Annotated in this window: 30 protein-coding genes; 1 reads left to right on the top strand and 29 read right to left on the bottom strand. The window is 37.6% G+C overall.

What is annotated here, in order from left to right:
• Window positions 1-144 precede the first annotated feature (144 nt).
• From buk to LJD61_RS16610, 25 genes are all read right to left on the bottom strand, one after another.
• Window positions 145-1,218 (bottom strand): butyrate kinase, encoded by a 1,074-nt coding sequence (gene buk / locus LJD61_RS16730; RefSeq protein ID WP_255228692.1) that lies wholly within the window; start codon window positions 1,216-1,218, stop codon window positions 145-147.
• A gap of 21 nt (window positions 1,219-1,239) precedes the next feature.
• A complete protein-coding gene (locus LJD61_RS16725; protein WP_255228691.1) occupies window positions 1,240-2,142 on the bottom strand; it encodes a bifunctional enoyl-CoA hydratase/phosphate acetyltransferase in 903 nt (300 codons plus the stop codon).
• Window positions 2,139-2,681, bottom strand: a complete 543-nt coding sequence (locus LJD61_RS16720; RefSeq protein ID WP_255228690.1) for a 2-oxoacid:acceptor oxidoreductase family protein — start codon at window positions 2,679-2,681, stop codon at window positions 2,139-2,141. Before LJD61_RS16720 ends, LJD61_RS16725 begins: the two co-directional genes overlap by 4 nt.
• Window positions 2,682-3,428: a thiamine pyrophosphate-dependent enzyme gene (locus tag LJD61_RS16715; protein WP_255228688.1), complete on the bottom strand. Its 747-nt coding sequence runs from the start codon at window positions 3,426-3,428 to the stop codon at window positions 2,682-2,684. It abuts the gene before it with no gap.
• Window position 3,429: 1 nt separating this feature from the next.
• Window positions 3,430-4,506 carry a 3-methyl-2-oxobutanoate dehydrogenase subunit VorB gene (gene vorB, locus LJD61_RS16710; protein ID WP_255228687.1) on the bottom strand — a complete coding sequence of 359 codons (1,077 nt, stop codon included), beginning with the start codon at window positions 4,504-4,506 and terminating at the stop codon, window positions 3,430-3,432.
• Between the two features lie 11 nt (window positions 4,507-4,517).
• Window positions 4,518-4,721, bottom strand: coding sequence for a 4Fe-4S dicluster domain-containing protein (locus tag LJD61_RS16705; RefSeq protein ID WP_255228686.1), 204 nt, complete (start codon window positions 4,719-4,721; stop codon window positions 4,518-4,520).
• Between the two features lie 19 nt (window positions 4,722-4,740).
• Window positions 4,741-5,385, bottom strand: a complete 645-nt coding sequence (locus tag LJD61_RS16700; RefSeq protein WP_255228685.1) for a nucleoside/nucleotide kinase family protein — start codon at window positions 5,383-5,385, stop codon at window positions 4,741-4,743.
• Window positions 5,385-6,560 (bottom strand): pyridoxal phosphate-dependent aminotransferase, encoded by a 1,176-nt coding sequence (locus tag LJD61_RS16695; RefSeq protein WP_255228684.1) that lies wholly within the window; start codon window positions 6,558-6,560, stop codon window positions 5,385-5,387. The genes LJD61_RS16700 and LJD61_RS16695 overlap by 1 nt, the downstream gene beginning before the upstream one ends.
• 164 nt (window positions 6,561-6,724) lie before the next feature.
• On the bottom strand, window positions 6,725-7,339 hold the full coding sequence (locus tag LJD61_RS16690; RefSeq protein ID WP_255228683.1) for a GntR family transcriptional regulator: 615 nt from the start codon (window positions 7,337-7,339) through the stop codon (window positions 6,725-6,727).
• Between the two features lie 658 nt (window positions 7,340-7,997).
• The gene (locus tag LJD61_RS16685; protein WP_255228682.1) at window positions 7,998-10,769 is read right to left on the bottom strand and encodes a phospholipase D-like domain-containing anti-phage protein; all 2,772 of its coding nucleotides are present in this window, start codon (window positions 10,767-10,769) and stop codon (window positions 7,998-8,000) included.
• A gap of 77 nt (window positions 10,770-10,846) precedes the next feature.
• Window positions 10,847-13,723 carry an anti-phage-associated DUF1156 domain-containing protein gene (locus LJD61_RS16680; RefSeq protein ID WP_255228681.1) on the bottom strand — a complete coding sequence of 959 codons (2,877 nt, stop codon included), beginning with the start codon at window positions 13,721-13,723 and terminating at the stop codon, window positions 10,847-10,849.
• A gap of 12 nt (window positions 13,724-13,735) precedes the next feature.
• Window positions 13,736-14,284: a DUF3780 domain-containing protein gene (locus LJD61_RS16675; RefSeq protein ID WP_255228680.1), complete on the bottom strand. Its 549-nt coding sequence runs from the start codon at window positions 14,282-14,284 to the stop codon at window positions 13,736-13,738.
• Window positions 14,281-17,400: a DUF499 domain-containing protein gene (locus LJD61_RS16670; RefSeq protein WP_255228679.1), complete on the bottom strand. Its 3,120-nt coding sequence runs from the start codon at window positions 17,398-17,400 to the stop codon at window positions 14,281-14,283. Before LJD61_RS16670 ends, LJD61_RS16675 begins: the two co-directional genes overlap by 4 nt.
• Before the next feature lie 499 nt (window positions 17,401-17,899).
• Window positions 17,900-18,577: a DUF4276 family protein gene (locus LJD61_RS16665; protein ID WP_255228678.1), complete on the bottom strand. Its 678-nt coding sequence runs from the start codon at window positions 18,575-18,577 to the stop codon at window positions 17,900-17,902.
• Window positions 18,574-19,695 carry an AAA family ATPase gene (locus LJD61_RS16660; protein ID WP_255228677.1) on the bottom strand — a complete coding sequence of 374 codons (1,122 nt, stop codon included), beginning with the start codon at window positions 19,693-19,695 and terminating at the stop codon, window positions 18,574-18,576. Before LJD61_RS16660 ends, LJD61_RS16665 begins: the two co-directional genes overlap by 4 nt.
• A 425-nt stretch (window positions 19,696-20,120) precedes the next feature.
• The gene (locus LJD61_RS16655; RefSeq protein WP_255228676.1) at window positions 20,121-24,629 is read right to left on the bottom strand and encodes a coiled-coil domain-containing protein; all 4,509 of its coding nucleotides are present in this window, start codon (window positions 24,627-24,629) and stop codon (window positions 20,121-20,123) included.
• Window positions 24,607-25,371 carry a DUF6063 family protein gene (locus LJD61_RS16650; protein WP_255228675.1) on the bottom strand — a complete coding sequence of 255 codons (765 nt, stop codon included), beginning with the start codon at window positions 25,369-25,371 and terminating at the stop codon, window positions 24,607-24,609. The genes LJD61_RS16655 and LJD61_RS16650 overlap by 23 nt, the downstream gene beginning before the upstream one ends.
• Window positions 25,371-26,855 (bottom strand): hypothetical protein, encoded by a 1,485-nt coding sequence (locus LJD61_RS16645; RefSeq protein ID WP_255228674.1) that lies wholly within the window; start codon window positions 26,853-26,855, stop codon window positions 25,371-25,373. Before LJD61_RS16645 ends, LJD61_RS16650 begins: the two co-directional genes overlap by 1 nt.
• A gap of 10 nt (window positions 26,856-26,865) precedes the next feature.
• Window positions 26,866-27,924, bottom strand: a complete 1,059-nt coding sequence (locus LJD61_RS16640; RefSeq protein ID WP_255228673.1) for a Wadjet anti-phage system protein JetD domain-containing protein — start codon at window positions 27,922-27,924, stop codon at window positions 26,866-26,868.
• 251 nt (window positions 27,925-28,175) lie between these two features.
• Complete coding sequence (locus LJD61_RS16635; protein ID WP_255228672.1) at window positions 28,176-29,216, bottom strand: homoserine dehydrogenase; 1,041 nt, start codon at window positions 29,214-29,216, stop codon at window positions 28,176-28,178.
• Window positions 29,217-29,227: 11 nt separating this feature from the next.
• Window positions 29,228-30,109 carry a 4-hydroxy-tetrahydrodipicolinate synthase gene (gene dapA, locus LJD61_RS16630; RefSeq protein ID WP_255228671.1) on the bottom strand — a complete coding sequence of 294 codons (882 nt, stop codon included), beginning with the start codon at window positions 30,107-30,109 and terminating at the stop codon, window positions 29,228-29,230.
• A gap of 88 nt (window positions 30,110-30,197) precedes the next feature.
• A complete protein-coding gene (locus LJD61_RS16625; protein ID WP_255228670.1) occupies window positions 30,198-31,025 on the bottom strand; it encodes an aspartate dehydrogenase in 828 nt (275 codons plus the stop codon).
• Window positions 31,026-31,063: 38 nt separating this feature from the next.
• Complete coding sequence (locus tag LJD61_RS16620) at window positions 31,064-32,059, bottom strand: TAXI family TRAP transporter solute-binding subunit (protein ID WP_255228669.1); 996 nt, start codon at window positions 32,057-32,059, stop codon at window positions 31,064-31,066.
• Window positions 32,060-32,114: 55 nt separating this feature from the next.
• The gene (locus LJD61_RS16615) at window positions 32,115-33,974 is read right to left on the bottom strand and encodes a TRAP transporter permease (protein WP_255228668.1); all 1,860 of its coding nucleotides are present in this window, start codon (window positions 33,972-33,974) and stop codon (window positions 32,115-32,117) included.
• Window positions 33,975-34,158: 184 nt separating this feature from the next.
• Complete coding sequence (locus tag LJD61_RS16610) at window positions 34,159-35,223, bottom strand: pyridoxal-phosphate-dependent aminotransferase family protein (RefSeq protein WP_255228666.1); 1,065 nt, start codon at window positions 35,221-35,223, stop codon at window positions 34,159-34,161.
• 294 nt (window positions 35,224-35,517) lie between these two features.
• Between LJD61_RS16610 and LJD61_RS16605 the strand changes: the two genes are divergently transcribed.
• Window positions 35,518-36,420: a LysR family transcriptional regulator gene (locus tag LJD61_RS16605; protein WP_255228665.1), complete on the top strand. Its 903-nt coding sequence runs from the start codon at window positions 35,518-35,520 to the stop codon at window positions 36,418-36,420.
• A 118-nt stretch (window positions 36,421-36,538) separates the two neighbouring features.
• Here LJD61_RS16605 and LJD61_RS16600 read toward each other — a convergent pair whose 3' ends face one another.
• From LJD61_RS16600 to LJD61_RS16585, 4 genes are all read right to left on the bottom strand, one after another.
• Entirely contained in the window at window positions 36,539-37,273 is a 735-nt protein-coding gene (locus LJD61_RS16600) for a 4'-phosphopantetheinyl transferase family protein (protein ID WP_255228664.1), read from the bottom strand.
• A 103-nt stretch (window positions 37,274-37,376) separates the two neighbouring features.
• Window positions 37,377-38,321, bottom strand: a complete 945-nt coding sequence (fabD, locus tag LJD61_RS16595) for an ACP S-malonyltransferase (protein ID WP_255228663.1) — start codon at window positions 38,319-38,321, stop codon at window positions 37,377-37,379.
• 219 nt (window positions 38,322-38,540) lie between these two features.
• Window positions 38,541-40,136 carry a BtrH N-terminal domain-containing protein gene (locus LJD61_RS16590; protein ID WP_255228662.1) on the bottom strand — a complete coding sequence of 532 codons (1,596 nt, stop codon included), beginning with the start codon at window positions 40,134-40,136 and terminating at the stop codon, window positions 38,541-38,543.
• 62 nt (window positions 40,137-40,198) lie between these two features.
• Entirely contained in the window at window positions 40,199-41,008 is an 810-nt protein-coding gene (locus tag LJD61_RS16585; protein ID WP_255228661.1) for a hypothetical protein, read from the bottom strand.
• Between the last annotated feature and the right edge of the window lie 38 nt (window positions 41,009-41,046).

Raw genomic sequence — 41,046 nt, 5'->3', positions numbered from 1 at the left:
TCCCTCCTAATACAATATAGTGTCAGCGTTTTACAAAACGCAGAGAATGTTTATATATCTAGATTTCTTATAATTTTTAACTTAGGTTTCCTCCGTCAAAACAGGAGGAAACCCTTATAAATAAACAAAGCTCATTTGCCGGTCTTACTTATACTCTCTTGCTTTTTCTTCACCTCTGACCACACGTAAGCCTCCTAATGCCAGGGATTCAAGCTCGTTTTCTCCCGGAACGATTGTGATAGGAGCTATAAACGAAACATAATCTTTAATCCAATCTGTCATCATCCTCGAATGAGCAATTCCACCGGTTATTATAACTTCATCAATCTTTCCCTTAGCAACAACATTTAATTCTCCGATCCCTTTGGCAATTTGATATGCCATTGCTTGGTATATCAATTTTGCCTCCTCGTCTCCCGCTTTAATCCGTTTCTCCACCTCAACGGCATTATTTGTCCCTAAATAAGAAACAAGTCCGCCTTTGCCCCGCAGCATTTTTCTCATGGTATTATAATCATATTTCCCGGAATAGCATAACTCTATCAATCTTCTGCATGGAACTCTGCCAGCTCTCTCCGGAGAAAAGGGCCCTTCATCATCGGAGATGATATCGATCATTTTCCCTTTTTTATGTAAACTTATAGTTATTCCTCCACCTAAATGAGCAATAATATAGTTTACATTTTCATATCTGGTATGATTTTCTGCCGCCACTTTTCTTGCTACAGCTTTTGTATTTAATGCATGGGTCAGGCTATCCCTCGTGATTGCTTCCATCCCTGATATCTTGGCGATCTCGGATAATTCATCGGTTGAAACTCCATCATAAATGATAACGGGTATTCCCAGGGGGTCTGCAATATTCTTTCCTATCAAAGCTGCAAGATTGGAAGCATGCTCTGCTAATGCTCCTGACTTTATTACCTTAATCATTTCATCATTTACATAGACTGCTCCCGCATCTATCGGCGGAAGTGTCCCTCCACGGGCTACAATGATGGACAATTGGCCTCTGTCAATATCATTTTCTTCTAAGCAATCTAAAACAGCGTCTCTTCTCATTTCAAACTGCTCTAGCATTTTACTATATTTTGAAAGCTCCTCTGCGGAATGCTCTATACCTTTACATAATATTTCCGATTCATTCTTATAAACACCTATCTTGGTTGAGGTTGACCCAGGGTTGATTACCAAAATTAATTTATCTTCTTCGTTCATATCCTACCCTCCCTCATTTTCTTATTTCCCAATCAGTGCAGCCAATGCCAATGACATATATTTATCATCCGCAGTAGCTGAGCGGGACGTAATTACAATAGGAGCCTTTGCCCCCACAATAATACCCGCTGTCCTTGCATTCCCCGAGTACAACAGGGACTTTGCCAGCAAATTGCCTGCTACTATATCCGGCACCAGCATAATATCGGCATCACCGGCAACAGGGCTGTCATAGTCCTTGATGCGGGCTGCCTCTTCACTGACTGCCAGATCATAAGATATAGGGCCTTCTACAATGCAATGGGGCAATTCGCCATTTCTATTCATTTGCTTTAACATATCCGCTTCCACCGTTTCTTGCATCTTTTGATTCACATGTTCCACCGCTGCCATTACAGCTACTTTGGGGCAGTCTATGCCCAATCGCCTGAATGTATCCACCGCATTTTCCAAGATAGCCCGCTTTTGATCCAGATCCGGATATGTGTTAAGCCCTACATCAGTTATGGCAAAAATCTTGTGATATGTGGGGACCTCCATAAAAGCAAGCAAAGACATTGGTTTCCCCAGGCGCAGATTGCTTTCTTTGCTGAGCAAAACCTTCATCATCGCTCCTGTTTTGATTTTGCCTTTCATGATTCCCTGTACCATGCCTGAATTTACAAGCTCTGCAGCCTTTTGCGCACATTCTGCCGGATCGCCTATATCCATAATTTCCATGCCTTCCGCACTCTTGTTTAATCCTTGAAGCAACTTAATTATTTTTTCACGTTCTCCCAATAAAACAGGTATTAATATTTGATTAGTATAGGCATCCATAACTGCTTCAATGGTATGCTCATCCTGTGCGCAGGCCACTGCAACTTTACGCTTTTCCGTCCTGTCCTTTAATCTGCTTTTTATTTCTTCAAAAGATTTTATCATGATAAAGCAACCACCTGTTCCATACCTGCCTTAAAGGCCTGCTTATTCATTTCCAAAAATTCTACTTTCTTACCCAGCTTAAACTTGATCATTTCCAGCATCTCTTCTTCCGTCAATATCCCCACTACTTTTATATAAGCGCCGATAACGACGATATTAGCTACCTTAGGCGATCCAATCTTGTATGCAATATTATCAGAGTCAATAGCACACAAGCGGATATCTTTACGATCAATATTTGAATTGCACAAAGTACTGTTGATTAAGATCATTCCTCCGGGCTTTACGGTATCCACGAATTTATCTAAGGAAGGCTGATTGAGTGCTATCAATACATCGACTTGTTTTGATACCGGCGCACCTATTTCATCATCAGAGATGGTTACGGTGCAGCTGGCTGTACCGCCCCTTTGCTCGGGTCCGTATTTAGGCAAAAATAATGCATTCTTCCCGGCTGCACAAGATGCGTAACCCAAAAGCTGCCCTATAACCATTACACCCTGCCCGCCGAAACCTGCAATTGTAATCTTCTTTTCCATTTACTTTTCCTCCTCACAGACTCTGAATTCTCCAAGCGGAAACTCCTTCATGGTATTATTGCGCATCCACTCCAATGATTTTTCAGGTGTCATTCCCCAATTGGTGGGACAATTTGAAAGGAGTTCAATAAATGAAAAGCCTTTGTTATCCAGTTGCAATTGAAATGCCTTTTTTAATCCTTTTTTTGCTTTTGTAATATTTGCAACTGAATCTAAAGCAAATCTGGCAATATATTTTGGAGCTTTTAATTGATTTAAAATTTCACACATATGCATAGGATAGCCCACATCGGCCGGATCTCTTCCGTTGATTGCCGTAGAGGCTTTCTGCCCTACCAAAGTGGTTGGTGCCAGCTGTCCGCCGGTCATACCATAGGTACTATTGCTGACAAAAACAGTGCAAATATTTTCACCACGATTGGCAGCATGCATTATTTCAGACATACCGATTGCAGCCAAATCACCGTCTCCCTGGTATGTAAATACAAATCTATCCGGTGCGGATCTTTTAACGCCGGTTGCAACTGCCGGAGGCCTTCCATGGGCTGCAACAACTACATCCATATTAAAATGGAACATTCCCATAGTACCGCAGCCAATGGCGAGAACTGCTACTGCTTTTTCCCTTAAACCTAATTCTTCAATTGTTTCTGCAATCAATTTTGTTGCAACGCCGTGAAGGCATCCGGGACAATAGCCGGTAGGTCTCTTGATCAATGTTTCCGGTCTTTTATAAATTGCTTCCATCCTACTTCCCCTCCTCGTTAATAGCTTTTAATATTCCATCCACAACATCTTCATTGGTCATGATCACTCCGCCTGAGCGTCCTACTTCTTTTATTTCTATTTGATTTGATACGCCTATCTTTACGTCATCCACCATCTGTGCCGGAATAGACATTTCTACGTCAAAAATACATTTGACTTTCTTGCTGTCTAATTTTTGAAAGGATGAATAGCAAAATGGATATAGTGTAATAGGCCTGATCATACCGATTTTTATACCTTTTCTCCTTAATTCCTGAATTGCGGTTTTGCAAATCCTTGCACTGGTTCCATAAGATGCGATCACATATTCTGCGTCTTCTATCATATATTCTTCTATCTTGCCTTCTGTCTTTTTCCATCCTTCATACATCTCTTTTAATCTGATGTTCAAATTTTCCTCATACTCAGGTTCATTTAAGCAAGACGTAACAACCATTGTATCCGTGCTGGCGGGATTTAGGTATTTTGAACCCCATCCTGCATACTTAATCCTGTTAGGTGTTTTTTGCTCTGGAAGGATCACAGGCTCCATCATTGAGCCGATGCAGCCATCCATCAATACCAAAACCGGATTATGATATTTTTCTGCACATTCAAAAGCATAATATGTTAGGTCAACGGCCTCTTGAATATTGGCAGGAGCAAATACCAAAGCCCGGAATCCTCCATGGCCCAATGCTTTAGTCGCCTGGAGATAATCAGCTTGTGCCGGCTGTATAGCGCCAAGTCCTGGGCCACCTCTGGATACATTTACAATAACTGCCGGAAGCTGTGCGCCTGCACAATTGGAAATGCCCTCAGCTTTCAAACTGATTCCTATGCCGGAGGAAGATGTCATGGCTAAAGTTCCTACGGATGCTGAACCATAAACCATATTTATCGCAGCAACTTCACTCTCTGCTTGTACAAAAGCTCCGCCTACTTGAGGCAGGCGTTTAGACATATACTCCGGGATTTCATTTTGCGGTGTAATGGGATAGCCTGCAAAAAATCTGCATCCCGCTCTTATGGCTGCCTCTGCTACCGCTTCATTCCCCTTTAAAAATTGTTTTTCCATTTTTTCATCTCCTATTTATATATTTCTATTGCACCTTCAGGACACATCACACTGCATGCCTTGCAGCCTATGCATTCTTTTCCTTTTCCTTGCGCTACATAACGGTATCCTTTTTTATTGCTTTCAGTTCCAATTTCCAAAACATTTTTCTTGCAGGCCAGTACGCATAAATTGCAGCCTTTGCAATACTCACTATTAATCTTTAACTGTGCCATTTTTTCATCTCCATCCTTATTAAAGCTTTATATATGGTGTTATTTTTAAAATTTTTGCTTCTGCTTTTTGGGACACCTCATCATACAACCAGTCCGGCACGCATAAAAATGCTATAGGAATATTTACTTTTTCAGAAAGCCCTTGTATGATTTTGCTGCCGTTTATCACCTCATCCAGGCTGGTATACATCCCATAATTAGGATTGCTTATAAGCTGCAGCTTGCTTACACCTGCCGACAGCTTTATCTCTTCAATGCTAATTTTCAAATCATTTTCGCCTTTTACAAAAGGCCTGTAGCAATTAATCATAAAATAGACTGCCGTATCATCTTGGTTGATATAACCGCTATATTGGCCCATGGTAATAGCTCCTGCCGCGTTTCCCCCTACGTCAAAAACGATGACATTACTTTCATCCTCTAAAATTTCACGAACTGCATGGGGTACCACAGGCGCATCCAAAAGCTGCTCCCCTGAGTGGACAATGATATGATTCTTCTCCAAAAACTGTTTTAATTCACGGGAACGAAATACTGATTTCGTTTGGTCCATGTCAAAAAAATGAACCGGATTCTCTTTATCCCGGGAAAGTTTCAAGGCAAAATGAATTGCTACCTCCGACTTCCCGCTTCCCGCCATTCCAAGAAAAACATATTTTCTCATTATCTTAACTTGCTCATGGCAGCTTTAATTTTTTCTACGGCTTCTACAATATTTTCATAGGAAGTAGCATAAGATAATCGTACAAAGCCCTCTCCTGTTTCTCCGAAAACAGAACCCGGGATTGTTGCTACCCCAGCCTCTTCTAATAGGAATTGGGAAAATTTTTCAGAACTCATACCTGTTTGCTTTATATTTAAAAACAGATAAAAGGCACCTTCCGGTTTTAAACATGATAATTTATCGATTTGATTTAATTTTTCATAGAGGTAATCTCTTCTGCGCTTATACTCTAAACGCATCTTTTCACAAATGCTTTTGTCCTGGCGCAAAGCCTCAACAGCTGCATATTGCACAAAATTAGCGGCTCCTGCTGTCATTAGAAAGCTCATTCTGATCATAGGCTCAATATATTGTTTTGGCGCTGCAATATATCCCAGTCTCCATCCCGTCATAGCAAAATATTTTGAAAAACCATTCATAAGTATGGTCTTGTCTTTCATCCCCGGCAAAGAAGCAAAACTTACAGCACGCTTTCCATCATATGTAAGCTGTTCATATATCTCATCCGCAACAATAATGATATTTTTATCTTTAACAAGCTCTGCTACTTTTTTTAATGTTTCTTCTGTCAATATAGAACCGATTGGATTATTGGGACTAATTAAAACAAGAATTTTAGTTTTTTCCGTAATCAAACCTTCTAATTCTTTTATGTCAATTTGAAAATTATTTTCTTCTTTAAGGCTATATTTTTTCACAATAGCTCCAGCAACATTGGGTATGGTCAAATAGCTGTTATATCCGGGGTTAGGTAAAATCACTTCATCTCCTTCATCTAGAAAGCACATCAATGATAAGAAAATTCCTTGAGCCACGCCGGTTGTAACCATAATTTCATCCAAAGAATAATGAATTTGGTTTTCTTTCTCCAGTTTTTCCGAAATGACGGCTCTCAAAGGCTCAATCCCATTAATTGGTGCGTACTTGGTCTTGCCTTCATCAATAGCTCTTTTGCAAGCATCTTTTATGTGCTGCGGAGTGTCAAAGTCAGGTTCACCCATAGTAAATTTTATGATATGCTTCCCCTGCTTTTCCAACTCGGTACAATAAGTTGCAATCTCGCGTATTCTTGACAAAGGCGCATTTTCCATTCGTTTTGCCTGTTTGACAAACATTTTTCTCCCTCCTATTTTGTTATCAATCGTATAATTGCTAACAATCTATTGTTTAGCTTACAATACTATATTTTTAATCATAAGTCAACAGGCAATTTTAAATTTTCTGCTAAATCAAAAAATAAAAAAAATAACCATTTGCATGGTTATCTTAAAAAATCAGTTTAAAATGGCAGATTTTTGTGCCGCAGTACAACTTCTTTCATTGCCCAGTCAACATCTTTATTTTCAATGGCCTTGACTAAATCCCCCATGATACTGTAGCCTTCAATATGATCTTCTATCTTTGTAGCAGACATTTGTATGATTACATCAATATAGTCATTATACATATTTAAAATATTTACGATATGCTCATACCCGCTGATATCATAAAAGTACTTATATAGCCTATTAAGCTCCGAAAATGAATCCTCAAGCATTCCATTCTCAGCAAAAACTTTCATTCTGCTTACAATTTTTTTCATATGCTCAATGTTTTCCGATGTGGCAACTTCTATTACTTTGTTAATGATTACTTGCTCCAACGCTTGGCGAATTAATGCAATCTCTGTCAGCACTTCTGTAGATACTCCCACAACAACAAAACCGCAATTTCTAATATGCTGAGCCAAATGTTCTCTCTCAAGCATTTGAAAGGCCTCTTTCACATGCAATCGGCTTGCATTATATTCCTTCGCTGTGCTGGTTTCGACAAGTCGATCACCCTTCTTCAGCTTGCCGGAAATAATTTGCTTCTTCAGATCTTGATAGATTTTTATTGTATTATCATTCTTCATCTTATCCTACACCTTAATTATTTGCTAAAATTTAAACACATTATATCATTATTTACAAATATATGCAAAACATTTGCATATATCCGTGTGGTAATAGGCACTTATTATTCCCCTCTAACAATAAAATAATCAGCACACATAGGAAATCGCATAAATGCAGAATTGAATAGATTGGATACCTTTTATATATAAAATATCAGTTCGAGCAATCGCCGAATGTTGAGCTAGATAGCCCAACATTTAGAGATTCTTGCTGTCTACTTCATTGAAGTAATGTAATATTGTATTTACATAGTTTATTGAATCCTTTATTGTTCTCTCAAAATAGTTACCGCTACGGATATCTACTAAGCTACTTAGGCATTGTTCATTATATGTGTGGACCCATTTGCAAACATAAGCATATGATTTATGCAGATTTTTAGCTATTTCAAGACTTGGGATACCATCCAGGTTTGCAGAATAACAAAGATTCCCATATCAAGCACTGCATCTTTATGCCCTTAATATAGATTTCAGGCACTTTATATGTGCAATGTTTTTGATTTATCTCAAGTTTTTTCTGAAGAGTCACTTCCAAAGTTACTCTTTTACTTTTACACAAACACTTTACCTTCAAAAATCCCCTCTCATGAGCATTTTATAAAAATTCTTATAACTAAATGTTCCACCAACCCTTTAGCAATTCCTTCAGCTTTTCACTCTTGTCCAACACAAAAGTGCAAGCCTGCCAATCTTCTGTTTTGGGAATATTCTCTTCATATTTTATTTCAAAAGGATTCTTTTTAGGCACCTTATTTATTGCTTCCTCAGCTCTCTTTTCATCATTAAGTGCCATAGCAATCCAAACATCTTCTAAAACCTCGGGAATCTGTCCGAACATATCATGAATACTTCTTAGCCTGTCTGACAGCTTTTTATGAACTTTGTCTTCAACGGAATCTTTGTATCGCATGTTATATATCAATATTTTGCTGCTAATTTGGCCTATACGTTGAATACGCCCTTTTCTTTGTTCCAATCTAGTGGGGTTCCATGGCAGGTCAAGATTTATAAGTGTAGATAGGGTCTGAAGGTTCAATCCTTCTGAAGCAGCATCCGTCCCTACCAAAATTTTTATTTCATGATTTTTTACAGCCTTTTTTATATTTTCCTTAGTTTCTTTTATAAATCTTCCTTTTTCAAATATTCCGGATTTATCTCCACCTGCATACAAACCTATCTTCATGTCCTTAATCTCACTAGATAGCATATTAGCAACATACTTTACACTGTCATAATACTGAGAGAAAATTATACAACCTTTATCTTTCCATGGTCCTTCATCTCTAACTCCGTTTTGAAGGATACTTAATACCCTTTCATATTTAGGGTCCGTATCCTTATTATATTTGAGAACCTTTATAAGCTTTTCCAAGCATTCAATTTCCTCTTTGGTAAGTTCTTTTATCTCGCTTCGTTCTTCTTCGTTGTCTTCGTCATCCTCATCAAATATATCATTATATAAATCCTTCAACCTTTCTTTGCCTTCTGCAGTCCATGATAGCATTTTCTTTGCGGTATTTTCTCCAGCAAGCATGGTGCTTCCAATTCTTTTAAGCATCAATGTAGACATAAATCCTCCGCCTTTTACTCTAGAGGAAAGCAAACTACAAAACTCTTCCGCAATGGTATATGCCTGAAATAAATAACCCATAAGCTCCAATGCTTCTTCATCATTTTCACCAAATAGCTCCACATCTATCTTTTCAAGATAATACTCGCCGGTTTCTGGATTGATAGTTTCTTCCAAAAACTTTCTTGTTCTTCGAATGATAAAACGAATATATGGGTTATGATTTTTAATAAAATTATCATCAAAATATAATTCTTTAATCTTCTGTTTTTGAGATAGCCGCAATTCCCCGTACATACTTTGTGGCAATACAGCTGTATCATCACTTATATCCAATTGATTGCGGATAATTTCAATTCTTCGGTTATTTTCACTTTTTTGAGGAAATGGATTTCTTACTATTTCCCACATTTCTGATTCCGTCGATGGGATATCTACATTTCCCGAAATATAGTCGAGAGCTGTCTGAGGTCTTTTTCTCCAAATGCTATACTTATCTCCCAGCACCTTATCAGCTTCATTGGGAAGTGCCAGAGTATTGATCAAATCAAAAGCTTCAATGGGATACATCTGTACAGGAGTGGCAGTAGCTAGGAGCAGGCTTTTGGTCTGAAAAGTTATCTCGTTTAGGAAGGCCAGAAGATTATTGGGCTGTGCCTTATACATATCTGGATCTTTCTGAGGATGCTCCCGCCTTGCCCTATGGGCTTCATCAAGTATGATACATTCATATCTGATTTGCTTTAATAACTCTGCCGCCTCTGACTTTCTAACAATAAGCCCTTGGGATACGATACCTACCCTTCTTGGACATTTCAAAATGCTTCTTGTACCATCTGCAGGGTATTCAAATCCATTCTCATCAGCCCAACTTTTTCCAGTCCACACTGCGCTGGGCATATCCAACAAGGTCTTGAGCTCATCCTGCCACTGACAGGTAAGAGTTTTAGGCACAATGACCAAAATTGGCTTGTCCCCGTACAAAGCCATGAGCTTTGCAGACATAGCAAGTTGGATGGTTTTACCCAATCCTACCGCATCTGCTAGCAAAAACCTGGCTCCACCTTTCTTTTTATGCTCACGGAAAGCAAGCTCAACAAAGTATTTCTGATGCTCCCATAGGCCAAAATCTCTGCGATAAACAGGCTCCTCCACAGCTACTGCAGGTACAACTTCGCCACTATCTTCACGCCAGTCTTTAAGGGGTATAACAACTCGCCTGGATATTCTATCGATATCGGATATAATGAAATCGCAGAGATTTACCGCATAAGGGCTATTCCAGAAGAAATCAAACTCTTCCTGAACCCAGTCCACCGCTTCCTGACTGTCATCTTCCCACAGCATCTCGTAGTTTACAGTGTAGGCCCTTTTTGTTTCATTAATGCTGCCTATAAAAGAGGTTTTGCTGCCATCCTTATAGGTTATAATCCCTGCTTTTCCATGCATCAAGCCATAAATTTCATCTGGTATAACCTTTATCTCCAGCTTTTTTGCAGATAATAGTTGGTATAGCTTCTTGAGCCTAGAAGATGAATTCTCATCTGCATATTTTTCTTCAGGCAAATATTCGCACCATTCCTGCTTCATTTTAATATTGGCATAGGAAGCAGCTTTAACGTCTTCAACGTTCAGCCCCGAATTGCATATTATTCTTACTTTATCATCAATATTTTCTATGCTTTCACCGGCAACCTCAAGTATTGATGAACAAAAATAGCCTGCTATCCTGTCATAGCTTAAAGCATTCTTGAGCTTTTCATTTAAAAAGGCTTGACTGAGCTTGCTCCGTCTGGAAGAATATCTCTTTATCATAGCAATGCACAATTCATAGTGCAATATGAATTATGCCCTATGAATTTTCACTCCTTTTTCTATTTTGACTCCGTCTATTATATATGATCATTATCTACCAGTATATGTAAATGATCTGCCATATCAGCGCTCTCTGTCCAATGAGGCATATTATCTATATCTTTGGTGCCTTTCAAAAACTGAAGCAACTGCTTTATCATATCTCTGCTTCCCCAATAATCAGGAACTTGATTTTTAACATAGGATAGTCCTTTCTCGGGCATACCATCTTCTTTTATCCCGATATGGATAGCAGCTAAGACTATGCGAAGTAAGGACTTTTCAAAGTCCGCAATTTCGCCCACTGTTCTCATGGAAAATTCGGTTGGTGTTTTAAGCCTTGCGGTATTAGCTTTCTCATTTGCCATAAGCTGCTTATAGGAGCCAATAGAGAAGCCCCTTGCATACTCTTGATAGGTTGATATTTGATAGTTGTTATGCTTCTCTGCTTCTAATCCTTTAATATAAAAGCGCTCTGCCGGCAAAAGATCCTTCCATAATATGCTGTCAAAGCCTGCGGGTATGATACAGTCATATGCTATCTTTTTTGCATTCTCTATTATCTGCACAACTTGGGAATTATCAGGATCCTTAATAGCCAAATCCAGCTCATAATCCAAATCAAGCTCCCCAATTTTTTTGTATGCTGTGAGAACCTTCAAAGAGGCTGCATAAGCTGCCAAGACGTAATCTGGATCTGAGAAGTTTGGTTCTTCCATGTCCTCTAAATCCTGCATAGATTGTATCTGTGCCCTGACCTCGGATTTTATGTCCACATTTATTTCATCCAAATAGGCTGTGGCGTCTCCTGTTTGTTTTCTCAGAACAAGCAAAACAGTGCCCTTCACATAATTGCCGTCTTTCAATCCTCCGCTTTCCGTTTCAGTAGCTATATTCCAAGCGGCGGTAACTTTAAGCCCTGATTTCCACATAATCAATGCAAGCTGTGCCCATACACTGGGATCCGAATGAGTGAACATCACTACCTGCATACCATCGTCATACATATGCTCTGCCAGATTAGTATATATCTCTATCATGCTCTGGGAGAAATGCTCGTCCCCTTTTACGGCAAGAATCCTCTTGCTGTCGGTATACCATTCCGGGAAAGTCTCTTGCAAAAGCTTCTTATCCCAGGCAAGGAAGAATTCTGATAACTCGTGATAATTTACTGCATCAGCGTATGGAGGGTCGGTAATCCAAAAGTGACAAGTGCCATTTACAACTCTTGCATCTATTAACTTTATATCCGCATTGTTATTAATTTCATAATCATTAATATTATAAAACCAACATGTATTCAATGATAACATACCCCTTGAAAGTCCATTAAATAATGTATTTAGCGCTTGATTGTAGTATGTTTCTGCACCTTTTTCATTTGCACCATCGCTAATCCAACGACACAATCTTGAATTCCAATTCACCAATTTATTAATTCCCAATATTGCTACTGTTTTTTGTTTTCTAGATATCGCACATTCCTTTGAAAACTCAACAAACCGACTGATAGTTAATAACTGTCTCGGATTGAACAGGTGATTCCAGTGTGACCAACCACGATTTCTAATTAATTCATCTGTTTTCATCCCACTCTCAATTTCCATGCTTGGTACCAAGCCTTGCTCCTGCCAGGCAATTATATTCTCGGCTACAATCTGGTTTACCTTTTTTTCATTCTTCAAATCTCTTTCATTGGGATGCCTGTAATATCTTTGCCCATCTTGTCTTTCATATTTAATAGCATAAAGCCTTTCGCTGAAGATATCGTCTTCTCGAAAATCAGATTCTGTTTTCTCCCATCTTCTCAAGCCATATACGGTATTTCCACTTTCATCTCTTCTATCTCTTCTAAGGGATGAGATAGGAGTTGTCTTTCCGCAAGTGGGACATACCAATTCGCTGTTTTTTATAGTGCCGGTCTTTTCCGCTTCTTTCATTTCAGCAGAATTGGCACCCATTTTTACTATGATATCGTATCCTTCTCTATTATCTATAAGCTTGGCAATAGTTTTGGTACCCTTACCTATAATCCAGCTGGGGGATAGAGGTACTTTTTTGCCGCATTCGGGACAATGGGCTTCTACACAGTAGAGATAAGAAACTGCTCTGTCACCATGTTCATTATGCTCTATACCAAGCTTTGTTATTTCTTTATCTACCCTATCAAAGACATCCTTCTGAAATTTTTTGATTTCTTCCAATTCTTCCTTACTTGCTCCACAGATGTTTATAGCCGCCCAAGTAAGAAGTCCTGCCACAGGGTTTAGGTCGCTGGCATAAGTATCACAACCCATACGTGCTGCTTCAAAGGGTATGCTTCCTCCGCCGCAGAAGCAATCTCCAACTACTACATTCCTTCCAAATCTTTTTATTGACAATTGCTCTACTAAATCCTGAAGATTCTTGGCAGAGGTCCCCAAATGATGATTTATCTCATTCCAAGCCTGTTCATCCAAGTTTTTTAATTGCTCAGGGCGGATGCACTTTACCAATTTCTCATCATATCCCATGGTATTAAAAATTATGAGCTCTATGTCTTTTTTCTTCACCCTGTTGTTTAGCTTAATCTTATCGTCGGTGATGTCAAACCACGCATCTATATGTGCTCGCAGTTTTTTACTCTTTACAGCTATTTCATACATTTCGGCCACTGTGAAGGATTTATCTTTTCTAAGCTCCAATCCTCTATTGTCCATGCTCATAACCTTTAGAAATATGTCCATATCCTTCTTTGGATTGCCGCTTGCCGGCATAAGGCAGCCTAATATAGCAGCCCTTACTAATACCAAAGGTTTTCTTCCCCACCACTTGCCAAGACCTGTAAGAGTCTGGCCGTTATTTGCTTTTCTTTCTTTATAGCTTTCTTTGCTCACTTTTGAAACGGGAAACTGTTTTTCTATAAATGAAATCATGACTTTGCTCCTTTACTCTTCAGTGTAAATATCAAAGAGGCTTATCTGAGGGTTTTCCTCAATAGGATTTTCGCAAAGGGCATACCTTAGTGCTATGCGCCAGCCTTTTTTGTCCTTTATATATCCCGTACTGGCATTGGTCATGGTATAGAGCCACCAGCGCTCCTCCGGCATAAGCCCCTTCCAATTCCTTATTGCTGTTGGTATTACGGAAGGGTCACTGTCCTCTATAGCCCAAAGCAATACCATCATCTCCTTGCCAAAGAGCTTCTCTACCGGTGTCCCTCCTATTACGAATCTGCCGGTCTTAATCTTCTCTTTTTTTAGCCTGGCATTAAATTCTGTAGCTAAATCAGCACTTATTTTTGACCATTTGTGTTTTGATAGCTCAATTCTCAGTATATCAGCCTTTTCAAGCTTTTGCTCTTCACCATCCGTCCAGCCAAAACGTTCATAGACCTGAACTTTCTCATTATTGGTGGGCGAAACTATAACATAAAAATGATTTGTGCTCAACTTAGGGTTTACCCCGAAGCCATAGGTTACATCTTTGTCGCTCATTGTTTTATCTTTCCTTCTTTTTGGATTATGGATATATCACATTTATTCATCTCTACCCAATTTTTAAATTGTAGTCCTGAGGTAAACAAAATAGTTTTATAATCAAATTCTACAGTAACATCTTTTCCGCTGAAAGCGGTTTCTCTGATCAGATCAATAGTAGCTTGTAGATTGTCAGCATCATAAGGAACCTTCGATGCGGAAAGTTCCATATAGTTTTCATTGTTGTCTTTTTCTGATATTACCACTGTAAAATGTCTGATAAAGATACCTTCAATCTTTTTTAACTTCTCAAATTCATTGTATGTTTCTTCTGTATCATGACATCTTTTAAGACCGTTTCGTTCAAATTCAAGGGGAAATTCATCTTTTATATTAAGCTTATATTCTGATTTTAATTCTGAAACAGCTATATCTTTTTCCTCTACAATTTTATCTTTGTACATCACAGCTGTTCGTACATATTTGCAGTTTTTAGGCAGAAGGATTTCGCCAAGATAAACACCGCCGTTTTCTTTGGGATTACTGCCATCTGTAGTATATTTTATTTCAAAATTCTTATGGGTTTGAAGCTCCAGAACATTACCGTTTACGCTTGTTCTTTGCTCATATTTCAATGGCACGGAGCACATAAATTGCTTTACATCTCCCGTAGGATGCTCATTACCGGTATCTATGCAGATGAAACTTATCAAAGGCTCCTTTGTTACAAATATGGAAGGGGCTTCAGCTGATGCCGATGTAGGTTCCGCTCCAATATCATAATAAACCTTGTCACCTCTCACCCCACGGATTTTTAGAGTAAATTCGCCTGTTTTATGATCATAGGCTGTCTGCTCCACAATTACGGAAGTGGGTTCTTTGGCAAAAGGGCCTTTGACCAAATATCCTCCGATCTCCCTCCATTTATCCTTCTTGAGGCAGTCTTTTTTCAGAGTCTCCAACTGATCCGGATGATACCACTGCCAAATGGTTTGGGTTGCAGCCCTCTCCTTTATTTGATTGAAAGTCATTTCTTTTTGGGTGAACAATCTATCCTCACATTTATTTCTCATCTGTTCCAAAAAATTATCATCAGACCTATAATCCTCAAACTTCATCTGACTTTGCAATACCTTAACTATTTGCTCTTCACCCTTAAAGGAATTCTCCTTGAATTCCAGCTTGAAATCCTCAGACACTATCCCGTTTTTTGTGGGGAAATATAATGTAATAAAAGTTTCCCTTATACTTTGGAGCAGTGCTTGAGTCACTTTATCCTTCTGAATATCTGCTTCCTTATACTGCTGGTCTGTTGCAGATACATGCTCCGCCTCCATATTGGCTATAATCTGCCTTATGGCTGTCAAACGCTTACTGTTTTGATACAGCTTTTCCATTACATTGCGCTGACCTGACAGAAACATGACCCTATTCTTATAGGGTGTACTGTCATAAAAGGACTTCAAGTCAGGATGAAGCTTATTCCCCGGATAAGGTTCAAAAATTACCAAGGATACCTTATTCATGTCAGGCTCTATTTCATCAATGGCAGGCAATACATAAAGCTGTTCGTAGCAATTCTTGTCCGATGGTTTGAAGTTTTCCTCAAGGAATTTTTTTAACTCTTTTTTTGCATTCTCATTGCTGTAGGATTCTACAAGGGTATTCATCTCAGCAACCATATTTTTTGTATTTTGAAAATATAATCTGCCCCTGTTATCCATCTTTAGGTACCAGCTCTGAGCCTTGATATCTTCTAAAGCTTTTTTATAATTGTTCAGTTCAACATTAGGCTCGCATAAGTATCCTAAAATTTCTGATTCTGTAAGTCCCATTAAGCCATGGGTTGCTTCACTGAGGGATGAAATCAATAACAATTTGGATACATCCTGGGCATAGGTGCTCTTTCCTGTCCCATCTTCGGCATCTATGGCTTCTGATACGGATTTCCCGCCTTCTGCAATGTCATGACTAATGGCAGATTCAAGTGATGCCTTAATTTGCTTTATTTGAGACAACATATTCCTATCATTAAGATTTATATCAAATACACGTATCAAATACTTTGACTCTGCATTTCTACTTTCATAAAATTGCCTTACAATTTGGCGCATCAATTTGATAAGTCCTCTGGTTTGCTGGAAATTTGGATTTTCTTTAAATCTTGCATATAAATCCTTTATAGATGGATGAAATGGGTATGAATCCTTTATTCCTAAGAAAGCCTTCTCACCTGTATAATTTGTAAGCCCTGTTTTATTAGCCCTTGTCAATGCATCTTTATATGCTATGGCTACTTGTAATACATCATTTGAGTTGCCAAAAGGATAGCTTTCAAATAATCTCTTCTTCAAGATATCATATATTTCATCTGAATTAAGAGCTACAGGCTCTATGTTTATGGCTGAACGGTTTGCTTCATTCTCCAAATCTTTGAAGCTGGACTGTAAAAGCTCACTTCCCGACTCATAGGTAGCCTTTAAATCCGAAAATACCAAACAGACATTAGAAAGCTGCTCTTTACCCAGTGCGGAAAATAAATTTGATAATGCCGTAATTGTAACTTTGCACAAATCCGAATTACCCACAGTAATAGACTTAGCATTTTCAAGGTATGGTGGTAATTCGTCAAATAATATCAATGTATTCTCTCCCTGAAGGAGTTTTATCCATGCACTTTCACCCGGCGCTTTGAGAGGTGTATATAAATCTTTGAAAACCTCTTTTTTCCCGAGCTGCTCTGCAACACTTCCCCATATACCGTAATCTGCGTCACTCTCTCTACCGGAGAAAGCAACAACTCTGATATTGCCAATATCATCGTATTCTCTACCCAATATTTTGCTGCGCCATTCTCTATTATTAGCAAGCAAAGCAAGAGCAAGCATATTATGCGTTTTCCCACCGCCCATGGCTTGGGTAAGCTTTATCACTCCTGTATCGAATTCGCTTTTGAATCTCTTAAATGCAGTATGTAACAGCAATTCCATTCCTTTTGTCTTGAAGTTTTCATTAAAAAACTTATCAATATCTATTCTATTCTCAATAAGATCACTGAGATTCAGCACATCATCTCTTGTTGTATCAATAAATACACTTGCTCTTGGTTTGCAAAGCTCAAATACAGTTTTCATAATACACCTCCAAAACCACTGTTTTAATACTTATATTTTTATAATATCATTGAATATGTGATATTTTAGGACTTCAAAATTTTGTATTAAGTCGCATTAGTATTTTATCTCTTTTATTACCATTTACCCAACAGCCAGTGCTTGATTCCTTATATGGCAATTTATTTACCTAATGAGCTGAGCAGAGATATTTTTATATTTTGAAATAATTTTTATGATGGCTTTTAGCTGCATTGCATTTTTCATATCAGTACCTCCATATAGAAACGAATTTTCTTTTCAACTCTGAGTATTTTAGCATACTCGTAAAGTATCTAATTCTTTTCTCCAATGGCTACACCGCTCCAAAGAGCGTAAATCTGATAAAGTGATGGAATTTTTGCTCAACAAGGTCAAATTATATATCCCCCTAAATCATCAATTCCCAATATTCTCACCGTCTTGCAATTATCTCTATCTGTAATCCAATCATCAGTATTAAACATTTCTAATATTCCATTTATTCTATATCTCTAATCCCACATATTTTATTGATCCAATCAGAAAAATGCCTGCATTTTCTCATAATTACATCTATACCTATAGCATCTGCAATTAAAGGACCTGCAGTAGATTTTAATTTTTCATAAGCTGGTATCTCTCTAATAATTCTCTTTGAAGGAGCATTGTATGCACTCTGATTTATATGTTCAGGTGAATCAAATCCTGAAACCAAATTATCCAGTCTTTCACATGCTTCTCTATCTTCAATGAAATATTCCATCATTTTCATTGGCTCTGATAACAAAACTGATTCAAATTCATGTAGTTGAATATATGGTATAAATTTGTGATAAGCTATATCGTCCTCAAATGCTCGTTCCAAGTTTGCTATCTTTACATAGGGATCAGGTTGAGTAGATACTTCACCTATTCCTGGAAAATTCTTAGGTATACCATATAGATCAAACATAGTCGTAATCCACGCATCCTTATCTTCTTTAGTCCATCGAATAATATCATTACGAATTTTCTCGTAATTATCTCCTCCACCTTTGAATATTTCCCCTCTTTTGCTTCCGGTTTTAACCCTTCGTGCATTTACTATAATACCTTTATTGGCAAAATAAGGCACCAGAGTTTGTCCAACAAATACTTCTTCAGTTTGACCTTCAACAACAATATTAACTCTAATCATTTTGAAGGCCTCCCTCCGATAATATTCTTTTCCCAGATATCACCCAATGTATATTCCTCCATCCACGTTTCAAGGCTACTTCTGTCTACTCGTGTAAATATTGATTCACCGCCTTTTTTATCAACTACAATTAAATCCTCAGGTTCTAATGTATTTACAAGGGTTACCGATTGTGTTGAAACTATTATCTGAGACTTGTCAGATGCTCCTTTGAGCAAATCAGATAAAATATTTATTGCAAATGGGTGAAGACCCAGCTCTGGCTCATCAATACATATCAAAGAAGGCAGCTTGGGCTGCTGCAGCAATGTGATAAGAGCTATCATACGGAGAGTCCCGTCGGATAGTTGATTTACATCAAATATCATTCCAGAATCACGATCTTTCCACCTCAAAAGAATTTGCTTCTCATTATATACATCAGGCTCTAATATAAAGTCATCAAAGAATGGAGCGACTAATCTGATTGTGTTTATAATTCTTTGATAATACAAAGGTTCAACTCTTTTCATTGCATATAAAAATGGTGCAAGATTGCCCGCATTGTCCCGCAGATACTGATTGTCTTCTATATATACTTTTTGTTTTATTGCCGCTTCATCGGAGGTATCATGAAACTGATAGAATCTCCATTGATTTATTATATTTCCTATTACTTTAGCTGTTTTGCAGAGTTTTTCATTTGTTATTGAACTGTAGTTTACAAGCAACGATTCTTTATGTCCCCCACCAAGAGTTCTTAATGGTGATTGAGTATCTCGTGATTTATTTGAAAAAGCCACCTGTTCATCGGCAAATATAAAAGTATCTCCAGCTACATGAACTATACGCATAAAATATATATTATTACCCGCATCAGTCTCAAAATAAAGTTCTGTCTCAATCTCCTTAGTGCTCTTGGAACCGCAAAACAGCAATTTATCAGCCCCACCATTTTTGCCAACAAAAAGTTGAAGATTATTACCGGTCATAAAGTTAAGCAATCTAATGAAAGATACAAAATTAGATTTGCCTGCTCCATTAGCGCCAATAAGAACATTTAAAGGCCTAAATTCAATATCAATATCTCTTATGGACTTATACCCTTTGAGAATTATCCTGTTCAGTTTATTCGCCATATTGGTTCCTCCTCATAAATAACTAGTTTCCCATTCTTTTTAATGCATTATCATAATACATGAGTATGCCTGAATTTTCTTATTTTAAACTTTCTAGCAATCTCTCACCGATATTGACAATATTTCAACAAGGTACTGCTTATTATCAACTATTTGCTCAAACTACAGCTGAGGAATAGCAACTCCTATTAAGCTATCAGCCATGCTATCGGACATCACATATCATTTGAATAATTTCGTTATATCATAAGGGCAGCGTTCATCATACATGCTTCACGATAGATATTCTCTAATTTTTCCATAAATCCTCTATTAATCCCTAACACTATATCAAAATTGCTGATAGCAACTTATAAATACTTATACTTTCCTATGGATTAAAAATAAACCAATACGTATTTGCCTATTATACTATGTATTAAAAATCAAGCTCTTATATTAACCCTGCCTCCATGAATCATCTCACCGGTTACCGTGCCTGCTGCTAAGTCTTGCGGACCGGCAATTTTCAATGCCCAGAAAACAGGAAATCGTTCGCTTATTTCTGCCTTTATTATTTCCGGTGCTGCAAACGCAATAAGTTGAAAGTTCAGCTTATTTGCAATTTCAAAGATTGGGTCCAATACATGCTTTCCTGAAGCTTTACCAAAGGGATTGTCTAATAATAGCACTGTCCAGGGTCTTTCATTTCCGGTATAGCGCTTCCTGTAATTCATAAGCATCATAATTACAAAGGTGTTCACCGACAAGGTTTGGCCCCCGCTTCCCTCCGGTGTATCACCTTCTCCTTTGTTTATTGCTTCCCATGAAGTGTAATAATATTCACGGGGTTTTGCATAGCGGAATTCATTCTTCTCCGTCATCTTATATACCATAAGCTTGGGGTATCTTCCCCCTACTGCTCGTGCAAATATTGCTTGATCTCCCATCAACCTATCTATAATTTGCTCATCTATATTTTCGATATTTTCATTCTCTTTAAGCAGCTTGGAAAGAGATTCTACGAAGTATTCCTTCAAACTATATAGTATCTCCGATTCTTCCTTTGGGAGCAAATCAGCTCCTTTTAGGCTTATCAAGGGAAATACGTGGTTGTTTTCATTGACAAAATTCATACCTGCAATCATTTCCTTCAAGGATTCAATGATTTTTATTGAGTGTCTTGCCGCTCTTTGCGCCCATTGCTCTCTAACCTCTTCTGCCTTTGCTTTATCAGAGGTTATGCTGTTTATTTCCCTTTCAAAATGCTCTTTCATGCTCACAAAGGATTCCAGATTGCTTTTATATTTTTCTATTTTTATATTAGCAGTATGCTGTAGTATTCTGTCCTTAAGAGTTTCATCGAAAACCTTTTCTTTTACCTGCTTATTGAATTCTTCAATATATTTTGCAGCTTGATCATAGTCTTGCTTCAGCCCGTCTGTTATTTTTTTGTATTTACTGATCCAATTTTCCAACTCCTCATGAGGGTTTGATTTTATTCTTTCCATTATGCTTTCATCAATTTTGCCCTTTTGGCTGTCCAGCTCTCTATATGCTTTTATATCTGAGATTACTTGCCATATGCTCATTTGTTTTTCATTCAGGGTTTTTAATATGCCTTCAGCCTCTGCTAAGTACTTGTTATTGTCCTTTATCGCCTCTGTTATTTCGTATTCTTTTTTTACTATATCTATGCCTTCCCAATTCAAAGGAGCCCTGCTATACTCTGCGTCCAAAGCCTTTTCTATCTTTCTTTTTTCTTTTTCCAGACCTTCCAGCTTAGCTTTGATCTTTATAATTTCATCATGAACCGCTTGCTTTTTCTCTCCATAGCTATTTAATTCCTTATCTATATTTGCCAGCTTAATGGCATGAACATCCTTTGACTCCTGAAAGCATTGATATTCCTTCCAATCAGGATCAATTTTTTTCAATTGTTTTTCTAATCTATCAATATCAATCTTAATATGCTCTATATCCTTATTAATAAGAGCTATCTTACTATTTTTTTGTTCTATTTCCATAGCCAGGCCTTTTCTCCTGGCAATGCAATCGGCAAAATCATCATCCATTACCTTATAAACGGCCGCACCTGCTGCTTCATCTATATTTGCTATATCCTTTTGCTCATCAAAACCGGCATTATCTATTACTATTCTTATATCCTTCAGACTATCATTCAGATGAAGCTTCCATCTTTCATAATTCAAATTGTCTCCATTTATCAGTCCATCAATATCCCCTATCTCTCCCTCAATGGCATCTATCCGCTCCTTTGCCATATCAATAGCTTCCTTCAGGGATTTGATACTTAACCTTTCTTTTTCTATTTCATTCATTCTATTTATAAAATCTTCAAGCTTGGCAATATAATCTTCAGTGTTCTTATTTTGATTTTCCAGAGCAGACTCCTCAGCTTTTAATTTTTTTATAGCTTCTGAAAGCTTTGACAAATTGTCAAGCAGTAGGCTTTTCTCAACCTTTAGAGCATCCAACTCTTCCCTGTTGCCTTGAATTCTGTCTGCCAAAGACATTGAGCTTTCACCTTTCTGCTGGGCAGCAATATCTCTGATCAATTTTTCTATAAGCTCCAGCTTATCAGATATTACTCGTATATTGCCATTGATTTGCTCATCCTTGTCTTGAATTTCCTTCTGCCAATTCATATATTCATCAGGATTAAGAGCTAAGCGCATTTCATAGCCTGCTATGTTTTTGAAGCTTTCCGTCACACCTGCTTTCATCTGGGAACGGATAAATACAGGAATGAGAGAGCGAAGGAAAATCTCCTCCGTTAGATTATCTTTAATTATCTGCCAATCCTTTTCATTGGCTATCAATAATCCATATACTAACATAGGATATTTCTCAATGAGCTCTATTTTTTCATCGTCATCCATATGGGACAAATATTCTGTACCCAATTGTACTGTTATGCCTAATCCGCAGATTTTATCCCTGATGACCAAGGTATCCTTATTGGGTATCCAATAGCTTTCCGTATTTAAGCTTTTGTCCATGTTGTTTTCCCATAATTCAAGCTTTAGTTGATCCATCAGAGCTCTCTTTTCCTGAACCAATTTGCTCAATTGATAGCTTTGGTTTTGAGCCCAGCTTTCCCTATAGACTTCCTTATGAGGATCCAGGTTCAGTTCTCCGCAAATCCTATGCTTAAGGTTGTCTTCCTCCTCTTTTACTTCTTCGAGCATCCTTTCATTGTCTTTTATTTTTCTTTCTAAAATCTCAATTCTTACCTTGTTTTCTGATTGACGGCCTGTCTCTTCAGCTTTTTGACTTTCATGCTCAGTTATTCTTTTTTCTAATTCTTCCAATCTTTCATTTTCCGAATCATATTGCCGGCGAAGTTCCTCCAGTAATAGCTCAGGCATGGCCATTCTAAAAGGATCAAAAACCTCTGCAAGAGTTTTTCTATCCTTGTCTAAAGCTTCTTCTTTATCCTCAAAACGTTTTGTTTCTATGCTTTTTTGGAATATATAATTATTCTCTTTCGACTTAGCTCTCTCTAATTTTCCCTTTTTGTTTTGCATGTAAACAATATAGGTATAATGACTATGACTTAACTTTTTCCATTGAATATAGGTATCCTGCCATTTAGCCTTTATTTTCTCATCTAAAACCTTTATTTTCTCTTGAACCTCATCAGCTTTGAGCATTTCCGATAGTATATCTTTTTCTCTTATATAACTTGACTCTTTATCATGAAACTCTTGTTTTTCTAATAATAGCTGACTGATTTCATATTTCTTTTTCTCCGTAAGCAGTCGGCCTATGTCAGCTAAAAAATGCTCTTTGTCCTCTTGCTTTTTATCCCTTAATTCATTTAACTTCAATTCTTCCCTGATTATCTGTACGTAGGGAAGATTAGCCTTCTCAAAGTCCAATTCCTTTTGCTTAACCATTGATTTATTTTTTTCGCCTGTCCATATAGCTATATCTCTCTCAATACCGGCATAAATATTATTCAAGGAAGCATAAATATTGTTGCCTTCTAAAACGCATCTCTCCATCATTTGCAGTCTTCTTATTCCAACCTCTGAAGATTGAATCAGCGGCTCTATAAAATATATAAGCTCCCTGAAATCCCCTTCCCTTTTTAGCAATACCGGCAAGTTTTTTGTTATGGATAAATTGCTTTTGAACATTTCTTTCAAGCTATCCTTGTAATCTTCAATATAGTTTTTCATATTTTCAGATATGGCAGGTATAATAAATCTATCAAAGATAGCTCTGTTGTCTGCAGCTCTGGAAAAATAGTCTCCTACTCCGCCCTCAACCTTATTAATAAGCTTCAATATCTCCCATTCCGATCTTACTATACCTTTGCTTCTCAAATAGTTATAGTAATCCGAATCCAGCCTTTTTGTAGAGCTTTGGGAATATTTAATAAAATAATCTCTATTATCATCAATAAAATTCTCAAAGTCTTTATATTCTGCTGTCTTTTTGTCCCGTCTATAATATGCAGGAATGCTTTCTATAGTGAAGGCAGTATCTCCCCTATGTTCATGGGTATATAGAAAATAGCTCAGTCCTGCCTGCTTTTCTGCTTCATCCTTTTCTTCGCCATCTTCCTTATTATTGTCATTCCTCATAAAGGCTGTGATACACATACCTGTTATCAGCCATTTATCCGGTATGGTATCTAATTTCCATTCTAAAAGCACATGAAAGGTATAAGGTCTTAATCTGTTGTTCTGATCATAAAACATGCTCGTTATTTTGTTACCGCTTTGCTTACCCCATCTGGTTTCAGGCATAGCAATTTGAGATATTAATTGCATTAATACCCCTTTACCACCTTGATTATTTAACGTAAAAAGAGTATGATCCGGCTCCCCATCTCTAGTAAGATCATACACGGAATTTTCATGGTGCTTCCTAAAGCTATCATATCTGCATCCAACAATCCTAATCTTGGTCAATCTGGGCATCTGTCACTTCCCCCTTTGTATTTGCAATCAAATCCATGATTTCCTCATAACGCTCCTGCCTGTGATATAGCTGATCTAATCTCTCATATAATTCATTTTTGGGTATTATTTTTAACTCTACTGCATTATCAATTATCAGCTTTTGATCTGCCAAGGGTTTCAAGGCTTCATGTATAAAGCTGAATCTATTATCTCGTGTCTTTTGCACATCTATTTCTCCTGTTTTTGATTGCTTGCTCATGGAAAAATCATTGACCCAAATATCATAAATTTCCTCTATTGCAATTCCCCACTCTTCAGAAAACCCTTCTTCTTCATCTAATCTTTTTTTCCATGATTCCAGCTGATTGGTAACAAGACTTTCAAGCACAAAATAACTTATACCCTCTTCCTCCCATCGGAGACGTATGTTTTTTTCTTTATCTACCTCCGACAGATATATGCAAATAATGATATTGGCCAGATAAAAATGCTTCTTTCTCTCTAGCTTTCTATATTTAGCTTTCATCTGGGTATAGGAGCCGGCAAAAACTGAGCCATCTGCTTTACTGACCAGATGTATATTCTCCCGGGTCTCAAATACCCTTAGTCCACCTTGCTCAGCTATGGTTTTCACAATTTCTTGAATATCAGGACTATTTATAAAATCATAAGCCAATGAATCCGATACAGGAATAATTTTATTTTTCATGAGGTAAAAAAATAATTCTGCCCCTTTTTGTAATTGCTCACTATCAAACATTATTTTCTCGTCTCCTCAATGTAAATTTTATATGGTGATATAAAAATTTCATCCCAAAACAAAGGCTTTTCATCCACTTCATTGACAGATTTTATAGTCTTTCCTATGAGACTCTTGTACTTTTCATCTCTATCGCAAAGTTTCGTGTACAATTCTAACCGTTCATCTATATTTTTATAATCTAATGTCAATTGAACTTCCGTAATGGCAAACATCATAAAAAGATCCATATTAATTTTTTGACTTAACCATTTTTCTTTCTCTTCCCCTTCTAAATGTTGCAGCTCTGTTACTGAAAACTCTCCCTTTTCCAACAAGCTATCAAAGACTTTGCGCCATAGCTCCAACACAATTTCCCAATCTGTTTCCTTTCTGTTCCATGCTTCATCTACGGCAACTTCATCCTCCCACAATATTTCTTCTCTTTTTCTGACTCTTTGCTCTTCCCAAGCCCAATCCAAAGGAAATATGAATTCCACCTCTGGGGAGAATAACGGGTTCAAAATACCTTCAAGAATATCCAAATGAGCAAGTCCGTTTTTCACAATTATATTCTTCCAAATATCATTCTTAAAGGTAAGAGTAGAAGTTTTCCAAAAGCTATCAGGGTATTTTACCCTTACCTCTACTTCATAGGCCATGTTTTCAACCACTAATCTTGCTAATACATTATGAAGGACTCTTGCCCTTTCCAAGTTTTCAAAAACCATCTCTCCATCTAGTCTTTTATCCTCCGGGAAGGAATTCAGCCTGTCTTTCCAAGAGAACATATCATCAAATACCTTTTGCTCTTCTTCAAATTGTCTTTTTATCTCCTCTTCGCTTTTGTTCCTGCTGTTTCTATTATCCATAAATATTATTTGAGGATCTCTTATTATATCACGCCGATAATCCTTTTCTCTTCTTATGAGGGTCCTTACCCGAGCTATCAAGTTATTGACACTGCTTTCCGCCTTGTGAAAGTTCCCGCTCTTTATAAGCTGCAATGTATAAAACTGCTCAATATCAAAGCCAAACTCCTCCAAAATTTCCCTTGTAATAAATATTATCTCCTGGGCTTCCTCCGTCAGCATGTAAACAAAGGAACCGCCCTTTTCCAATTGGCTGTGCTCTCGATCTATCTTTAAGTAACGGAATTTATAAACCTCATGTTCACCCTTGTCCTCATCAAATATAAAGCATTGAAAGGGTTCTTGCCTATTGGGGTCCTTATACCATAAAACTCCATCCACCAAGCGTTCAGCATTATCTCTATCAGAGTTCAAATGCATTTCCCTTAATATTTCCTCTGTCATGGCAACTAAATCTGCTCGTGACCTATTGGGGTTTTCAGTGATTTCCCTTCTAAATACCTTAAGGAGTAATAATAGGCATATCTCATGGGCATGGTCATTGAGATTGCCCACATCCATGCCGGTACCCAACATCCGTATAGCTTGTATCTTTTTTAATCTATCCTTTAATCCTTTTTCTACTCTATCCATGCCCTATCTCCTATAATCCCATCAAATATTCATAGGTAATCAATTCTTGAGGAATACGATATTTGGATCTGCATATGTCCATAATTTTATCTGCTTCCAGATTCCTATTGCTTTTATATAATTCCTCCAGTACATAGTTTAAATTCTCTTCATTTTCACTTTGTCCTTCACATGGATAGTTAAACTTGTTTAAACTAAGCAATGTGCTATAAGCCTCCAATTGAAGGCTTATATCTATCTCCTTGTATTTCTCCTTTAACAATCTGTATATCATGAAACCCTCCGGGTCAATATCTCCAAAGTATAAAGCCTCTACTCTTTTTATATCTGCAATTTCTTCTAAAAAGGAAAAGCTCTTGATAATTTTCTTCCCCTCTCCGTAAATAAGCGCATCGGGTATAATTTCAAAAATATGCTTGCCTTCCATAGCAGCTCTCTTGTATGAAAAAAATGTTGAATGGTTTTCAAGAATAATTATTTTCTCTATGTTTGGAGTACCTCTATTCCAATATACAAACATATGTCCGTATTTCTTCATCTTTAAGTCGTCGTAGGAAATATTGAGCCTTTTTAGTACTTCATTATCCTTCTTGTTTGAATCCATGAATTTCTCATCGTTGAATAATTCCAAGCATCTTTCTTCACAGCTGGCCCAAGAGCGGCTTTCCTTGTTTTTTAGAAACTCATATATATTATTAATATATTGCCATTCCTTATCAGTCTGCAGATGGGGGTTTTTATTGTATTGACTTAGGTCTAATAAATCAGAAACTCTCAGCATATCTTCTTTAGACCATTTAGTAAGTATATCTTTTTGCATTATTGCCCAACGAATTTTAAGAGGCGGATTTTGGCCGTTGTAACCTACAGTTTTTAACTCTTTTATTCTGTGCTGCTTCTCTAAAATCTTAATACTTTTATATAAAGCTGCATATCCTCCCTTTCCCTGATAGGATGAATATCCTCCGAATCGCGAAATAATATGTTTTTCCAAATCATCTATTAAAAAACTCTTTCTTTTTTCTTTTCTTTCTAAGCGATTAATGTACTCTATAATCAATTTATGCATGATATCACTCCCACATCCTCACAAAAGTGTCTAGTGTAATATTACTTTCTTTTGTTATGCCATTTACTAAATTATATACAATGCATACCTTAATATCAAAATATATCTTTTCTTTATTTTATCATTCATACTAAATCATTTTCTCATTCCGTGAGAATAAAAAAACCCATGAAGTAATATAAGATTTCTCTTATGTACACTCCACGGGTAAAACCAAACATTATTTTATTTGAATCAGTCCAAGCCTAATTCTACACAAACTTGCATCCCATATATATATTTATCAAATCCCTGAGTATAGAGGCTGCAGCGGGTGTTACTCCGGATGCTCCACCTATAATCGTCAGATCGCCTAAGGTATCTGAGGTGTATCTTACTGCCTTATTCTTTCCATCCACTCCATACAAAGGATTATCAGGATTTAATTTTTCAAGCCTTACTGACATTTCCAGCTTATCTTCTTTTCTGACAGTTTTTCCGACCAGCTTATATTTTTGTCCATTTTCAGCAGCTTCTTGAATATCGGAGACCTTTATGGAAGTGATGCCTTCCACTTTTATATCATCTAAGGTCTTCTCCTCATTCATAAGTACATTTGTCAGGATCAGAAGCTTTGTAGCAGTATCCCAGCCTTCCACATCGAGAGTAGGGTCTGTTTCAGCAATGCCTGCCTGTTGGGCCTTTTTTAAGGCTTCCTGGTATTCTACTCCCGTGCTTTCCATCTCATTGAGGATAAAGTTAGTGGTTCCATTTAATACACCTTCAATGGATAGGATATTTGAACCCGCCATATCAATAATTCCCGCATTTATAGTCGGAAGTGCTCCGCCGGAGGTGCATCCTATGCCAAGCTGAACATTGTTCTTTCTGGCGATTTCTTTCAGCTTTTTATAACCCAGCAAAATTGGGCCCTTATTTGAGGTCACTACATGAAAGCCATTCTCCAGAGATTTTATTATATGAGTCATTCCAGGCTCCCCTGTATCTTTATTCGTGGGGGTCATTTCGATTACAACATCTACATCCTTATTGGCAAGCATACTATCAAATGTTATTTCTGGAGAACCTCCAATAGGATATTTAGTTATGTCCCTATTCTTTTCGGAAAAATCTGCGAGCTTTTCAATATCTATGCCCTCAGGATCATATATCCCTCCCATATAGTCAATGACATAGTTTACTTGAGGGTTTATTTCCTTCAGTTCATCCTTTTTATCTTTTAACAATCGGAGGAAAGCCCTTCCTACTCCTCCAAATCCAATAATAGCTATTCTCATCGCTTTTCTCCTCATATCCTATCTTCCTATAATGCGCCATAGGTCTTCAAAACTTCTTCTACAACCTTCTTATTATCTTCAGAAAGCGGCAATAGCGGTCTTCTTGGATATCCGCCTCCATAGCCAAGCAAATCAAGGGCATATTTTAAAGCCGGCACTCCAAATCTTCCTGTTACAGTAAAATTGGGCTCAAGGAGTCTTTTTTGAAGCTCTCTGGCTTCATCCATCTTTCCTTCTCTAAACAAAGAAACCAATTTGCAGCATTCATCAGGCAAAATATTGGCCAGTGCCAAAGTAGCTCCTCTTGCACCCACAGCCAATGCCGGCAATAAATATCCCGCATTTCCTGCAAACACAGCGAAGTCATCATCAGTATCTCTTACGATTTCCGACAATTGAACTATATTGCCTGAAGTATCCTTTATGCCCACTATGTTAGGATGCTTTGACAATCTTGCTACCAGGCCGGAGCTTAGATTAATGCCGGTATTTCCAGGCATATTGTATATCATGACAGGTACTTTCACTCCATCGGCTACATTTGTATAATGCTTATATAAGACCTCTTCCTTCATGCCGCCTTTAAAATAATTCGGAGGCAGTATAAGCACTGCATCTGCTCCCAAATCCGCCATCTTATTGCTTAAGCTTATGGTCCCCCTGGTAGATTCGCAGGTGGTTCCTACGATTATTTTTTTCTCCTTAGTAAAATTCTCTATCGTAAACTTCACTAATTCTAATTTTTCATCCTCTGTCAGATAAACAAACTCACCATTAGAGCCTAATACTACTATGCCGTCTAAATCAGTTTTGCCCCATTTATCCAAATTGAGTTTCATTTTGCCATAATCTATTTCTTCATTTTCATCAAAGGGTGTTACTACCGGTGTGTAAATTCCTTTAAACATTGGACATCCTCCTCTACTTTTTTGTTTTTAGCCAGAATTAAGAAGCTAATATTGTATAGCTTCTTAATTCCAGAAATTTGTATTTCCTCTAAGTTCCCATATGAAATGGATTCCTTAGCTTCTGTAATGCAGCCAAAATGCTTAAGCAGGCTTGATATGTTGTCTTGGGATTTGAGGCAACAGGAACATTTTCAAAGGTTATCCTATATTTTCCTGCCTTGCCCTCAACGTAGATTTCATGTGTATTGTATTCTACATTTGGATCGGCAAAAATGCGGATGATCGTCTTTTCAAATCCTATCCCTGCCATACTTAAGGCAGCAGCAATATTTATATTCTGCGGGAATATCTTTACGCAATCTCTTGCCGGACCTTCATATAATAAGTATGGCTCTTTCATATTGTCTAAATCTAATTTCATTGCATCTACATAAGGTATATTCTTCCAAGCCTCCGGAGGCTTGCGGGTTGTCATTGTAACCTTATCTACACCGAATATTACTGCAGCTTGAAGGGCATCCAAAGAGCCTATTCCGCCTGAGGCCACATGAAGTATGCTTCCGCCTTCCGTGGCGGCGGCTATCAATCTTTCCAGCAGATTTCCGTCTACGAAGGCTCCAAGGCTAAGGGGCACCAGGTCTATGCCTGCCTTCAATATTTTTTCGCCGATGGCTTCCAAAGCTTCTTGAGAGGCTACTTCTACAACCGCATCCAGATCATAGTTGAAAAGCTCTTCTGCGTCCGTTATCCAGGGGAGCCCGTATTCAGCAACCTTATCTCTTCCCTTTGAATGCTCCGAGCGGCCGCATACCACTACGATTTCAGCATTATCAACCTTACCCGCCATAACATTATCCAGTACAAAGCCTCCTATGGTACCGGCGCCTATTAAGCCTACTCTTCTTTTTTTAGTCACTAGGCTTCCTCCTTTAAAATTATTCTTATATATAGAAATTAATTTGAAGGAACTTCTATTCCCTTTTCTTTATAATACTTAATCGCTCCCGGATGATAAGGAACTCCGCCTATGCTCTTAACATTATCCAATGTAATATATTTCGCAACCGAGTGAACGTCCTTTAAATTTTCTCCATTTTCAAATATCGCTTTGACTACATCATAAACTGCATCTTCAGAAAGGTCCGACTGGCATACCAAAGTTATCCAAACTGCAAATGTCGGTATATCTGCATCTAATGATTTATAAGCATCTTTTTCTATGACAGCTTCTACATAATATGGCTCGGCTGTAAATTTCCCGATCTCTTCGGAAGTCAATGGTATAAATTTAACCGGATGTGTTGTCTCAAGATCTACTATCCAGGGTGCCGGTGCTGCTGTATTGACTATTGCCGCATCAATGGAACCGTCTCTGAATGCATCTGTGGTCTCACCGAAGGATAGATATTGAGGTAATATGTCCTCCATAGATAATCCTAAGGTATTCAATATTATTTCATTGGTTGCCAATATTCCGCTTCCCGGTGAACCCACGGAGATTTTTTTGCCTTTCAAATCCTGAAAACTATTTATCGGTGAATCTTTTAATGTAACAATCTGAACAACATTGGGATACATCGGGAGAACAGCCGTTACACTAACAGGCTTATCAAATTGTTTCCGCCCGGCCAATGCATCTTGAGCTACGTCAACCTGTGTTACTCCCATTTCTATTTTCTTATCACCTATCAGCTTAAGGTTCTCTACAGAGCCGCCTGTCACTTCTGCAACAGAGTTTATTCCTAATTTCTTATTGATGACATCAGAAAAACCTGCTGCCATTATATAGAATGTTCCGGATGTACCGGCTCCCCCTATTGAAATCTGTTTGAGTTCCAATTTCCCTGATTCTGAATTTGCAGGAGCCTCTGCTTTTTGAGCACAACCCATTAGACTTGATGCTATTAAGACTAAAACCAAGGACATTAAAAGCTTTCGACGAATTTTCATGATACTCCTCCTCATAATATACTTTTATTCGTGTGGATATTTTCTTATATTTGCTTTACTGTGCCTTAAGCGCTTCCTGCGGTTTTTTCTTTCTCTGCAGGATTAATACCACTGCCAGTCCGGCTAATCCTAAATAGTTTGTCCATGCAGCAGGATCGATCAACAGGAATCCGGATGCTACCAGCAAAATTCTTTCAACTGCATTTGTTTTTGCAAGGAACCAGCCGGATAAGCCTGCGCCCAATAAAATAGCTCCCAGCATTGCAGTAATCCCTGTAACAGCTATAGTAAGCGGGCTTCCGATCCATAATAATGAAGGGTTATATACGAACATAAAAGGCACTATAAAAGCAGATATCCCAAGAGTTAAAGCATGGAAGGCCGTCTTCCAGTAATCAGACTCCGCTATGCTTGTGGCGGCATAGACCGCCAGGGCCACAGGCGGCGTTATCATGGATATGCATCCAAAGTAGAATACAAACATATGGGCCGCTAATGGTTCAACTCCGAGCCTGATCAATGCCGGTGCTCCCAATACAGCCAATATCAGATAGCATGGTGTAGTAGGCAAGCCCATTCCCATCAGCAAGCTGGCAAGCATCAACAGTAAGAGGATAAGCAAAATATTCTGTCCTGCCATGGAGATCATCAAATTAGAGAATTTGAGCCCAATGCCTGTTAAATTTATCATAGCGACAATGATTCCTGCACAAGCTGTAGAAGAAATTACAACAACAGATGTTTTAGCAGCATCTTCAAAAGCAGCTATCAATTCTTTCATTCTCATGCCTGAGAATACAGCCGCTATCAGCAGTGTGGCTATTACAGTATATATGGAAGCCTTCATAGCAGACATTTGCAGGAAAACCAACAGTACAATCAATAAAACTATAGGGAGCAACAGGATTCCTTTTGACTTCATCATTTCTTTGATGCCGGGCAAATAGCTTGTATCTATTCCGGTCAATCCGCTTCGCTTGGCTCTGAAATGGACCATTGCAAAGACCGAACCATAATATATCAGCGCAGGAATCAAAGCTCCAAGTGCTACTTTATAATATGGGATCCCCAATATCTCCGCCATTATAAAAGCAGCGGCTCCCATCATCGGCGGCATTATCTGCCCCCCGGTAGATGCTACGGCTTCTACGGCTCCTGCGAATTCCGGCTTGTAGCCGGTAGATTTCATTAATGGAATTGTTATGACTCCTGTGCCGACAACATTCGCTACGGCACTGCCGGATATGCTTCCAAACAAGGAACTTGAAACTACTGCGGCTTTGGCCGGTCCCCCTGTTCCTTTTCCAACTCCCTTAATTGCCAAATCGATATAAAACTTACCTATATCAGTTACTGATAATATGGAGCCGAACAAAACAAATATAAATATATAGTTTGCCGATACTCCTAAGGAAACTCCAAATATTCCTTCAGTACTCAATGAAACTTGTGTGATTATACGCTCCAGATCATATCCTCTATGCCAAAGCATTCCAGGCAAATAAGGACCAAGCATGGCATATAATACGAATACTACTGCAATTCCCGGAAGAATACCTCCTACATTTCTTCTTGCAAACTCCAAGGTTAATAGCATCAATAGAACTCCGATGACCATATCACTGGTATTCGGTTGTGAAAATCTTTGAACGATGCCATTAAAATCCCAGATAAAAAATGCTACTGAAGTTAAACTCACTGCAGCCAGCAACATATTTATCGATTTTTTTACCTTGCCGGTAGCTTTTTCCGATTGCAGCATGAATGTTATCAACATTCCGAAGCAAAGGTGTATGCTTCTTTGCCATAGTGCTGTAAGTACGCCGAACAGAGCAGTATAGATATGGAATGCAGACATCAGAATACTTACAATGATCAGTAAAGAATATTTGGGCCTTTTTTGTTCTTTTTCCACTATTTTTTACCTCCCCTCATCGCTTCTCTTTTTATTCTTTTATGTTGCCATATATCGTCCTTTATTTTTGAACGAGACTTCATTCAGAGGGGGATTCAACCCCCACTGAATGTTAGTCGAGTCCATACTGAACTTAGCCGCTCTTGACGCTCGCCGCCTATAGAGGCGGAGGTCTTAGAGCGGGTTAGTTCAGTGATAGATTCAGGTTTTTAACCACATCTTTCAGTTCATGCAAAAATACTGTTACGTCATTTTTTGATACATAACCCATGGTGCCAACCCTGAATACATCCTCTGTCAACGGAGGCATTCCTCCTCCTACAATGACATCTCTTTTTGCTAATTCACTGATGAAATATTTAGATTTTCCGGGCACATGCACTGCAGTTAAAGTCGGTGAAGCAAATTTCTCATCCTTAGCAAGTAAATTCAAGCCTGTTTCCTTTATGCCTTCCAATAACCGTTTGGTGTTATTTTTATTTCTTATATAAATGTTCTCCAGGCCCTCTTCAAAGATCATCTTTAAAGCTTCGTCAACTGCGAATAACGTATATACTGCAGGAGTTGTCAAGGTTTGATGCACCTCATTGAATTTCCTGGCTATCTTAAAATCGAAATAATACTTGGGAAAGCTTGAGCATTCTACTTTGCTCCAGGCTTTTTCACTAAGCGCAACAAATGCTAAGCCTGCCGGAGACATTAATGCTTTTTGAGAGCTTGTCAGCGCCGCGTCTATATTCCATTCATCCATTCTGATTTCAAGTCCGCCTAATCCGCTGACAGAATCTACTACCAACAATGCATTTGTATCCTTTAACGCTTTTCCAAAGGCTTCTATATCATTATATATACCTGTAGAGCTTTCATTGTGAACTACAAACACACCCTTTGTCGAGCTTGTTACTTCTTTCATCACTATTTCCACATCGGCAGTCCTGCCATATTCAAACATCACTCGTTTTACTTTCAGGCCATAGATTTCGGCCATTTGAGCATATTGCTCGCTGAACTTGCCTATAACCGGGACTACTATTTCATCTCCGGCAGAAAAACAGTTGAGAATAACTGCTTCCATCGCCCCGGTCCCGGATGAGGTCAATACCAATACCTCATTTTTCGTATTAAAAACTTTTTTTAAATTTGTGGTTACTCTTTCATGGACGGCAGAATATTCCTTGGATCGGTGAGATATGGATATATGATTCATAGCTCTCAGAACTCTGCCAGGTATAGCTGTCGGTCCAATCATCATTTGAATCGGCTTTTTAATTGATACCACTCCCTATCAATAAATTTCTTGAACATTTTATGACAATCATTTCACAAAGCATAAAAAAATCTAATTTTTCTAATTAAATATTAATTTTTCTAATATATGGATTTATTCATTATATACTCCCTTAATCCAGGCTAAATGTACATTTATAGCATGATTAAATATTGTTTGTTATTTATTTATCACTATAGCATAATAGGAATTGTTTGAAAAACGAATCATTTTGCTATATAATATCTATTAGATAGATATTTTCGGAGGTGGGATATGGATATACTAAATATCAAGACCTTTCTTACTATAGTTGAGACTCAAAGCTTGTCAAAGGCATCGGAAAAATTATTCGTATCACAATCCACAATAAGCGCTCGTTTAAATGCTCTGGAAAAAGAATTGAATACCACATTGTTAAAAAGGCAGCCAGGCAAGAAATTAGTGGAATTGACCCCAAAGGGAGAAGAATTCATAATGATCGCTAAGCGCTGGACAGCTTTAGAAAAGGATACTCACACATGGATAAGCAAGGAACCTCCTCTTAGATTGAATATCGGATCTGTAGACAGCATAAATATTTATATATTATCAACTCTGTTAAATCAAATGATGAGCAGCGGGACGCCGCTTACAATAGATGTAAGTTCTCATTCATCCATTCAGGTATTTGATTTGTTGGAATCATATGATATTGACATAGGCCTGACTTCACGCTTGATCAGGAGCAACAGCCTATTAGGCGAGCCGGTATTCAGCGAAGGAATGGTTTTAGTAAGCAGTTCTACCAATTCACATTATAAGGATAAAGTTCACCCCCAGGATTTGGATGTAAAGAATGAAATTTTCTCAGATTGGGGGCCAAACTTTCAGGTATGGCATGATTATTGGTGGGACCCTGCAGAGCCCAAAAAAATTACTGTGGATACCGCCGGGCTTATACTTCAGTTTATAAATATACCCAACACTTGGGCAATAGTCCCGACAAACATAGCTCATGCTTTTAAGAATAGACAGCCTGTCAATATATCAGAGCTGCTGGTGCCTCCCGATGAACGTATCTATTACAAAGTAATTCATAGATACCCGAAACCCAGCAGTATTAACGCTTTAAAAATATTTCAGGAGCTTTTGGAGGAATTTATCAGAAATCATCCTTATCTAAAGGTAGCGAAATAGAACCAACCCTGCAAATGCCCTGCAGGGTTGGCTATGAATTCTCAAAAAGTTTGAGAATATTGCTACAAAAACTAGGCTTCTAAGTTTTAAATCTCAAATAATCTGAGATTTTTCTCCACTACAATTCAGTTAAACTAGATAAATTATGTTCTTTAGTATTTATTAAGTCTATAAAATCGTTTATTAAGTGCTCTTGTCTAATAAATATTATCGGACATTTCGTTTGATATATGCTTGTACATAAGGACATTTTAAAATTTTTTATAATATCATATTTATAGAAGTAGCAATTTTCAGGGTATTTTGCTGATTCAACATATATTTTATTTTTATCGAAACATATACTAAAATCTTTTAGTCTCATATTAAGCCCTTTCCCAATTTTTTTAATATATGCCTCTTTTAAAGTCCATAAATCGTAGAAATAATTTAATTTAAGATTGGGTGGTGCATTATTTATATAAGCATATTCTGACTCTGAAAAAAAACGTTTACCTACATTAAGATCAATATACTTAATGGCTTCAATGTCAATACCAACAGCTCCAGTACTTACTGCACAGACAATCCAGTTTTCAGAATGCGAGCAATTAAAGTGAAAGTTCTTTTCAGTCTCTAGATAAGGTTTACCATATTCATTCCGACAGATTCTTATCTCATTATTCTGTTGGATATTTTTTTTCATAATGATATAACGGATTAATATTTCCGTTATTAATGTCTGATATGATTTCTGAGGTATCATATAGCTTAAAATTCTATTCCTGCTTTCGTTTGATATATATTTTGTCAGCACCTCTGACAGGCCAACTATGCTATTCATATCAATTTCCAAAATATAAATTTCTGTCATATTCGTACCCCATATAATATAGTTCTATCATAATACGTTATACATCTAAGCTGCCGTTACTCATATAAGTCGGAGAAAACAACTAGTTATTAACTTAAAGTAACTATAAATCATTTATATATAAACATGCCGCATCTAATGTTTTTTGATCCTGTACACTTAAAGTTTCAACATCGCGATTAATGGTCTTGATTAAGTTAGTTAATGTTTTTCCTGGGCCAATCTCAACAAAAGTATTAATGCCTAAATCTAGCATCTCTACTATTACGTCTTCCCAAAGAACAGGAGAGTATATTTGCTTAATCAAATTCGTTCTTATAGCTTCACTATCTGATATGACATTTCCAGTAACGCTTGACAAAAATTTTATAGAATCACAGTCATGTATACTGATATTCTCCATTTCCTTAGCGAATTTTTCTGCAACAGGTCTCATTAAGCTTGAGTGAAAAGGAGCGTTAACCGAGAGTGGCACTATATTCTTTGCACCCAAGCTGTGCAATCCATCACATGCCTTTTTTACTGCATCGCTGCTCCCAGATATGACCACCTGTCCTGGACAATTATAGTTTGCTATTTCAACGATATTCTCAGCTACATTGATTTCCTGAATATAATTATATACTAGGCTTCTATCCAATCCCATCACTGCAGCCATACTTGCCGTGCATTCGCCAGAGTTCTGCTGCATGTATAATCCCCTTTTTCTCACCAGTGATATTGTTTCACCAAAATCAATAGCACCTGCTGCAACTAATGCCGCATACTCTCCTAAGCTTAATCCTGCGGATGCATAAGCCGATACTCCCATTTTCTTAACAACATTTAATATCGCTACGCTAACTGTATATATTGCTGGTTGAGTTATTTCAGTATTTCTAAGGATATCTGGATTGCTGTCAAAACATAGCTTTTTCATATCTAGGCCTAGCTTTTCACATGCAATATCAAATATCTCCATTGCCTCTTTATAATTACATGCAAGTTCTTTACCCATTCCCACATATTGAGCACCCTGCCCAGGAAAAACAAATGCTACTTTTTTCATATAAACACTCCTTCATTGCTAATGATTAGCACGTGCTTCTATAAAATAAGCCATTAAATATAATAAATTTTATCTTTATGACGAGAGTGAAACCACCGATAAACGGTGGTTTCGTTTCATTATGATTCGTCTGCTTCATTTACCTTTCTCATGCTATTCACCTCCTGTCATATAGAATGGTATATGATTAATTTACATAAGCCCTAACCTGATGTCTTTCTATTTTCCAAGTGTTAAAGCGAACAAATGAATATTCAAACAATACGGTAGCTTTATACTGTCAATGATACCTTCATGCTTAAGAGCATAATGGGCTGCATATATACTAACAGTAAAAGGATATATATCCACGTTACCACTAATGCTGTTCTTCACAGCACCCCTCCCAGTCAATGCTATACATTCGCCAAAGGTTGGTTTTGGTGTTAACCACGATGTAAGCTCTATAGGTACCTGCTCTGTAAAACCATCCTTATATGCAACCATAAGATAGTCCGCATGATTACCCAATTCAGAGCATCCCAGTAACATCAGGTGATTGTATTCAAGAGATGGAATCGGAATATTTTGAGCATTACAGCTAATGTTATCATTTACGCCAGTTCCTATCATAGGAAATAGGAACTTCATATGTTCAATGTTCCAGTTCCTATCCTTTGGTATATCGTCAGATAACATAAATCTTCCTCCATTGGATAGTTCTGCTGTTATTTTATCGTTGTATACCTCATCAAACGCTTTATTATTGTAATAGTTTGTAAGATCAACAGAAAAGTATTGCTTTAGATCATTATCTAATGGCATATGGCTTTTTATAAGATGTATCTGCTTAGATGCGGTATGACCAGTTTCCGCATATTCTCTTAATTCGCTGGCGATCCTTTCTTCATCGTCGGCAGCCTCTTCTATCTTTTGCGCAACTTTCTTCAACATCTCTATCTCTTTATTCATATAATACGACTTGATGATCATTCCAAATATTGAACTCCATCTATCGCCAGCTCTGATTAATCTGTCTGCAAACCCCATAAGTCTGGCATCATTATAATTTATTGATAAATACTGGAGAGACTTTGCAAATTGCTTTCGCCCTCTTCCTATAGCAAGAAATAATTCAAATAGGGGAGCATTGAATGGATTATCCTTATACTGGCTTAATTCAGCATTGAAATCAACTTTAGGCACTAAGTCTTTTGCAAAACATCTTAGCATATCAAATATGCTGTTATCACTGAGGTTAAACCTTTTCATTGAGTCACTTATAATCTCTTGCCAACTGCGGTCTGCAAAACTCGGTTCCACTTTGTTAAACGTAATGTATTCTCCAAAACCCTGTGCCATATTATAGACAGGTAATTCCGCCCCATTTCCTGCATTTTGTCCATCTACACAGTAGAGTACATCATGAGTCTCGTTAATTCCGGTAATCAAGCAGTAATGAGCCGTATGAAATTGTTGGTATCTGCCTTTATACCACGGGCACCAGAATGAATCCATATAAAGTATAACTGGCTTGTTGTTACCAAGCTCCCGACATATGACGTCAATAACCTCTGATACCGATTTGGGCTGTGTGCATGTCACTGCCATGCCATGATATAACTGCCAAAGTGCATCCCGGTCTCCATTGCCAGGCCTGAATAAATCAGAAAGCAGACTCGTTTCTGACAAATTATGCCCCTGAGTATATGAAAAACCCCATGCTTCTGAATACATCAGCTCGTAGTCAACGTGAAACCAGTCAGCTACAGACATGTATAAATCCTCAAGGCAATTGCAAGCATCATCGTGCTTCGCAGTAATATTTAACATCATTGTATCACTTCCTATTCCATTAGTTTTTCATACAATATGAATAAACTAAAAACAAACAGATACTATAACTTCGGATATATCTTATTTAACTGCTCATATACTGCAATTTCATTATTGTATGCCTCATTTAGTACATTCCGAATCCTTCCGGAGTAATTACCCAAGGTATCACCCGAATAAAAGCATTTATCACACAGGTTATCAGCAATACGCCATTGTTTGGCTATGTCTTTTGTTAATTCACATATAATATTCAATTCATCAAAATGTTTTAATTCTTCCCTCATGTATTCCATCAACCAGCTGTAGCCACCGCGCTGTAGCCTTGTAGGCTGAAGCATATTCGTTAAGTACCGTGCAGCAAAAACCCGTTTCCCATTCAAGAGCTCCCTTATGTTCTCCTCCAAATCATCTAAAAACATCTTTAGTGCTTTAATACCTTTATGGTATGACCTGCCATTGACTATTGCATACTCAGACATAGCTGTTTCTATGTTTCTTTTTAAGAAATTATGTTTTTGCTCATTCCTGTCTGCATGTCCGAAGTCGGATTGAATCGTGTACATGTATTTTTGAGTTTCTTCTTCGATGTACTCTGAGGAGATGGCCTTATTGAATGCCTCAATGCTTATCTCACCAATGAACGTATAGAACTTATCAATAATTGAGCACTTATTCTTTTTAAAATCTATATCAGCTAACACAGTCATATGTCTACCGCTATGAAAATGCTTCATATCATTGTTATAGGCTTTATACTCCTCATATGTGTAATAATGGTCACATGGAAATATGATTGGTACATCATACTGAAGATAATTATCCTGCAAAATACTTAAGTCGTCCGGTTTATCCAATCTCTCAATTTTCATACAGTCCACCTGTAGGAACTGATTATAAGCATAGCTTT

Origin of the sequence: Lutispora saccharofermentans, assembly GCF_024363565.1 — a bacterium.
GTDB lineage: Bacteria > Bacillota > Clostridia > Lutisporales > Lutisporaceae > Lutispora > Lutispora saccharofermentans.
This window is presented reverse-complemented; position numbering and strand designations above follow the sequence as displayed.

Bases quoted from the DNA above. Each gene is read 5' to 3' on its own strand.
- buk (WP_255228692.1), bottom strand. From the start codon at position 1,218: ATGAACGAAGAAGATAAATTAATTTTGGTAATCAACCCTGGGTCAACC.
- LJD61_RS16725 (WP_255228691.1), bottom strand. From the start codon at position 2,142: ATGATAAAATCTTTTGAAGAAATAAAAAGCAGATTAAAGGACAGGACG.
- LJD61_RS16720 (WP_255228690.1), bottom strand. From the start codon at position 2,681: ATGGAAAAGAAGATTACAATTGCAGGTTTCGGCGGGCAGGGTGTAATG.
- LJD61_RS16715 (WP_255228688.1), bottom strand. From the start codon at position 3,428: ATGGAAGCAATTTATAAAAGACCGGAAACATTGATCAAGAGACCTACC.
- vorB (WP_255228687.1), bottom strand. From the start codon at position 4,506: ATGGAAAAACAATTTTTAAAGGGGAATGAAGCGGTAGCAGAGGCAGCC.
- LJD61_RS16705 (WP_255228686.1), bottom strand. From the start codon at position 4,721: ATGGCACAGTTAAAGATTAATAGTGAGTATTGCAAAGGCTGCAATTTA.
- LJD61_RS16700 (WP_255228685.1), bottom strand. From the start codon at position 5,385: ATGAGAAAATATGTTTTTCTTGGAATGGCGGGAAGCGGGAAGTCGGAG.
- LJD61_RS16695 (WP_255228684.1), bottom strand. From the start codon at position 6,560: ATGTTTGTCAAACAGGCAAAACGAATGGAAAATGCGCCTTTGTCAAGA.
- LJD61_RS16690 (WP_255228683.1), bottom strand. From the start codon at position 7,339: ATGAAGAATGATAATACAATAAAAATCTATCAAGATCTGAAGAAGCAA.
- LJD61_RS16685 (WP_255228682.1), bottom strand. From the start codon at position 10,769: ATGATAAAGAGATATTCTTCCAGACGGAGCAAGCTCAGTCAAGCCTTT.
- LJD61_RS16680 (WP_255228681.1), bottom strand. From the start codon at position 13,723: ATGATTTCATTTATAGAAAAACAGTTTCCCGTTTCAAAAGTGAGCAAA.
- LJD61_RS16675 (WP_255228680.1), bottom strand. From the start codon at position 14,284: ATGAGCGACAAAGATGTAACCTATGGCTTCGGGGTAAACCCTAAGTTG.
- LJD61_RS16670 (WP_255228679.1), bottom strand. From the start codon at position 17,400: ATGAAAACTGTATTTGAGCTTTGCAAACCAAGAGCAAGTGTATTTATT.
- LJD61_RS16665 (WP_255228678.1), bottom strand. From the start codon at position 18,577: ATGATTAGAGTTAATATTGTTGTTGAAGGTCAAACTGAAGAAGTATTT.
- LJD61_RS16660 (WP_255228677.1), bottom strand. From the start codon at position 19,695: ATGGCGAATAAACTGAACAGGATAATTCTCAAAGGGTATAAGTCCATA.
- LJD61_RS16655 (WP_255228676.1), bottom strand. From the start codon at position 24,629: ATGCCCAGATTGACCAAGATTAGGATTGTTGGATGCAGATATGATAGC.
- LJD61_RS16650 (WP_255228675.1), bottom strand. From the start codon at position 25,371: ATGTTTGATAGTGAGCAATTACAAAAAGGGGCAGAATTATTTTTTTAC.
- LJD61_RS16645 (WP_255228674.1), bottom strand. From the start codon at position 26,855: ATGGATAGAGTAGAAAAAGGATTAAAGGATAGATTAAAAAAGATACAA.
- LJD61_RS16640 (WP_255228673.1), bottom strand. From the start codon at position 27,924: ATGCATAAATTGATTATAGAGTACATTAATCGCTTAGAAAGAAAAGAA.
- LJD61_RS16635 (WP_255228672.1), bottom strand. From the start codon at position 29,216: ATGAGGAGAAAAGCGATGAGAATAGCTATTATTGGATTTGGAGGAGTA.
- dapA (WP_255228671.1), bottom strand. From the start codon at position 30,109: ATGTTTAAAGGAATTTACACACCGGTAGTAACACCCTTTGATGAAAAT.
- LJD61_RS16620 (WP_255228669.1), bottom strand. From the start codon at position 32,059: ATGAAAATTCGTCGAAAGCTTTTAATGTCCTTGGTTTTAGTCTTAATA.
- LJD61_RS16610 (WP_255228666.1), bottom strand. From the start codon at position 35,223: ATGATTGGACCGACAGCTATACCTGGCAGAGTTCTGAGAGCTATGAAT.
- LJD61_RS16605 (WP_255228665.1), top strand. From the start codon at position 35,518: ATGGATATACTAAATATCAAGACCTTTCTTACTATAGTTGAGACTCAA.
- LJD61_RS16600 (WP_255228664.1), bottom strand. From the start codon at position 37,273: ATGACAGAAATTTATATTTTGGAAATTGATATGAATAGCATAGTTGGC.
- fabD (WP_255228663.1), bottom strand. From the start codon at position 38,321: ATGAAAAAAGTAGCATTTGTTTTTCCTGGGCAGGGTGCTCAATATGTG.
- LJD61_RS16590 (WP_255228662.1), bottom strand. From the start codon at position 40,136: ATGATGTTAAATATTACTGCGAAGCACGATGATGCTTGCAATTGCCTT.
- LJD61_RS16585 (WP_255228661.1), bottom strand. From the start codon at position 41,008: ATGAAAATTGAGAGATTGGATAAACCGGACGACTTAAGTATTTTGCAG.